This is a genomic window from Pelomonas sp. CA6, assembly GCF_022549225.1.
Lineage (GTDB): Bacteria > Pseudomonadota > Gammaproteobacteria > Burkholderiales > Burkholderiaceae_C > Roseateles.
The window spans coordinates 220696-275578 of record NZ_JAKZFD010000002.1; the positions used below are offsets into that span (position 1 = coordinate 220696).

The following is a 54883-nucleotide window of genomic DNA, read 5'->3' on the forward strand; positions in this document are numbered from 1 at the left end:
CCCGGAGATTGAGGTGCTGATCTCTCATGAGCATTCGGCCTTGCTGTCCCATCTCGGCCACTTCCGTCCGCAGGTGGTGATCGCCGCCGCGGACGAGGCCGTCGCCGACTGCGAGGCGCGGCCGCTGCAGGTGTATCTGCTGAGCCCGGATGCGCGCACGGTGCGCCACCTCGAGCTGCGCCCGGTCGACGAGGCCATGGACGAGGTGTCGCTGGACCAGCTGCTGGCGGCCATCGCCGCCAACAAGGAGGGCTGAGGTGCTGGCCGACCTGCGCAGCGACGCTCCTTCCGCGGCCCGGCCTGCCGACACCGCGCCCGCCGATGCAAGCGGCCTGGCACGATCGCTGCAAAGGCTGGACCGCGTGCTCGAGGCCGCGATCGCCGAGTTCGAGTCCGCGTTCGACCGCGACCCGGCCGGTGCCGCCTTCCGCGGTCTCGTCGTGCCCGGCGCCGACGCCGCGCGGCTGCTGGCGCTGCCGCCCGGCGGCCACGCCTGGTCCGTGCCCGCCGGCACGGCCGACCAGGCCCGCTTCCTGCCAGCCGGCGAGCCGTCGCGCCTGGCGCGGTTGCAGCAGCTCTTCGGCCTCGACGCCTTCGACACCGACGCGCTGCTCGTCGCCGCCAGCCCCGACCTCGACACGCGCTACGAGCGCCTGTTCGGACTGCTGCAGGACGACGTGACCCGGCGCCGCCCCATGCTGGCCACCCTCGCGCGGCTCGCGGCGCCGCGGCCCGAGCCGCAATGGCAGGGCCTGGCGCGACTGCTCGGCGCCCAGTCCCGGCTGCAGCGCCACGGCCTGGCCCGCGTGGCGGCCGATCCCGCCCAGCCGCTGGCCGCGCTGGGCGCCCACACGCTGGTGGTCGACCCGCTGGTGCTGGGCTTTCTCTGCGGCCATGACGCGCTGGATGCCGGCCTGCAGCCCTTCTGCGAACTGCGCCAGCCGCTGCCCTGGGCCGGCTTCGAAGGCAGCTGGCAGCGCCACCCCGAGCTGGAGCGCCTGCTGCAGCACCCGGGCCTGCACACGCTTCGGCTGCATGGCGCGACCCGCTGGGAGCGCCTGCACCTGGGGCATGCGCTGGCATCCTGGCTGGGCGCGCGACTGCTGTGCCTGCGGCCGCCGCCCGCTGCGCAAGCGCAGACGCTGGCGCGCGCGCAACTCGCGGCACGGCTGCTGGGGGCCGTGCTCCTCGTCGAGGACGACGGCGGCGCCTCGCTTGCCGACGCACCACCGGACGGCGGGCCGCGCCTCCTCAGCAGCGCGACGGCCGACGAGGGCGTTGGCGTGCCCGCGCTGGAGGTCCGCCTGCCCACGCCGGACGAGCGCCACGCGCGCTGGCGGGACCGCCTGCGCGCCGCGGGCCGGCGCGCGTCCGCGCACGATCTCGCCGAGGTGGCGCGCGAGTTCCCGCTCGATGATGAACAGACCGATGCCGCGGCCGCCGCGGCCTGTGCTGCGGCGGGCGACGAGGCCCTGCCGCGCCAGGCGCTGTTCGCGGCCGCGCGTCGCGCGCTGTCGGTACGCCTGCCACGCGCGCTGCAGGCGATCACCCCGCGGGCCGGCTGGCAGCACCTCATCCTGGCGCCCGACGCCGAGCACCAGCTGCGCGAAATCTGCGTCCACGTGCGCGAACGCGCCAAGGTGTTCGACGACTGGGGCTTCGGCGCGGCGTCCGCGCGCGGCCAGGGCGTGATCGCGCTGTTCTCCGGCGTGTCGGGCACCGGCAAGTCGACCGCCTGCGAGGTACTGGCCGGCGAACTGGGGCGCAGCCTGCTGAAAATCGACCTGTCGCAGACGGTCAGCAAATACATCGGCGAATCCGAAAAGCACCTGGCCGAGGTGTTCGAGGTCGCCGAGCAGTCCGGCGCGCTGCTGATGCTGGACGAGGCCGATGCGCTCTTCGGCAAGCGCACCGGCGTGTCGGACGCGCACGACCGCTACGCCAACATCGAGGTGAGCTATCTGTTGCAGCGCATCGAGGCCTTCCGCGGCATCCTCGTGCTCACCACCAACCTGCAGGCCAACATCGACCCGGCCTTCCTGCGCCGGCTGCAGTTCGTCGTCGAATTCGCCTTCCCCGACCCGGCGCAGCGCGAGCGGATCTGGCGCATCAGCGTGCCGGCCCAGGCGCCCTGCGACGCGGACCTGGACTTCCCCGCGCTCGCGCAACGCTACGTGGTGGCCGGCGGCCACATCCGCAACATCGCGCTGTCGGCCGCCATGCTGGCCGCGGGCCGCGGCGAGCGCATCGCGATGCGCCACATCGCCCATGGCGCGCTTCGCGAGTACCAGAAGCTCGGCAAGGCGCTGCCCGACGGCGACTACTTCTCCAGCGGGGCGCCGCGATGATCGACGACCTCGACCGCAGCCTGGGCCAGCTCTTCGCACGCGAGTTCGGCACGCCGCTGCCCTTCGACCTGAGCTTCGCGATCCCGGACAAGAACTTCAAGCCGGTGTCCACCCTGCGCAGCACGCTCAACTGCTACCTCTACGACATCCGCGAGAACCGCGAGCTGCGCGACGTGGGCCGCTACCTGGAGCGCCACGCCGGCGGCCAGTACGCGCGCGACGCCGCGCCGGCGCGCATCCGCGCCTCGTACTGCATCACTGCGTGGAGCCCCGGCGCGGCCGGCACCGATCCGCATCTGGACGAGCACAACCTGCTCGCCGCCGTGCTGCGCGTGCTGCTGCGCTATCCGGAATTCCCGCCGCCCGCGCTGGTGGGCACGCTGGTCGGCCAGAAGCTGCCGCTGCCGACGCAGATCGCGCAGCCCGACTCGGCGCGCAACTCGGGCGACTTCTGGAACGCGATCGGCGGGCAGCTGCGGCCCTCGCTGGAGTACGGCGTGTCCATCGCGCTGGACTACCAGGCCGGCGACAGCGGACCGCTGGCCACCCGTGTGCTCGCCCGCGTGGGCGAGCGCCGGGGCGACAGGGCCCAGCTCGCCGCGCCGGCCGACGCGCTGCAGGTGGTCGGCGGCACGGTTTGGAGCAGCCCCCCCGCGGCGGCACCGGTGCCCGGCGCCTGGGTGCGCATCGACGAAACCGGCGAGCTGGCCGTGGCCGATGAGGCCGGCCGATTCGTCGTGCAGCGCCTGGTGCCAGGTCTTTACACGCTGCGGGTGCGCGCCACCGGCTTCCAGGAAGCCACCCGACCGCTGCCGGTGCCGCTGGCCGCGGGTTCCTACGACATCCATCTGGTTCCCCTCTGAGAGGAGCGTTCGCCATGGCGCTGAGCTACAAATACCCCGCCGTCTACATCGAGGAACAAGCGGCCACCGGCCCCATCGAGGGCGTGGGCACCAGCACGCCGGCGCTGCTCGGCGCGGCGCTGGACGGGCCGGTCGGCGTGCCGGTGAAGATCACCAACTGGACGCAGTACAAGGCCCTCTTCGGCGAGTTCAGCGCGACGCCGCGCCTGTACCTGCCGCACGCCGTGCGCGGGTTCTTCGAGAACGGCGGCACCGTGGCCTATGTGGTGCGCGTGGGCACCGCGTCGCGCGCCGCCTGGACGCTGCTGGACCGTGGCGCCGTGCCGGGCAACGCGCTGCGCGCCGAGGCGCTGCAGGACGGCGTGGACAGCAACACCGTCACCATCGCCGTGCAGGACGCGGCGCCCGGCCTGGTGGCCGGCGCCAACGTGCTCAAGGGCCGTGCCCCGCTGAAGGCCGGCCCGGCGACGACGCTGGTCACGCTCGCGGCGATCGCCGACGCGGCGAAGTTCCGCGTCGGCGATGTGGTCACGGTGGCCGGTGGCGCCACGCGCTACGAGATCGTGCGCATCGCGGGCGACCAGGTCACGCTGTCCGCCGCGGTGGCGGGGGCGGTCGCGGCGAACGACATTCTGCGCATCGCCGACCTGGCCGTGGGCCAGAAGCGCTTCCGCGTCGACAAGACCGACGGCATGGAGCCCGGCACGGTGCTCAGCCTCACGCAGGCCGGCGGCAACACCGAGGACGCGGTGATCGAGCGGCTGGAGGCCGATGCCGTCGTGCTCGCCAGCGGGCTGGCCAAGGCCTACACGCTGGACCAGGCCGATGCCGCCACGGTGCTCGCGTCCTACGAGTTCACGCTGCTGATCAAGAAACCCGGCAACCCGACCGAGACCTTCGCGCAGCTGTCCATGGACCCGCGCCACAGCCGCTACGTGGCGCGCACGGTCGCCTCGAAGTGGGTGAGCGTGGGGCCGGCGCCGGTGCCCGGCGTGCAGGCGCCGCCCGCCAACCGGCCCGCCGTCATCGGCGACACCGCGCCGGTGCCGCTGGGCAGCAACGACAACCCGGCGGCCGTGGGGCTGAACCACTACAACACGGCGCTCGCGGCGCTGGAAAAGCTGGAGGACGTGAACATGGTCTGCGTGCCCGGCCGCGTCGACGCCGCCGTGCAGGCCGCCGTGGTGAAGCATTGCGAGGCCATGGCCGACCGCATCGCCATCCTGGATGGCGATGCCAGCGCCAAGCCGCCCATCCAGCCCGGCAGCGCGCTGCTGACGCAGCGCGCGGCGGCGCTGTCGGCGCGCGGCTATGCCGCGCTGTACTACCCCTGGATCTGGATCAACGACCCGCTCAGCCGCAGCGGCGACGACCTGGTGCTGGTGCCGCCGTCGGGCCACATGGCCGGCATCTTCGCGCGCAGCGACAGCCAGCGCGGCGTTCACAAGGCGCCGGCCAACGAGTACATCAGCGGCGCGGTCGACCTGGGCGCACTGCTGAGCAACGCCGACCAGGGCGAGATCAACATCGAGGGCATCAACGTGCTGCGCGTCTTCCCTGGCCAGCGGCCCATCGTCTGGGGCGCGCGCACCACCGCGCCCCGGGACGAAGTGCCGTGGCGCTATGTCAACGTGCGGCGGCTCTTCCTCTTCGTCGAGAAGTCCATCCAGCGCGGCATCCGCTGGGCCGTCTTCGAGCCCAACGACCCGGTGCTGTGGAAAAAGCTGGAGCGCACCATCGCCGAATTCCTCACCCGCGTGTGGCGTTCCGGCGCGTTGTTTGGCAAGACCGCCGCGGAGGCCTTCTACGTGAAGGTGGACGAGGAACTCAACCCCGCCTCGGTGCGCGCGCTGGGCCAGGTGATCGTCGAAGTGGGCATCGCGCCGGTGCGCCCGGCGGAATTCGTCGTCGTGCGCATCGCGATGTGGGACGGGGGCTCCGAGCCCAGCGAATCCTGATCCCGCCCATCCAATCATGAGGAGCCTGACATGGCCGAAACCGGACAACGCACCGACCCTTTCCGCAACTTCAACTTCCTCGTCGAGATTGACGGCATCGCCCAGGGCTCCTTCATCGAATGCAGCGGGCTGGGCACCACCACCGAAGTGATCGAGACCCGCGAGGGCGGCGACAACACCACGGTGCGCAAGCTGCCGGGCAAGACCACCTACAGCGACATCACGCTCAAGTGGGGCCTGACCGCGTCCAAGGAGCTGTGGAAATGGCGCGAGCAGGTGGTCCAGGGCACGGTGGCGCGCAAGAACGGCTCCGTCGTCGTCTACGACCTGGCCAACCGCGCCGAGGTCGCGCGCTGGAACTTCGTGGCCGCCTGGCCCAGCAAATGGGAAGGGGCGGCCTTCAATGCCAAGGGCAATGACATCGCGGTCGACACGCTGGTGCTGAGCCATGAAGGTCTGTCGCGGGCGTGAATGGGGCCCCCGGTCCAGCGGAACCGCTGGCCGGTCCCCCCAGGGGGCGGCGATGCTCGCGGGGGTCGCCCCGCTCGCACATCGCCACATGGGCCGGCTTGGGGCGGCCCAGCGCTCGGCCCTGGGGACTCGCCCCTCGTCCAGCGGAACCGCTGGCCGGTCCCCCCAGGGGACGGCGATGCTCGCGGGGGTGGCCCCGCTCGCACATCGCCACGTGGGCCGGCTTGGGGCGGCCCGGCGCTCGGCCCTGGGGACTCGCCCCTCGTCCAGCGGAACCGCTGACCGGTCCCCCCAGGGGACGGCGATGCTCGCGGGGGTGGCCCCGCTCGCACATCGCCAAATGGGCCGGCTTGGGGCGGCCCGGCGCTCGGCCCCAGGGACTCGCCCCTCGTCCAGCGGAACCGCTGGCCGGTCCCCCCAGGGGGCGGCGATGCTCGCGGGGGTGGCCCCGCTCGCACATCGCCACGTGGGCCGGCTTGGGGCGGCCCGGCGCTCGGCCCTCGGGACTCGCCCCTCGTCCAGCGGAACCGCTGGCCGGTCTCACCAAGGGGACGGCGATGCTTGTGGCCCGAGGCCGTGCGCATTGGCCGGCAGCGGGCGAGGGCATGAGGCCCGGTGTGGAGTCGAGCCGTACCCGGCGAGCGACTCGATGCCTGAGCGGCGGGGTCGCACGGGTGGTGGTCGGGCCGGTACTCGGTGCGAAGCGTGGGGCTCGGTCAAATCGTTTTCGGGCCCTCTTCTTTGGTTACTTTCTTCTGGGCCCCCAGAAGAAAGTGACTCGCCTGTCGGGGCGAGACCCGGCAGGCTCTGCGCCCCGCGCAACCCAAGCGAAGCAAGCCACAAATAACCAAAGCCAAAAGACCAGGAGCCCCCACCATGTTCATCACCGAACACGAGTTCGAACTGCCCAAGGGCTATGTCGACCCCTCCGGCACCCTGCACCGCAAGGGCGTGATGCGGCTGGCCACGGCCGCGGACGAGCTGCTGCCGCTGAAGGATCCGCGGGTGCGCGATTTCTCGCCCTATCTGATCGTGCTGCTGCTGTCGCGGGTGGTGATGCGGCTGGGCACGCTGAGCGAGGTCCATCCGGGCGTGATCGAGGGCCTGTTCACCGAGGACCTGGCCTATCTGCAGCACACCTACAACCGCATCAACGGCATGGCGGCGGACGAGGACACGCAATGCCCGCAGTGCGGCCACCACTTCCACCCGGTGCATGCGCCGGGGGGATTCGCGGCTACCCCCTGAACCGGGTCACCAGGGAGGTAGCCATGCTCGCACGCCATGTCCACTGGACCCACCAGGAGCTGATGGAGCTGGACCACGCCGAACGGCGGCGCTGGCTGCGCGCCGTGGTGGCGCAGCTGAACGAGGAGGCCGCATGAGGCGCGCTTGGACGAGCACACGGAGGCCCGGCCCATGAGCCCCGACTTCGTGCCCGAGATGCGCGCGCTGGGCCCGCGGCTGCTGGCCGCCGCGCGCGCGATGCAGACGGCCCGCCAGCAGACGCCCGCCTGGCTGGCGCCACTGGCCCGGATGCTCGCCCGCGTGGCCCAGCCCACGCTCGCGAATCCCGAGCGCTTCGCGCGTGTCGAGGCCCGCGAGTTGAGCGGCCTCGACGCGCCGCTTGCGCCCTCCCCGGCCAGCCCTGGCGGCCAGGGCCTGCCGGGCCACGTGCGCGAGCGGCTGCGCGCGCCGCTGGGCCCGGCGGTGGACCGCCTGCGCGTGCATGACGACGAGGCCGCCGACCGGCTCGCGCGCGGGCATGGCGCGGACGCCCTCTCGATGGGCGCGGACGTCTTCTTCGCGCGCGGCCGCTACCGGCCGCACGACTCGGCCGGTCTGGCGCTGCTGGCCCACGAGGCCGTGCACGTGGCGCAGGCACTGCGCCCCGACGCGGCCTGGCAGCGCAGCGGCGGCGCGGCGCTGGCGGCCGAGGAGGCCCAGGCCCAGGCCGTCGAGCGGGCGATGCGCCGCGGGGAATCCCTGCCGTCTCTCCCGCCCCGAACGGCGCGCGCGCCAGCGCCCGTGGCGGCGCCGCTGGCGGCGCCGCTGGCCGCGGCAGCGGCCGCCGCACCGGCTGCGCAGCGGCCCATGGCCGCCGCCGCCGAACGCGCGCTCACCGATCCGGGCTCGGGCCCTGCGCTGGACCTGGAGGCGCTGAAGCAGTCCCTGATGCGCGATCTGCTGAGCCAGATCCGCTCGGACATGGAACGCGGAGGCTGACGCCATGGACCTCGCCCGCCTGGCCAAGGCCACCATCACCAATACCTCGACCGCCGAGCGCATCCAGGTCATGTACAACCCCGACGAGCTGCGCCTGGAGCAGGGCAACAACTTCGCCGAGGTCGGCATTCCCGGCCTGGACGCGCCGCCGGTCCAGTATGTGCGCGGCAAGGCGCGCACGCTGGCGATGGACCTGTTCTTCGACAGCTACGAGGCCGACCAGGACGTGCGCCAGCACACCGGGCCGCTGGTGCGCCTGCTCGACAAAGAACCGCGGACCAAGGCCCCGCCGGTGCTGCTGTTCTCGATGGGGCAGTTCAACTTCCAGTGCGTGCTGGTGGATGCCTCGCAGCGCTTCACCATGTTCCGCCGCGACGGCACGCCGGTGCGCTCCACCATCGCGGTGCGCTTCCAGGAGTTCGTGCGCGTCGAGATCGAGATCGAGCACGGCCTCTTCATCGGACCGCCGACCCTGCACAACGTGGTGCGCAGCGAGACCGCCAGCGCCATCGCCGCCACCGCGCTGGGCGACCCGTCGCGCTGGCGCGAGGTGGCCGAGGCCAACGACCTCGACGACCCGCTGAACATCCCGCCCGGCATCACGCTGCGGATTCCCCAGGGAGGACCGCGATGACCGCGTGCTTCTACGCCCCCACCTTCCAGGTCCGGATCAGCGGCGTGACCCTGTCGGCCGAGGTGTCCAACCAGGTCATCAGCCTGCAGGTGGACAACAACCTGGACCTCGCCGACATGTTCACGCTGGTGCTGCGCAACGCGGACAACCGGCTCATCGACTCCGCGCTGTTCGACCTGGGCAAGACCGTGGAGGTGCATGTCGGCTACGGCGATCAGCTGACGCCGATGATGCTGGGCGAGATCAGCGCCATCGAGCCGTCCTTCCCCGAGAGCGGCACGCCCACGCTGCGCATCAGCGGCTACGACCTCTCGCACCGGCTGCGCAACGGCCAGGCCGAGCGCCAGTTCCAGTACGTGCCCGACAGCGTGATCGCCGCGGCGATCGCGGCCGAGGCCGGGCTGATCCCCATCGTCGATCCCTCGCCCATCTTCCACCGCAAGAAGATCACCCAGACGGGCAGCGACATGGCCTTCCTGAAGGACCGCGCGCGCGCCAACTTCTTCGACGTCTACGTGCATTGGGACAAGCTCTACTTCCAGTTCCCGCGCCCGCAGACGGAGGCGGTGGTGCTGGAATGGGGCAAGAATCTGGGCTCGTTCTCGCCGCGCCTCTCGGGCGCCGGCCTGGCGGGCATGCAGATCGTGCGCGGCTACAACGAGGAGCTGGCGCAGACCATCGTCGCCTTCGCGATGGCGCCCGACCTGGACCTGGACAACCTGCTCGAGCGCCTGGGCAGCAGCGCGCGCGACCTGCTGCTCTCGCTGGGCCGCAACGTGGTGCGCAACCAGCCGGTCGAATCGCCCGTCGACGCGGTGGTGCTGGCCAAGTCCATCCTGCAGGACATTCTGGAAGGCCTGTACGAAGGCAGCGGCAGCTGCGTGGGTCTGCCCGAGCTGCGCGCCGGCCAGATGATCGAGGTGCGCGGCGTGGGCAAGCGCTTCAGCGGCATGTACCGGCTGCGCAAGGTCACGCACACGCTGGACGACAACGGCTACCGCAGCCGCTTCGAGGTCACGCAGCGCGGCGGCACGGTGCTGCTGTCGCTGCTGCGCAAGTCCATCGCCGAGAAGCCCTCGCCCAACAGCCGCGAGCGCTTCTACGGCGTGGCCGTGGCCCGGGTGGAGGCCAACCACGTGGACCCCACCGAGGGGCCGCCGCTGGCGCGGGTGAAGCTGTCCTACCCCTGGCTGTCGGACCAAGTCGAAAGCGGCTGGGCGCGCTGCGCCGCGCCGATGGCGGGCGACGGCACGGGCCTGTTCCTGCTGCCCGAGATCGGCGACGAGGTGCTGGTGGCCTTCGAGCACGGCGACCTGGCCAAGCCCATCGTGCTGTCCTCGCTGTGGAACGGCAAGCACCTGCCGCCGGTCTCCAACCTCAGCGGCAAGAACTACGTACGCCTGCTCAAGACCGCGGCCGGGCACGAGATCCGCTTCGACGACACGCCCGGCGGCGGCCTGCTCAGCATCAAGGACATGGCCGGCAGCGAGATCGTCATGAAGGCCGACGGCTCGGTCTCGATCAGCGCCGCGACCAGCCTCACGCTCAAGGCCGCGACCACGATCAGCCTGGAAGCGGTCAACGTCAACGTCAAAGTGTCCTCGTCGATGAATGTCTCCTGAGGAGTCGCCCATGCCCGCCGTGCTCGTCGCCACTGACATCGCCAAATGCCCGCACACGCCGGGCGCCGCCGCGCCGGTGACGGCGCCCAAGCTCACCGTGGGCGCGGCCGCCACGCCGGTGCTCACCGGCCTGAACGCGGTCGTCGGCTGCCCCATCGTGCCGCCGCCGGCCAGCAACGTGGCCTGCTCGACGGTCACCATCACCAGCGGCAAGGCGGGCAAGCTCAAGGTCGGCGGCACGCCGGTGCTGCTGTCCACGCTGGCGGCGACCGCCGCCGGCTCGCCGGGGGGCTCGCTGTCGGTCAGCGCGGGCCAAGCCAAGCTCATCGCCGTCTGAGCCGCGCCATGAACAACGAGTACCTCGGTCGCGGCATGGCCTTCCCCGCCTGGCAGGACACGAGCGGCCAGCCGCGGCAGTCGGCCCGCATCGGCATGACCGGCGGCTTCGAGGAGGCGGCGGGCGTGCGCAAGATCGAGGCGTCCATCCGCATCATCCTGGGCACGCAGCAGGGCGAGCGCGTCATGCGCCCCAGCTTCGGCTGCAACCTGAAGAGCCTGGTGTTCGCGCCCAACAACGAGGCCACCGCCAACCTCGCGCGCCACTACGTGGCCGAAGGCCTGGCGCGCTGGGAGCCGCGCATCGAGGTGCTGGAGGTGGTGGTCGGCCGCGAGCTCGGCGAACGCCAGCAGGGCCTGATGCGCATCAGCATCCTCTACCGCATCAAGGCCACGCAGCTGACGCAGAGCTTTGTCTATCCCTTCTACCTGGAGCCGAGGCCCGTATGAACGAATCCGAGCGCGGCCGCCTGCTGGCGCCCAACCTGGACGACCGGACCTGGCAGGACCTGGTCGCCGACGCGCGTGCGCTGATCCCCACCTATGCGCCGCAATGGACCGACCACAACCCCAGCGACATCGGCATGACGCTGATCGAGCTGTTCGCCTTTCTCGTCGAAGGGCTGACTTACCGGCTCAACCGCGTGCCGGAGAAGAACTACATCGCCTTCCTCAACCTGCTGGGCGTAACGCGCGACCCGCAGACGCCGGCGCGCGCCTTCCTCAGCTTCAGCGCCGCGCCCGGCGCGCCGGTGCTGGTGCCGCAGGGCAGCCAGGCGCAGACGCGCGCCAGCGAGGCCGACCCGCCCATCGTGTTCGAGACCGACGAGGCGATCACCGTGCTGCCCACCCACCTGAAGGTGGCGCTGCAGCTGACCAAGCCGACCTACACCAACGTCTCCGCGCGCTTCACCACGCCGCCCGGCGGCGGCGGGCTGATCACGCTGCCGGCCGGACAGTCCCTGATGCTCGCGCTGGGCTTCGACAGCGCGGTGGCGCAGGAGATCCGCCTCGGCCTGCGGCTGTCGCGCCCGATCGAGCTCGACCCGGCGACCCTGCTGCCCAAGGCGACGCTGAGCTGGGTGTATTCGCAGGCCGCGCTGCTGCCCAGCGCCTGGCCCGCCATTCCCGGCGTCGCCGACGACACGGCGGGGCTCACGCGCGACGGCGTGGCCCGCTTCGCCGTGCCGCCCACCTGGACCGCGCAGATCCCGACCACCTGGGCCGGCGCCGTGCCGGCGACCCCGGCCGACGCGGTGGCCCAGCCGCTGTTCTGGGTCGGGCTGCGGCTGAGCAATCCCACCGCGGCGCCGGTCAACCTGGGCATAGACGCCGTGCTGTTCAATGCCGCGTCCGCCTTCAACGCCCTGACCATTCCCGCGCCCGAGGCGCTGGGCAACGGCAGCGGCAAACCCTTCCAGACCTTCGAGCTGCGCAACCGGCCGCTGTTCAAGCGCCCCGACACCGACACGCCCTACGACCACCTGGCCGTCACCGTGGGTGGCGTGCCCTGGACCCTGGTCGACGAGTTGCCGCACGGCCCCGGCCAGGTGTTCCGGCTGGACCCGGTGAGTGGCGACCTCAGCTTCGGCAACCATGACGCCACGCTGAACCCGGGCGGCCATGGCTCCATGCCGCCGCTGGGCGCGCCGGTGGTGGCCACCCGCTACCGCTACGTGGCCGGCGGCAGCAGCGGCAATGTCGGCGCCGGCGCCATCCACCAGATGCGCACGCCGGTGGCGGGCATCGTGGACGTGAACAATGTGTCCGCCTCCTTCGGCGGCTCCGACGAGGAGCCCATCGAGGAGACCAAGCGCCGCGCCCCCGAGCTGCTGCGCAACCGCAACCGCGCCGTCACCGCCGAGGACTACGAATACCTCGCCCGCGAGGCCACCACCGACGTCGCCATCGTGCGCTGCCTGGAGCCGCGCATGAACGCCAGCGCCGGCCCCGGCGCGCCGCCCGCCTGGCAGAAGAACGACCCCTGGACCTTCGGCGCGCTGGACCGCGCCTCGGGCAACGTCAACCTCATCGTCGTGCCGGACTACGGGCCGGCCGAGCCGCGGCCCCAGCCCAGCAACGATCTGATCAACGAGGTACGGCGCTACCTGGACCGGCGCCGCCCGCTGACCGCGCGCCTCATCGTCGGCGGCCCGCGCTACGTGCCCATCAAGGCCACCGTGGAGGTCACGGTGTTCCAGCGCGCCATCGACAACGGCGTGGTCGCCGGCGGCGCCGCCGTGGTGGCCGACACGCAGGCGCGCATCGCCGCCTTCCTGCACCCCACGCGCGGTGGCCGCGACGGCCAGGGCTGGCAGGTGGGGCAGGCGGTGTACATCGCCGATCTGTTCAAGGCCATCGCACCGGCCGACAACGTCGGCTTCATCTCCAAGGTGGCCCTGGAGGCCCAGGTGCCGCTGTACCACCAGCCGCCGCTGGGTCCGGGCGGCGCCTGGAACGACCTGCTGGAGCGCCCCTTCTCGCTGGCGCTGGGCGTGCCGGGCGCCGCGGTGCGCCTGGCCGACTACGAACTGGTGTGCTCGGCGCTGGCCCCGACGGGCCATGCGGTGAGCGCGCTGATCGTCAACTGAGCACCCGCCATGGCCGACAAAAGCAGCTACCTGCGCTTCCTGCCCCCGGTGCTGTGGCAGGCCGAGCCCGACGCGCCCGAGTTCTCGCTGGGCACGGCCCTGCGCATCTTCGAGAAGCTGCTCACCGGCATCGACGATGGCGTGCCCATCCGACACCTGGCGCCGGACGGCACGCCCATCGAGCACGAGGCGATCGGCGCGATCATCGGCCGGCTGCACCGCCTCTTCAACCCCTGGACCACGCCGCCCGAATTCCTGCCCTGGCTGGCGTCCTGGGTCTCGCTGGAATTCCCGGCCGTGTGGGACGAGTACCAGCGGCGCAAGATCAGCGCGGAGATCGTCGGCATCTACCGCCGGCGCGGCCTCAAGCGCGGCCTGGACGAGTACCTGGACCTGTACGCCGTCTCCGACAAGAGGCCGCGCGTGGCCATCGACGAGGGCGGGCGGGTGCTGATGTGCACGCCCATGCCGGGCCGCTTCGCCAGCATCGACACGCTGGTGGGCCATGGCCCGGTGGCGCGGGCCGACAACACCCTGGTGCACGGCGGCCTGATGCGCCCCTCGTCCATCGCCCTCGCGCCGGATGGTGCCCTGTACCTGGGCGATGCCGGCACGCCCACCTACTGGCGCACCGAGGTCGACGAAGCGGTCTGGGCCGTCATGCCGCCCGGGCGCTATGACTTCGGCGGCACGCCGCCGCTGCCCCGCTCTGTGGGCCCGACACCCTGGGTCGCCGCCAATCCCGGCGCGCCGGTCTTCCCCAAGGCGGTCGCCATCGACCGCCAGGCGCCGTGGAACCTCTATGTGCTGGACAACGTCGCGCTCGCCGCCCAGACCGCGCTGTACCGGCTGAGCTCGCCCGGCTTCGCGGCCGTGAGCCAGGTCGCCACCAAGGCGCAGCTGGGGCTGATCAACCCGGTGGCCATGGTGTTCGACGCCAACGGCCACCTGCTCATCCTGGACCGCGGCAACGCCGCCAACGCGCCGCGCGTGGTCGACGTGCAGATCGCCCCGCTGCTGGCCACCCCCCATGTGCTGACCCAGGTGGTCTCGCCCTTCTCCCTCACCGTGCTGGCCGGCGGCGCGGGCGGCGGCGACCTGGTGATCGGCGACGGCGGCAACCAGGCCGCGCCGACGCCGGCCAGCCTCGTGCACGTGAACCGGGCCGCGCCGCTGTGGGTGGAATCGCCGCTGCTGGGGGCCGTGCCGGCCGGGGCCAATCCGCTCGTCGCGCCCACCGGCGTGGTCGAGTTCCGCCCGGGTCTGCTGCTGGTGCTGGACGCGGGCCTGAAGCCGCTCGCGCCCGACCCGGCCGACCCCTACACGCGCGAGATCGCCGAGCCCGCCGCGCTGTACTGGGTGGACATCACCCAGGTGCCGCCGCGCATTACCCGCGCCAGCGAAGCGCAGGGCATGGTGCAGCCCTGCGGCATGGTCTTCGACGGCCGCAACGTCTTCATCTGCGACGCCGGCGAGCCCGAGGTGGCGCCGCTGGAACCGCGCGTCTGGCGCGCGCTGGACCACGAGTTCGCCGCCATCGTGCACTTCTCCAAGCAGCGTCCGGCCAGCGTGCTGGAGCGCCGAAGAATCGTCGGAAACATCCGCGACATCGTCGACCGGAACAAGCCGGCGCACACCCTCTGGACCGTCATCTCGTCGGTCTGACGCCCAAGGAGTCACACATGGCAAGCGAACCGATGGTGCGAACCATCTACACCGATCCCACCAGCAACGGCCTGATCCGGCAGGGCGCGACGGCGCATGCCGAGTCCATGGTCGACCAGGTGAAGTACGCCCAGCCGCTGGAGCGCGTGCACGGCTCGGGCCTGCACGACTGGGGCATCGGCGAGGGCCTGGCGATCGCGGCCACGCTCAACCAGCCCGGCGTGCGCGTGCTGCCCGGCATCGCGCTGGACACGGCGGGGCGGCAGGTCTCGCTCGCGCTGCAGGGCAAGGCCGAGGTCGGGCCCAATGCGGACGACCCGGCCGTCGCCCCGGTGCTCGTCGACGTGCAGGCCACCGGCGCCGTGCTGCCCACCGCGGGCATCACCGGGTCCTTCTTCGTCAGCGTGCGCTGGCGCGAGACCTTCGACACCGACCTGTGGAACTCGTCCAACCAGACCGTGTTCCAGATGCTCCACACCCCCTGGCTCAAGCTGGAGCCGGCCGCCGACATCACCGATGCCACCGACGACGGCAGCCGCATCCTGCTCGGCCGCGTGACCCTGGCCGCCGGCAACGTGACCGCGCTCACCCACGAGCGGCGCCGCGAGGCCGGCCTGCCGGCGGGCAGCCTGAAGTTCTGGCGCGGCGAAAGCACCGGCGCCGCGCCCAACCTGAAGGCCGACAACGTGCCCAGCGCCGAGCTGCGCGCGCGCGCGGCCGGCGGACTGGAGCTGAAGGTGCCGGGCGCGGCCGATCAGGTCGAGTTCAAGCGCGACGGCGGCAATATCGCCAAGGTGGCCTTCGGCGCCGACCTCGTGGTGGGGCGCACCGCCAACGGCACCGAGACCGTGGTGATCGACACCGCGCACGGCAACATCACGCTGGGCACCCAGGGCGTGGAAGGCGACGTGGTCGTCAAGGACCAGCACAACCGGCGCGTCTTCGTGGTGGACGGCTCCACCGCGTCGGCGACGCTGGGCGCGGCGGGGAACGAGGGCGACATCCGCGTGATGGATGCGACCGGGCAGCCATCGATGCGGGTGGATGGGGCGACCGGCACGACGCTGCTCAAGCGCCTGGCCCCGGTCAGCGGTGCCGTCATCGACGTCGACGCGTTCGCCTTCCGCATCCACGGCGGCGACCTGGTGCTGGACGGACGCTCGGGCAACAACAAGCGCGCGCTGGTGGACGCGGGCAACCAGCTGGTCGTCAACTTCGCCGGCGACTACGCCAATGGCGTCCAGGTCGACAAACTGCACCTGTCGCCCCACATACGCACCGGCTTCTGGGAGATCGACGAAGACGGCGGCTGGCGGCCGCAGAACAACGTCTGGACGGAGCTGTTCAGCGTGGACACGGGACTGCCCTGGAGCGAATGGGACTTCGTGACCTTCTGCGAGATCGGCATGCAGGACAAGGGCACGGTCCAGAACTTCTGGTGGGCGACGGTCAACCGAAGCTTCCGCAGCGGCGCCGGCACCATCGTCATCAAGTGGGACATCAACATCAACGACAACGGGACCGACTGGTTCCCCTCCAACCGCAAGGTGTTCTGGCTCGCGTTTCGGCGCTGAAAGGGGACTGCATCATGCTTCACGAGTTCGTGATCTACGAAAAACGCACCGGCAGGATCACCGGCCACTTTCGCACCAGCACGCCGGACCTGCTGCCCAACCCGAGCTCGCCCGAGCTCGCGTTCGCGCCCGTCACCGAGGAAAGCCAGGTGGAGCTCTTGCGCACCCTGGACCGCAGCCATCGGCTGGCGGGCTCGGTGCTCAGCGACAAGGTGAACGCGCTCAAGCTGGAGCCACGCCACCAGGGCAAGCTCGTGCTCAGCTGCGACGCGCGGGACCTGGATCAGGACGGCCGGGCAGAGCTCCCCGCCGACGGGGCCAGCCGCACCAGGCTCGAGGTGAGGCTGGTGACCGCGGACGGACGACCGATCCAGGAGGGTGCTCCCGTCGTGAGCTTCGCCGTGACGCGCGGAACGCTGTCGAGCCGCACGGCAAAGGCCCAGGACGGCATCGCCACGGTCGAGCTGACCTCGGCCGCAGAAACGGTCAGCACCCTGGTGAGCGCGCAAGCCGAAGGGTTCGAAGCCAGCTCGCTGAGCCTGGAGTTCCTGCCCGTCCAGGAGTTCAAGGTGCTGAGCCAGGCCGGCAGCGGCAAGGCCTGATGAACCGCGGAGGCGCACCATGCACCAACGAGAAGCCGCCCGCGCCGCCTGGGCCGAGGCGGGGCTGCTCAAGACGACCGACCTCAAGCTGCGCCGCTTCATGCGCGAGTTCGAAACGCAGACCGGCGACTGCTGGCCGCAGCTGGCCGCGCGGGTCCGCAGCGACTATCCGGAATACCTCGAACGACTCGCGGCACCGCTGTGGAAGAGCGGCGACACGCTGCTGCGCGTCAACCTGATCCGCCATGCCGACCTGGCGCGCAAGGACGAGTCCGAGCTGATCCAGCGCTGGGCCGCGACGCTGGACGCCGAGCGCAACCGCTATGAACTCGCCGCCGTGGTCGACCAGGGCGGCACCGAGCTGCTGGACAAGGTGCTCAAGCGCAAGAAGCTGCCCGACAGCCTGCGCCTGGCGGCCCAGCAGCGGCGCCTGCAGATCGAGCCGCCATGAGCCCACCCAAGCGCACGACGGGCACCACCCCGCAGGGCCACACCCGCGCGCCCCCGGCGCGCGATCCCCCAGAGGCCATGGCTCACGGACCGGCACCGGCCCACGCGCTGCAGCGCTTGCAGGTCCAGGTGGGCAACCGCGGCATGCGCCAGCTGCTGGGCGAGGGCCGGCCGCTACCCGCAGCGCTGCGCGCCGAGCATGAGCGCAGCTTCGGCGTCGACCTCGGCGCCGTGCGTCTGCACGACCACGCGGACGCGCACCGGCTCGCGCAGGCGCAGCAGGCGCAGGCCTTCACCCTGGGCCGCGACATCGTGTTCAACGACGGCTTCTATCGCCCCGGCACGCTGGCGGGCCGCCACCTGCTCGCCCATGAGCTGGCGCATGTTGTCCAGCAGACCGCCGGCAGCGACGCTGCCGGGCGCGGCGCCAGCGGCCCGCAGCACGAGGCCGCCGCCGAGGCCGCGGCGCGGGCGGTGACGGCCGGCGTCAGCGGCCCGCTGTCCGCCGGCCCGGCCGCGGCCCCCGGCATCCAGCGCCAGCCGCTGGCCACGAACGATTTGCTGCCCGGCACCTATGCGAGCAGCCAGTCCGGGACGACGACCTTTTATGTGCGCGGCGTTGCCATCCTGCGCTTCCCGACCGAGAACGCAGACAAGGTGAGGTTCGGCGCCTGGGCCGATTCGCGCCATCCGCAAGTGATCCATGTCGCCGTGCGCGCCACCGCCGACTCCGGCGCACGCGTCGACGAAGCGGCCCTGAGCCGCATCGGCGACTGCGAGGTCCTGCTGCAGACCGTGCCCGCGCCGCGCCGCGGTCGCGAGGACGGCGGCCTGGACCTGGGCGGGCTGGACCTCACGCCCACCCGGCCGCCCCCGCTGAGCGTGGCCAAACCCAAACCCACGCCCCAGCCGGCGCCCGCCAAACCCAAGCCGCCCGCCAAGCCCCCCGACAGCCCGCCTGCCGCCGCCACCGCGGAGCCGCTGCCGGCCCTGCCCACGCCCGCGCTGCCGACGGCTGCGCCCGTCACCGACGGCGCCGCCGTGGCACCGGCCAACCCGGCGCCCGGCACGGCCACTCCCGCCACCGCGCCCACCCCGCTGGACCTGTCCGCGCGGGTGGCGACGATACGCAGGAACCTGCAGAGCTGGACCTTCAACATCTCGTGGCGCCAGGACATCCTCAACGCCTTCAAGGACCTCGCGCCGGACGACTTCCGACGCCTGCAGACCGAGCTGGGTGAAGCGACGATGAACGAGGTCTTCGAGCAGCTGACCCCCTTCTATTCGACGCTGATCGGCACCTACGGCCCCGTCGAGAAGGGCCGCGACAAGCTCAACCAGCAACGCGTCGAGTTCATCGAGGCCATCCGCGACTGGGGCTCGGTCAAGGAGACCTACTACCACTGGATGTTCGAATCCATGAGCCTGGACGACCTGCGCGCGGTGCTGCGCAAGCTGGCGGACGACCAGCGGCTGCGCGACACCGTGCTCGCGGTGCCAGGTCTTGCCGCCGAGCTGATGGCGCGCGGCGTGACGGCCGCGGAGCTGAGCGAGGAAGACATCGGCGTGTTCCAGGGCATAGGCCGCGGGCTGGGCCGCTTCTGGGACTCGGCATGGTCGGGCACCATCTTCGCGACCGGCCCCGGTTTCGAATCCAGCTACCTGCCCGAGAAATACCAGCAAGGCTACGTCCGCAACCTGACCCAGGACTTCGAGAAGGCGCTGACGCCCGGCAACGTGGCGCGTGGCGCCGCCTCGCAGGTGACCCTGGGGCTCAGCGACATCCCGGTCGGCCTCTACGAGGCCTCGGTGCTGACGGTGGACGCGGCGCAGGACATCTGGAACGGCAAGAGCGGCAGCGCCGCCGAGAAGCTGACGCCGCTGGTGCTCACCATCCTGACCGTGCTGATCGTGCACAAGGCCGGCAAGCCCGCCGCCCCGGCCGCCGCGCTGCAAGAGTCCAAGGGACTGGCCCCGCTCGAAGGCGCGGCGCTGGGCGAAACCCGGCCGCCCCAGGTGAGCGGCGGCGCGCCCCAATGGGATCTGCGCAAGATCGGCCAGACCGCCGAGGGCGCCGACCGCTACCTCGCCCGCCACGCCAATGGCGAGTTCGTCGAGCTCATCGTCGACCCGAAGAAGCAGACCCTGCGCGCCACCCGGCTGGCCACCGGCGAGGTCGCCGTCGTCGAGAACGGCCAGATCTCCCGCGGCGGACGGCCGCAGCTGCCGCCCGGCGAAGGCTCCGTGGTGGCGCCCTCCACGCCCGCCACACCGGCCTCGCCGGCCGCTGGCGACGCCGCGCTGGCCCGGCCCGGCCCCCAGGTACTGCAGCAACCGCCCCCAGCGCGCCCGATCGCGCCGGCGCAGCGTCCGGCGCAAGGACCCGCGCAGTTACCCGCCCAGTTGCCAGCCCAGTTGCCAGCCCAGTTGCCGGCGCGGCTTCCCGCCCCTGCCCTCGAACCCAAGCCGCCCGCGCGGCCGGCCCCACCGCTGCTGCCCCCCGCGGCCCTGCGTCCGCCCGACACGCCCGTGGCCAAGCCGGCGACCACGGCCACGCCTTCGGCGGAGAAGACCCCGCCCGCCGTGACGCCCCCCGCGGCGGCGACGCCCACCCCCAAGCCACCGGTCACGGCCAACACCCGGCGCGCCGCGCAGCGCCTGGTCCAGGCCGAGGACGCGCTCGGCAGCGCCCGCAAGGCGGCCCAGGACGCCCGCGACAAGGTCGCGAAGGCCCAGGCCGACCTGCAGGCGGCGCGCGATCTGGCCAGCGAGGCCGGCGGCGGCAAGGACGCGAAAGCCCTGGTCAAGGGCGCCGAGGCCGACCTGCGCCGCGCGCAATCCGCGCTGAAGCCGCTGGAGCGCAGCGAAGCGTCCGCGCTGCGCGAGCGCGATGCCGTGGTGCGCGGCGGTGCCGAGGTGGCCAGGCTGGAACAGGAGATCGCCGCGCTGGACCAGAAGATCCAGGACGAACTGCGCCGCCACCGCTACACGGTGCCACCCACCGGCACGCCCGAAGGCCAGCCCTATCACCGGCTGGTGGCCCAGCGCGACAAGGCGCTGCAGCGCCTGCAGAGCGAGACCGAGGGGCTGACGCGCAGCCTCGGCGAGCAGGTCGCCGCGGCCACGCCCGGCGCCGCCGCGCGACCCACGGCGCTGGCCAATGCCGCGCAGCTCGACCCGGTGCTGCAGCCGGTCCACGGCACGCCCATCGACGTGACCACCGGCAAGCCCATGACCACCGCCGACTGGGCCACCGACCACCTCATGTCGCGTTCCGAGATCGCGCGCGACCCGCGCTTCGCGCGCCTCACCCCGCTGCAGCGCGATGCCATGCTGCTGGAGGTGCCCGAGAACTACCTGCCCTTGACCCCCGAGGCCAACAGCTCCAAGCTCAACCTGTCCGTGGACGACTGGATCAACGCGCGCGCCGCCAACGGCAAGCCGCTGCCCAGCGCCATGGCGACCGCCTTGCGCGCCGCCGACCGGCGCGCGCGGGCCGCGATCGAAGCGATGTTCAACCGTTTCCTGCCGCCGCCATGAAGCTTCACCTGCGCCTGCCCTCCGGCAAGACCCTGAGCGCCGAGGTCGCCGACCGCGATGCGCCCGACGACCACGCCTGGTTCGAGCGCCTGCGCGAACCCGCCGCGGCGCTGGGTCCGGGGCAGTCCATCGAACTGGCGCTGGACTGGGCCGTGCTGCGGCTGGAGGACCACGCGGACGGGCCGCGGCTGCTGGAGCCCGATTACGCCGGGACCGAGCTCGACCGCTTCGTGCCCGGCGTCGCCGCCACCGACCGGGTGTTTGGCGCCCAGCAAGCGCTGATGCGCACGCTGCGGCTGACACCTCAGCCGGTGGGCGCCGAGCAGTACCTGCGCGTGTCGGCCGCGGCGCTGCGGCAGGTGTCGGTCGTCGGGCACCGCCATGCCGAGTCCGCGCCCGAGTTCTGCGGCTGGCAGATCGTCAGCGTGGACACGGACGACGACGAGCCCTTCGGCCAGTACCGCGTGCGCGAACTGGCCCATCTGCGGCTGGCCTGGATGGTCGCGCTGGGCCTGCCCGTCGGCTGGTCCTTCCGCTACGCCGGCCACACGCTGATCGACTGCGTCGCGCCGGACGGCCACACCCACGCGATGAGGCTCTCCTTCGACGCCTGAGCATCGGGCCTCACCCGGCCCCACGCCCGGCGGGAGCGGGCGGCAACGCACGACACCAGGCACGGACGATGCACGCGCCACGCCGTCGCCGCGGACCGCCTCGACAGGGCGGCGGGGCATCCCGTTGCCGACCGCGGCGCGTCAGTCCACCAGGATGTTGCGATGGCGCAGCGCCAGGTGAATCTTGTCGCCGATGGTGTCCTTGTTGAAAGGCTTGACCACATAGCCCGTGGCGCCCAGCTGGGCGGCGCGGATGATGTCTTCCTTGCGGCCCTCGGCGGTGACCAGCAGCACCGGGATCTTGTGCAGCGGATCGGTCTCTGGCTTGGCGCGCAGCGCCTCCAGCAGCTGGAAGCCGTTCATCACCGGCATGTTGATGTCGCTGAGCACGAAATGCACCGGCTCGCCCGACTCCGACGCGATCTCCAGCGCGCGCAGCGCCGCCTTGCCGTCCTCGGCCTCGGCGATCTTGCGAAAACCCAGCTCCCTCAGCAGGCCCGAGATGATGCGCCGCATGGTGGAGAAATCGTCCACCACCAGGAAACTGAACTCTTCGCGCTTGATCGTCGTGACCATCTTGGGCTCCGTGAGGACGGCATCCTAGCCTGAGCAGGCGCCCGCGCCGCCATGGGCGCGCCAGAGGGTCGGCTTATCTCAAACTATCACCGCTTTGTCGCGCCGCGCGGGGCGGGCATCGCCCGCGGGCCGGGGTGGCCGGCGCACTCCGCGCGCCCCCGCGCTCACAACCGGCCGTTGACGCGCAGCGCCTCCAGGCGCAGCGCGATCTGGCGTTCCAGCTCGCCCAGAGCGGCCTGCAGCGCGCTGCGCTCCTCTTCGCGGCCGGCCTCCGCCAGCGCCTGGCGCAGACGGCCGCGCTGCTGGAACAGTTCGACCTCCGGGGGCGCCGCACCGGCGTCCTTCAGGATCTTGAAGCACATGCGGAACTCTTCCGGCGTCTGTGCCCAGCCGGCGTCCTCGGCCAGCGGCTTGCCAAAGCTCTGCGCCGTCTGCAATTCGCCGTTGCGACGCGCCTCTTCGAGCTTCTGGCCGATCTCGTCTTCCGTCAGTTGCAGCTTCAGCATGAAGGTCTCTCCCGCAGTCGGACCCAGTATCGCCGTGGCACGGCCGGTGCGCGTCGCTTCAACGGAGGACTGGCCTCCCCCCTCTAGGCCCAGGTCGAGGCCCACGGGCAGGGTCTGCAGGCCCGACAGATACGGCGCCCTGCGCGCGAAGGCGTCGGAACAAGCAGGACATGGACGGTGCGGCCGCGTGCTGCGGCAGATCGCCGCGATACGCGGCGCGGTGGCCGGCCCAATGGCCGAGGTACTGGAAGACCATCTGCGCGAGCCTGTGGCCGCCGAGCACATCACGCCCGAGCAGCGCCAGGACGAGGTCGAGACAGTCGTGAGCATTTTGCGCACCTACCTGAAGTGAACCGAACCGACTGACTCCGGGGCGACGGTGAGCGCCCAAGCGTGTCGGTCGGTCATTAATCCCGCTACTCCGCCCGGAGACCCCGGAATCGCCGCAAGCTATTAACGTGGGTAGTTGAGCGCCCCAGTAAATTAAGACATTCAAATTTCAAATTCTGTCTGGGGGCGAATTTCATATCAAACAATGACACAAACAAGGGTTAACCCTTTGTTTTAAGAATCAATCCTTCCCTACACTGGTTTTCATTCGCCCGAAGCGGTGGAAACGAGGCCACCGGGCCATGACCCGGTCCCACACGGGGTGTGCAGCACCTCAGGGAGAGGATATTCATGCGATTTCCCATTCAGGGCCGCCCTCGCTGGGCGCGCCTGCTGGCAGAGCTATTGCTCATCGCCGCCGTTTTGGCCATGGCCATACCGGCCAGGAAACTGGCCGCATGGGCCTACCGCGAATATCAAAGCCGACCGGTTCGGGGAGATTTTGGGGAATTTCTGAAAGACAAAACCCATCCGCTGTCCTTGTACGGATCGGCCACCTGTGCGGCCTGCAGGTCCACGCGCGAATATCTGCGCGAACAAGGCATTCCTTTCAACGACCTGCGGATCGACGCGCAGCCCAGGGCCCGGGAAGAATGGGCGCGGCTTGGGCAAAGCAGCGTCCCCGTCCTCGTCACTCACGACTTGATGTGGGTCGGCGACCAGCGCAGACGGCTGGACGCATGGGTGGCCTCACGGTCCGGCGCGCGCTGAACGTCCTCTCTGCCACCGACGCTCTGGAGGGCCGCCCTCGAAAACCGCTGGGAATATTTTCCCCACCAAGGAAAGGAAGTCGAATGGATTCAAGAATCAGGAAAAAAACTGCTGCATTGCTGTTCCTCTGGCTGGCCACCGCCTTCGGGCTGGCCTACGCGGAATTCGATCCCAAAGAGTGTTACCGGAAATGCATGGAGCACGTCAAGGATCGCGAAAAGTGCGAGTACATCTGCTACGGCAAGAAATAACACCCGTACGTCACCCTTCAACGCCCGCTCTGAAATCATGACCAAAAAACTGACTCTTGCCTTCTTGTTTTCGGCGATCGCCTCTGCCTCTTTTGCCGATGCCATCACTTGCATGGTGCGCTGCTCCGAAGCGGGCCTCAAAACCCGGATTTGCGAACAAATCTGCAGCGATTGACGGCCCTGCCTGACGCCGGACGAGGCACGGGAACTCCCCGTGCCTTTATTCATGGCCCGCCCGACACCCCCTCATGCGTCCCAAGCCCCGCCCCGCCCCGCTGTCCCCATTGACTCCACTGTGCCTGGCACTGGGGCTGACGCTCCCGACGCCGGCGCTCGCCGCAGAGGCCACAAGGACGCCGCCGCCGACCGTCCCCGCCGCACCGACGCAGCTCCCCCCGGTGACGGTCGGTGGCGACGCGGCCTCGGACCTGCAGGCGCGCCGGGACTTCGTGGCCGGAAAAATCCTCATCTCCCGCCGCAGCATCGAGGCCAGTGGCGTGACGACGGTGCAGGAGTTGCTCAAGCGCGAGCCCTCGGTCACGGTGGGCGCCGACGGGCGGCTGGGGCTGATCGGCCTGCCGGGTTATACGCAGCTGCTGGTCGACGGCAAACCGCCGCTGCCCGGCCGCCATCCGCTGGAGACCGACCTGGTGCACATCGAGCGCATCGAAATCGTCAAGGGATCGCTGGCGGAATACGGGCCGTTCGGCATCGCCGGCACGATCAATATCGTCAGCCGCCGCGTGGACCGCAAGCCGACCGGGTCGCTGCGCCTCGGGGGCGCGATGGGCCATGGCCTGGCCGACGCTCACGTCGCCGCGTCGAAGTCCTGGCGGCCGGCCGCCACGGCCTGGTCGCTGTCCGGCCGCATCGATGTGCGCAAGCGCGACGAAGACCTGCGCCAGCGCACCACCACGGAGGTCGCCAGCCCCGCCGATCCCGCCGGCCCCCTGCGCCTGGCCGACCAGCAGCAGGAGCAGCGCAACGACACCCGTCACACGCTCACGCTGGGCGGCACGCTGAGCTACAAGGCCTCCGCGTCCGATCGCTTCGAGCTCTCCCCCTCGGTCCTGTCCTGGCGCACCTCGACCGATGGCACGGAACGCCACGCGCCTGGTCCCGACGGCGGGTCGGCCTGGCCGGACACCCTGAACCAGGGCCATGCCCGCATGTCCATGCTGGGGCTGCCGCTCAGCTGGGAGCACCAGACGGCCGGGGGCTCGCGCCTCGAGCTCGAAGCTTCGGTCTCGCGCATGCGCGTCACGCGCCAGCAATCGCGGCTGGACCTGTCCGGAGACATGGATGCGAGCCGGCCCGGCACCCGGCGCGAGATCTCGCGGCTGGACCGCCACGCCACGGACAGTCTGCGCCTGGACTTCTACCCCAAGCTCGGCGAGGCGCATGCGCTGAAGCTGGGAGTGAATCTGGGCCGCATCGCGCGGCGCAACGAGGTCGATGCCACGCTGGATGGCGTGGCCGACCCCGCCTTCACGCTCTTTGGCGGGCGCCAGTCGGTGCGAGGGCCGCTGCACAGCGCCTATGTGCAGGACGAGTGGACGATCGGCCCACGCTGGGCCGCCACGGCGGGGATCAGCGCCGAATGGCGCCGCCTGCGCATCGAGGAAGGGGCGCTGACGGCCTCGCCGTCCCACCGGGTGGTCTCGCCGTCGCTGCACCTGGCCCACAAGATCGACGCGGCCGGCACGCGGCGCCTGCGCTTGTCGCTGGCCCGTTCGTTCCGGGCGCCGGCCGTCGACCAGCTGCTCCAGCGACCCACCGTGCACCCGCTCGCACCCTGCGCCGCCGTGCCGGGCTGCGGCCCCAACACCGTGGAGCACGCCGACACGGCGGGCAACCCCGAGCTGCGTCCGGAGCGAGCCTGGGGCGTCACCGCCACCTACGAGCAGGATCTCGGCAAGGATTCGCTGCTGAGCATTGACCTTTTCCAGCGCCAGCTTCGCGACCTCATCGGCGAACGGATCACGCACGAAGCCGTGCCCTGGTCCAGCGTCGAGCGCTACGTGGTCCGGCCCGTCAACCTCGGAGCGGCGTGGACACGTGGCCTGAGTGTGGACGCGCGCTTGAGCTTCTCGGACCTCGCCCCCTTGCTGCCCAAGCTCGAACTGCGGGCCGGCGCCACCCTCGCCCGTTCGCGCCTGAACACCGTCCCTGGCCCCGACAATCGCATGGCCGACCAGTCGCCGTGGTCGGCCAAACTGGGAGCCCGCTACACCTCAACCTCGCTGCCGCTGCAGCTGTCGCTGGACGCCAGCTGGACACCCGGCCTCTGGGTGCGCTCGGCGGTCGAGCGCCGCGTCTACCAGGGGCGGCGCCAGGAGCTGTCCGCCCAGGCCACTTGGAACGTCAACCCGGCCATGACGCTGCGGCTGAACGCGAACAAACTGCTGTCCCGCGACAGCCGCCGGGCCGAGGTCTTTGGCGCTGGCGACCGCCAGGATGCGGTCGTGTGGACGCACAAGGAGGCCTCGCCACACCTGTCGGTTCAGCTGGAAATGAAGATCTGAGGGCCACGGCCGCTACGATACGCACCCGCCTCGCCGAAGCGCTGAGGCCTCATTTCAAAGCGCCCCTTTTCGCATGCAGCTCCTCAGCCTCAACACCGCCCGCGTCGAAATGATGCCGATCGACGGCAAGCCCGTCGCGACCGCGATCCGCAAGAAGCCCCGCGAGGACACCGTGGCCGTGAAGCCGCTGGGACTGGAGGGCGACGAGCAAGCCGATCCGCGCTACCACGGCGGCCTGTCCAAGGCGGTCTACGCCTATCCCAGCGAGCACTATCCCTTCTGGCAGACGGTGCGCGCGCAGGCCAAGGTAGCGGGCTGGGAGGCGGCCCTGCCCTGGGGCAGCATGGGCGAGAACCTGTCGCTGCAGGGCCTGCTGGAAACCGAGGTCTGGGTCGGCGACGTGCTGTGCTTTCCGGACTGCGAGCTGGCGGTCAGCGAGCCGCGCCACCCCTGCTTCAAGTTCAACGCGGCGATGGGCTTCAACCAGGCCGTCAAGCTGATGGGCCAGAGCGCCTGGTGCGGCTTCTACCTCGCGGTGCGCCAGCCCGGCAGCCTGGCCGCCGGCCAGCGCTTCGAGCTGCGGCCGGGCCCGCGCGAGGTCTCCATCCACGAACTCTTCCGCGCCAAGTTCAGGGCCTGAGCCCGGTCAGGCGCGTGCCATCCATGAGCCAACACGTCAAAGTCGTCGCCGCGGTGATCCGCAACGCACAGGGTCAGGTCTTGCTGGTGCGCAAGCGCGGCACGAAGGCCTTCATGAACCCGGGCGGCAAACCAGAGCCGGGCGAAAGCGATGTCCAGGCCCTGTGCCGCGAGCTGCATGAGGAGCTGGGCCTGGTGCTGCACCCCGAGCAGCTGCTGCCGCTGGGCGGCACCGAGGCGCCGGCCGCCAACGAGCCGGGCTGGGTGATCACGGCCGAGCTGTTCGCCGCGCCGCTGACCGGCACGCCGCAGACCGGCCAGGAGATCGAGGAGCTGCGCTGGCAGGACCCGCAGCGGCCGGACGCGCCGGACACCCCGCTGCTGGCCCCGCTGACGCGCGACTGGGTGCTGCCGCGCCTGCGCGCCGGCAGCATCCCGCTGCCCCAGGCTCAGGTCAACGCTGGATAGTCCGTGTAGCCCTGGGCGCCGCCGCCGTAGAAGGTCTTGGAGTCGGCCTTGGCCAGCTCCGCGTTCAGACGCAGGCGGCGCACCAGGTCGGGGTTGGAGATGAAGGCACGGCCGAAGGCCACCGCGTCGGCGCGGCCCTGCGCCACAGCCTCGATCGCCATCTCGCGCGTGTAGCCGTTGTTGGCGATCCACGGGCCGCCGAAGCGCTCGCGCATGGCCTGGTAGTCGAAGGGCGCGACGTCGCGCGGACCGCCGGTCTGGCCTTCGATGATGTGCAGAAAGGCCAGCTTCAGCGGCGCCAGCTGCTCGGCCACATGGTTGAACAGCGCCTGCGCGTCGCTGTCCTGGCCGGCGTCGTTGACCGGCGTGACCGGGCTCAGGCGCAGCCCGGTGCGGCCGGCGCCGATGGACTGCGCGATCGCAGCCATCACCTCCAGCAGCAGGCGGGCGCGGTTGGCGATGGAGCCGCCGTAGTCGTCCTGACGGTCGTTGACGCTGTCGCGCAGGAACTGGTCCAGCAGATAGCCGTTGGCGCCATGCACCTCGACGGCGTCGAAGCCGGCCTCCATCGCGCATTCGGCGGCATGCACGTATTCGCGCACCAGCGCCGGCAGCTCTTCGCGGCGCAGCGCGCGCGGCGCGGACACCGGCACGAAGCCCTCGGTCGTGAAAGTGCGGCTGTCGGCCACACGCGCGGTGGACGACACCGGCGCCTGCCCCGGCGGCAGCAGGCTGGCGTGGGAGATGCGGCCCACATGCCACAGCTGCACCGCGATCTTGCCGCCTTCGGCATGCACGGCGTCGGTGACGCGGCGCCAGGCACGCACCTGCTCGGCGTTGTGGATGCCCGGGGTGTCCAGATAGCCCTGGCCCAGCGGGCCGATCTGCGTGCCTTCGCTGACGATCAGGCCGGCGCCGGCGCGCTGGCGGTAGTACTCGACGGCCAGCTCGCCGGGCACGCGGCCGGGCGAGCGGTTGCGCGTCAGCGGCGCCATCACGACACGGTTGGCAAGCTGCAGATCGCCGATCTGCACGGGGTCGAACAAACTGGGCATACGAAATCCAATCCGCAACGGGAAGCGTTGAACAGCCGCCAGCCTAGCGAATCGCGCCGCCGCGCACCGCCGCCCGGGCGACACACCCCAGCAAATCCCTGCACTTTCCGGCTATCGTTTGACCTCGACGCGTTTTCTCGTTCCACGCCCTGATGCGACGCCGCCCCCTGCTGCACGGCCTGGCCGCGCTGACCTTCGTGCCCCGCCCGGGCGGCGCGCAAGCGCCAACGGCGCCGACACGGGTATTGCGGGTGGGGCCGGGCGCCTCGATCGGCAGCCTGGCCGAGGCCGCGCGCCTGGCCCGGCCCGGCGACCGCGTCGAGGTGCAGGCCGGCGACTATCCGGGCGACGTAGCCCAGTGGACGCAGGACGGGCTGCAGCTGGTCGCCGTGGGCGGCCCGGTGCGCCTGCGCGCGGCCGGCCGCGCGGCGGCGGGCAAGGGCCTGTTCGTGATCGCCGGCGAGAACGTGCTGGTCGAGGGCTTCGAGTTCAGCGCGGCCCAGGTGGCCGACGGCAACGGTGCCGGCGTGCGCTTCGAGCGCGGGTCGCTGCACCTGCGCCGCTGCCGCTTCGTGGACTGCGAGATGGGCGTGCTCAGCAACAACGACGCGGACGCCCGGCTGCACCTGGAGGACTGCGAGCTTGCCCAGGCGCGCCCTGGCGGCGGCTACAGCCACCTGCTCTACGCCGGGCGCATCGCCGAGCTGCGCCTGAGCGGCTGCTGGCTGCACGGCGGCCGCCGCGGCCACCTGCTCAAGAGCCGCGCCGCCATCAACCGCGTCGAATACTGCCGCCTCATCGACGACCCGCGCGGCGAAGCCAGCTACGAACTGGAATTCCCCGAGGGCGGCGACACCCTGCTGCTGGGCAACCTGATCGGCCAGAGCCTGCACAGCGACAACCGGCTGATGCTGGCCTATGGCACCGACGGCTATCCCGACGGGCGCACGCATGCGCTGGACCTGCTGCACAACACCTGGATCAACCGCCTGCCCTGGCCGGGTCCGCTGCTGCGCGTGCGCCCCGGCCCGCTGCGGCTGCGCGCGGCCAACAACCTCATCCTGGGCCCCGGCGGGCTGGCGCTGGAGCCCGGCTGGGACCTGGGCGGCAACCACCGCGCCAGCCTGCTCGCGGGCGCGCTGGACCCGGCACTGCGGCTGCCGCCCGGCCATGCGCTGAGCGGCCAGGCGGTGGCGCTGCCGGACGGCCTGGCGCCGCCGCGGCGGCAGTACGTCCATCCGGCGCACAGCGTGGCGCTGGCCGGGCCGGCGCTGGACCCCGGCGCGCTGCAACAGAACTGAGCCCGGACACCCCGCGCCGTGCCGCGGGCGCTACAGTGCGGGCATGCTTGCTTATCGACACGCCTTCCACGCCGGCAACCACGCCGATGTCCTCAAACACCTGGTGCTGGCCGAGGTGCTGCGCTATATGGGCGAGAAGGACAAGGCCTACACCGTCATCGACACCCACGCCGGGGCCGGCGGCTATGCGCTGGAGGGCCGCTATGCCCAGAAGAACGCCGAGCACGCCGGCGGCATCGCCGCGCTGTTCAGCCGCGACGACCTGCCCGAGCCGCTGCAGCACTATGTGCAGCTGGTGCGCGACTTCAACCCCGGCAAACGGCTGGAGCAATACCCCGGCTCGCCGGCGATCGCGCGCCTGCTGATGCGCGAACAGGATCGGCTGCGCTGCTATGAGCTGCATCCCACCGACCTGCGCATCCTCGAAAGCTATCTGGAAGACCGGCCCAACACCCAGGTCAGCGGCCAGGACGGCTTTGCGTCGCTGAAGGGCGAACTGCCGCCGCCCTCGCGCCGCGGCGTGCTGCTGATCGACCCGCCCTACGAGATCAAGACCGACTACGGCCGCGTCGTCGCCGCGCTGCGCGAGGCGCTGCAGCGCTTTGCCGACGGCACGGTGCTGATCTGGTATCCGCAGCTGCAGCTGCTGGAGTCGGCGCAGCTGGTGCAGCGCCTCAAGGCCGCGGCCGAGCCCGCGGCCAAGAAGGGCTGGCTGCATGTGCGCCTCACCGTGGCCCAGGCCGACGAGCGCGGCTTCGGCATGCTGGGCAGCGGCATGTTCGTCGTCAACCCGCCCTACACGCTGCACGACCGCCTGCACGAATGCCTGCCGCTGTTGGTGGACGTGCTGGGCCAGTACGACGGCGCGAACTATCTGCTGGAGCAGCAGACGGCGTGATGCGCGTCCGTGCTGCCGCCGTCATCGTCGACGGTGCGCGCCTGCTGCTGCACCGACGCCGCGAAGACGCCTTCTGGGCCCTGCCCGGCGGGCGCGTGGAGGCCGGCGAGACCGGCCCGGAGGCGCTGCAGCGCGAGCTGCTCGAAGAACTGGGCGAGGCCGTGGAGAGCGGCGAGCTGCTGTGGGTGGTGGAGAACTTCTTCCGCGGCACCGGCGACGCGGCCCCGCGGCAGGAGCTGGGGCTGTGCTTCCGCGTGGCGCTGCCCGCGGCGTCGCGCCTGGCGGCGCGGACTGGCCCGTTCGCTGGCATGGAGGAGCACGCCCGGCTGGTGTTCCAGTGGTTCGACCGCGCCGCGCTGGAGCGGATCGAAATCCGGCCCCGGGCGCTGGCGGCCCCACTGCGCCACCTGCTGGACGGCCAGGCCCCGTCCGCCGCCGCGCGGCACCTGGTGCAGCGCGACGGCGCCGATGATCAGTAGCCCACGGTGAAGCGGCGGCGGATGTGCCGCGGCTGCTCCAGCTCGTCGACGATGGCCATGGCCAGGTCGGCGGTGCTGATGTGGGCCGGACCTTGGGCATCCATCACCGGCGTGTCCAGGCTGACGCGGTAATGGCCGCGGCGCTCGCCGGGCTCCAGGTGCACGGCGGGCGACAGGAAGCTCCAGTCCAGTGAGGACTCCTGGCGGATCAGGTTCAGCGCCTCGCGGGCGGCCAGCGCGCCGGCCTTCCACGCCTGCGGGAACTCAGGCGTGTCGACGATCTGCACGCCCGGCGCGGCATAGAGGCTGCCCGCACCGCCCACGACCAGCAGGCGGGTCAGGCCGGCCTGCTTCACGCCCTGGGTGATGGCGCGGCTGCCCTGCAGGAACTCGTCGTACAGGCCGGCCACGCCCCAGCCCGGGTTGTAGGCGCTGACCACCGCGTCCACGCCCTGCAGCGCGGCGGCGACCTGGTCGGCCTGGCGCACATCGGCCTGGCGCACGCTCAAGCCGGCCTGCGCTTCCAGCTTGCCCGGGTTGCGCGCCAGCGCCACCACCTCGTGGCCGCGGGCCAGTAATTCCTTCAGCACGGCGGAACCCACAAAGCCGGTGGCACCGATCAGAGCGACTTTCATCCTTCGTCCTTTCGTCGCGGCGGCGGGCCGCGTTCATCTGTGTTGCGATGGACGAGACTTTATGAACTTCACAATCCATCGGTAAGTCCCTAGGATCGCAGTTCATTATTTAGTCAATCTTCACAATCACCCCATGATCGACCAGCTCCGACGCATGGCCGTGCTCGCCACCGTGGTGGAGCATGGCAGCCTGGTGGCCGCGGCGCGCCAGCTGCACACCACCACCTCGGCGGTGAGCCAGCAGCTGCGCGCGCTGGAGCAGGACATGGGCGTGACCCTGCTGCATCGCTCCACGCGGCGACTGAGCCTGACGCCCGCCGGCGCCCGCTTCGTCGAAGGCTGCAGCGCGATGCTGGCCGCCGCGCGCGCGGCGCAGGCCGAGCTGCAGCGCCTGCGCGACGCGCCGGAAGGGGAGCTGCGCGTCAGCGCACCGGTGGGCTTTGCGCGCACGCTGGGGCCGGCGCTGGCGCCGCTGTTCATCGCCCACCCGGCGCTGCGCCTGCACCTGGAGGTGGACGACGGCTTCACCGACCTGGTGGCCAAGCGCATCGACCTGGCAGTGCGTTTCGGCCGCCTGCCCGACAGCCCCTGGGTGGCGCAGCGCATCGGCGAGCTGGGCATGGTCCTCTACGCCGCCCCGGCCTATCTGGCACGGCGCGGCGTGCCCGCCGCCGTGGCGGACCTGGGCGACCACGACTGGCTGGCGCTGCGCCCGGACACCGAGGGGCCCGCGACGCTGCCCTTTGGTGCGGGCGGCGGCGGCCAGGGCCTGCGCGTCAGCCCGCGCGCCAGCAGCAATAACCAGCTCAGCCTGCAGCAGCTGTGCGAGGCCGGCCTGGGGCTGGCGCTGCTCAGCCCCAGTGACGTCGAGGACGCGGTGGCCCAGGGCCGGCTGCTGCCGTTGCACGGGCCCTGGACCCTGCCGGCACTGCCGGTCTACGCGCTCACGCCGCAGCGCGACGCCCAGCCGGCCAAGGTGCGCCATGCGATCGACGCGCTGCGGCAGAGCCTGGCGGCGAAACGTCCGGCCGGCTGACAGGCCGGGCGTTCAGGCCCGGCCGCGCCACCAGGCGCGCAGCTGGCGCCGCAGCGCCAGGCGCCAGCGGCGCAGCGTCTGCCAGGCCTCGGTGGCATGGATCCAGTCCAGCAGGCCCTGCTTCCAGACCACCCAGCGCGCGTAGGCCCGCGCGAACCAGCCCAGGCGCATCAGCGCCGGCTGCAGCAGCGCAAAGAGCCGCGCCAGCAGCGCCGTCCCCACCAGCTTGGCGGCCAGGACCAGCGCGATGCCCAGCCCGGCCCGCCCCTGGGCCAGCAGCCACAGCGCGAGCAGCTTGACCGGCACCAGCAGCAGCGTGGGCAGCAGCAGCGCCATCAGCGCCGCATAGGGCGGCAGCCGGCGCAGCCCCGCCTCCAGCTGGCGCAGCAGCGGCAGCCCCCCCAGCCAGGCCATCGCGCGCTGCAGCGGCGCCCAGCCCCATTCCTCGAACAGGATGAGCAGCGCGAACAGCAGCCGCAGCAGCGTCTTCGGGAGGGCGAGCAGGCGTTTCAGCATGGTGGGCGCGGCAAACCCTGGCTCAGGCACGGCCCGGCCGGCCCCAACGGGCTTAGACCCCGCGCGCCCGGTCCGCCAGGAAGCGCTGGCGGAAGCCGGCGAAGTCGCCCGCGTCCAGCGCCTCGCGGATCTCGCGCATCAGGTTCAGGTAGTAGTGCAGGTTGTGCACGCTGGTCAGCATCGGGCCCAGCATCTCGCCGCAGCGGTCCAGGTGGTGCAGATAGGCGCGGCTGAAGTTCTGGCAGCAGTAGCAGCTGCAGGTCTCGTCGACCGGGCGCTCGTCGGCCTTGTGGCGGGCATTGCGCAGGCGCAGGTCGCCGAAGCGGGTGAACAGGTGGCCGTTGCGCGCATTGCGGGTGGGCATCACGCAGTCGAACATGTCCACGCCCTGGCGCACGCCCTCGACCAGGTCCTCGGGCGTGCCTACGCCCATCAGATAGCGCGGCTTGTTCGACGGCAGCTGATGGGCGATGTGGTCCAGCACGCGCAGCATGTCCTCCTTGGGCTCGCCCACGGACAGCCCGCCGATGGCGTAGCCCGGCAGGTCCAGCGCCGCCAGCCCGGCGAGCGACTCGCCGCGCAGCTGCTCGAACATGCCGCCCTGCACGATGCCGAACAGCGCGTTGGGGTTGCCCAGGCGGGCGAACTCGTCCTGGCAGCGCTTGGCCCAGCGCAGGCTCATCTCCATGGACTTGCGCGCTTCCAGCTCGGTGGTGATGTGGCCCTTGGTTTCGTAAGGCGTGCACTCGTCGAACTGCATCACGATGTCGGAGTTCAGCACGGTCTGGATCTGCATGCTGATCTCGGGCGTGAGGAAAAGCTTGTCGCCATTGACTGGCGATGCGAACTTCACGCCCTCCTCGCTGATCTTGCGCATCTCACCCAGCGACCAGACCTGGAAGCCACCGGAGTCGGTCAGGATGGGTTTGTTCCAGCTCTCGAAGCGGTGCAGCCCGCCGAACTGCTTCATGATGTCCAGGCCCGGCCGCATCCACAGGTGGAAGGTGTTGCCCAGGATGATCTGGGCGCCCATCTCCTCGAGCGAACGCGGCATCACGCCCTTCACCGTGCCGTAGGTGCCCACGGGCATGAAGATGGGGGTCTCGACGACCCCGTGGTTAAGCGTCATGCGGCCACGACGCGCGCGGCCCTCGGTCTTGAGCAGGTCGAACTTCAGCATGGCGCGGATTGTCGCAGGCAGCGGGCGCAGGACGCCCGGTCATGGGGGTGGACACCGGCCAGCCCCGCGAACGGGCGGTAGCCCGGACACCAGCGCTGAGGCACAGTCGCCCCCCGGCGCCTCGCCAGGCACGCGGACCTCCTTCCCGGCCGCCGACGCGCGATCCACGACAACAAGCACAAGCAGGAACCTGTCATGTCTCTCGCCCTCACGCCGTCCTTTCTCAAGAGCCGCCCGCTGCGCATTGCCGCGCTGACGCTGGCGCTGTGCGCGCCCTTCGCCCAGGCCGGCGCCACGGTGCTCACCTTCGACGATCTGCCGCCGACGGACCCGAGCAAACTGGAGTCTGGCGCCATTCCCAACGGCTATGGCAACCTGAGCTGGTCCGACGCCTTCCAATATGTGCGGGGCAACACGATCCCGAACAGCGGCTATCAGAAGGGCCTGGTGTCCGGCGAGTACGTGGCGTTCAACTCCGCCGGCGCCGAGGTCTCGTTCGGCCGCATGTCCGGCTTCGAGCTGAACAGCGCCTACTTCACCTCGGCCTGGTACGCCGACCAGGAAGTCACGGTGCGCGGCTACATCGGCGAGAACCGCGAGGCCGCCTACACCAAGGTCTTCCACATCAGCAACACGGCCCCGCTGCTGGTGGATTTCGACTGGAAGGGCATCAGCCGCGTGCGCATCACGCCCACGAACGCGGGCTTCACCCGACAGCTCGCGATCGACAACCTGACCATCGACGGCCGTCAGACCGTGCCCGAGCCCGCCAGCCTGGCCCTGGCGCTGGGCGGCCTGGCGCTGGCCGCCGTGGCCCGCCGCCGCCGCGGCTGAGCCCGCCGGCCCGCGGGCGCGGCCGGCGCGACAATGGCGCATGCCTTTGAGCCTGGCCGCCCCCGCCCACCACGAACTGATCATCAAGAAAAGCCGCTTCCTGGCCTGCGTCGAACCCTGTGCCGACCGCGCGCAGGCGCAGGCCCGGGTGGCCCAGCTGCGCGCCCAGCATCCCGGCGCCGCCCATGTCTGCTGGGCCTTGATCGCCGGCGGACAGTCCGCCGCAAATGACGACGGCGAGCCCGGCGGCACCGCCGGTCGCCCCATGCTGGAAGTGCTGCGCCACCAGGACCTGGACGGCGTGCTGGCCACCGTGGTGCGCTACTTCGGCGGCGTCAAGCTGGGCGCTGGCGGGCTGGTGCGCGCCTACACCGACGCGGTCGCGCAGGCCCTGCTGCCGGCGACCAAGATCCCCCGCGTGCGCCAGGCCCGGCTGCGCTGCATCCTGCCCTACGCGCTGGAAGGCCTGGTGCGGCGCGAGCTGGAACTGGCCGGCGCGCAGTTGCTGGACGTCCAGCATGGCGCGCTGGTGCAGATGACGCTGGCCCTGCCCGAGCCGGCGGCCCAGGCCCTGGTGGCGCGGCTGAACGAATCGGGCCAGGGCCGCGTGGGCTGGGGCCCGGCCGACGATCCCGCCCCCAGCGACCCCTGAACCGCGGCGCTCGTCCGCGCCGCGGCGAAGCCTGGCTTGGCCCTTGATGAACTATCGGCCGGGGCCGGGGCCGTCACGCCGCCTAGAATGGGGCACTCCCTCGAATCCGGTCGCCCGCCGACCGCCACTCGACACCCAACACACGAGACGTTCCGTGGCCGCAACAATCCTCCAAAAGATCCCCGCCGGCGAACGCGTCGGCATTGCCTTCTCCGGTGGTCTGGACACCAGCGCCGCCGTGCACTGGATGCGCGCCAAGGGCGCCATCCCCTGCGCCTACACCGCCCACCTGGGCCAGCCCGACGAAAGCGATTACGACGAGATCCCACGCAAAGCCAAGGCCTACGGCGCCGAGATCGCGCGCCTGATCGACTGCCGCGCGCAGCTGGTGGCCGAGGGCATCGCCGCGATCCAGTGCGGGGCCTTCCACATCAAGAGCGGCGGCGCCACCTACTTCAACACCACGCCGCTGGGCCGCGCCGTGACCGGCACCGCGCTGGTCGTGGCGATGCGCGAGGACGGCGTCAACATCTGGGGCGATGGCTCGACCTTCAAGGGCAACGACATCGAGCGCTTCTACCGCTACGGCCTGCTCGCCAACCCTCAGCTCAAGATCTACAAGCCCTGGCTGGACCAGAGCTTCATCGACGAGCTGGGCGGCCGCAAGGAGATGAGCGAATACCTGCAGGCCTGCGGCTTCGACTACAAGATGAGCGTGGAGAAGGCCTACTCGACCGACTCCAACATGCTGGGCGCCACCCACGAGGCCAAGGACCTGGAGTTCCTCAACAAGGGCATCCACATCGTCAACCCCATCATGGGCGTGGCCTTCTGGAAGGAAGAAGTCCAGATCAAGCCCGAGACGGTCAGCGTGCGCTTCGAGGAAGGCGTGCCCGTCGCGCTCAATGGCCGCACGTTCGCGAACGCGGTCGAGCTGTTTGCCGAGGCCAACGCGATCGGCGGCCGCCACGGCCTGGGCATGTGCGACCAGATCGAGAACCGCATCATCGAAGCCAAGAGCCGCGGCATCTACGAAGCCCCGGGCATGGCGCTGCTGCACATCGCCTACGAGCGCCTGGTGACCGGCATCCACAACGAGGACACCATCGAGCAGTACCGCATGAACGGCATGAAGCTGGGCCGGCTGCTCTACCAGGGCCGCTGGTTCGACCCGCAATGCCTGATGCTGCGCGAGACCGCCCAGCGCTGGGTCGCGCGCGCCATCACCGGCGAGGTGACGCTGGAGCTGCGCCGCGGCAACGACTACAGCCTGCTCGACACCGTCAGCCCCAACCTGACCTATGCGCCGGAGCGCCTGTCGATGGAAAAGGTCGAGGACGCGCCCTTCACGCCGGCCGACCGCATCGGCCAGCTGACCATGCGCAACCTGGACATCACCGACACGCGCCAGAAGCTGGGCATCTACACCCACAGCGGCCTGCTCGGCGGCCAGTCCGACGGCAGCATCCCGCTGCTGACCGGCGGCGACAAGGCCTGAACCCGGCCCGGCGCTCTGCGCCCGCATGAAAACGGCCGCCCGAGGGGCGGCCGTTTTCCATGGGCGCCGCGGGCCGCTCAGGCCAGCCCGGCGCGGTCCAGCCCGAAGGCCTTGTCGCGCGAGCCGGGCGTCGCCCGGAAGGCCACGCCGAGGCGGTTCCAGGCATTGATCGTCATCACACGGAAGCTCAGGTCGGTCAGCTCGCGCTCGCTGAACTGCGCGCGCGCCTCGTCATAGACGGTGTCGGACACGCCGCCGGGCGCCAGCCGCGTCAGCGCCTCGGTCCAGGCCAGCGCGGCACGCTCGCGCGCGCTGAACAGCGGCGACTCGTGCCAGACCGCCACGTGGTGCAGGCGCAGCTCGCGCTCGCCGTGCAGCCGTGCTTCCTTGATGTGCATGTCCAGGCAGAAGGCGCAGCCGTTGAGCTGCGACGCGCGGATGTCCACGAGATGGGCCAGGCCGGGCTCGATGCTGCCCGTGGTGTGCAGCGCCAGGCTGAAGTCCATGAACTTCTGGAACAGCTGCGGGGATTGCTGGGGATAGTCGATGCGCGGAGTCATGGCGGTCGGTCCTGTATCTGTCGAAGGTGGGAGCCCGGCGGGCCCCTCATCGATCAAGACGGACCGGACGGGCCGGATGTGACATCGGACGCGCCGGCCAGCCCCGCCAGATGGCCCAGCTTGTCGGGGTTGCGCTGGACGTAGATCTCCGCCACGGTGACGCGCACGCCGCCGTCCCCGCTCGCCAGCGGACGCAGCGCCAGCGCCACCGTCTGGATGGGGCGGCCCTCGGCGTCCTGGACCACATAGCCGGGCAGGCCGTTGATGCGGGTCCGCGTGACGCGCAGCGCGCGCAGGTCCACCTGGCGCGTGAATCCCACCAGCGCCTTCGCGATGCGCGCGCCGCCATGCAGCGGATAGGGCACAGCGTGGGCCTTGCCGCCGCCGTCGCTGAGCAGCACCGCGTCCTCGGCCAGCACGCGCGCCAGCGCGTCGACATCGCCCCCGCGCAGCGCGTCCAGGAAGGCGTCGAGCAGGCGCTGGCGCTCCTCCTCGGCCACCTCCACGCGCGCATAGCCGGCCTTCACATGCTGGCGCGCGCGGCTGGCGAGCTGGCGGCAGGCCGTGCCGCTGCGCAACAGGCGCTGGCCCACCGCGTCGAAGTCCAGCCCGAAGACGTCGTGCAGCACGAAGGCCGCGCGCTCCAGCGGCGTGAGCCGCTCCAGCGTCAGCATGAAGGCCAGCGACAACTCCTGCGCATACTCGGCCTGGCTTTGCGGGTCGGGCTGCCAGTCCTGCAGCTCGTCCACCAGCGGCTCGGGCAGCCAGGTGCCGACATAGAGCTCGCGCTGGTGGGCCGGGCTGCGCAGCCGGTCCAGGCACAGGTGGGTGACCAGGCGCGACAGATAGGCGCCAGCATGCTGGACCTGGGACTCGTCCACCTCGGCCCAGCGCAGCCAGGCCTCCTGCACCATGTCCTCGGCCTCGGCGCGCGAGCCCAGCATGCGATAGGCCAGCGCGCGCAGGCCTCGCGCCTGCTCGCGGTCGAAACGCCGCGCGCGCTCGGCCAGCGTCGGCGGGCCGGACCGAGGCGGGTTCATGCCTGGACCCCGATGTGCAGTTCCACGCAGCCGGGCGCCAGATGGCGCTCGAAGTCGGCGCGGTAGCTGCGCCGCGGTGCGTCCGGCGCCGCGAAATACCGCCAGACCTGCGCCCAGGCCTGGATCAGCGCCTGCGGCATCTCGCCGCGGGCCTCGAAGACAAGGTAGTCGCCGGCCGGCACGAGCACGCCTGGCGCGTCGGCCCGCGGGTTCGCCTCACCCAGGCACAGGCTGTAGGCGCCATGGTGGTCGGATTCATAGGCGTGGTAGACCGCATGCAGCGGACCGGGGGGCCGCGCACCAGCCAGGCATTGCGCCCACAGCCCGGGAATGCGCGCGCGCGCCGGATCGGCCTCGTCGGCATTGCGGGTGCGCAGCGTCGGGCCCTCGACGCGAAAGGCTTGCATCAGGCGCTCGCGGCGCGGCGACAGGTCGGCAGGATGCGAGGTCATGGCGTGAGCCCTTCTTCGTTGATCACCAGGCGCTGGCAGCTCTGACCATGGCCCAGTGCATATTTGAGTGCAGGAAAGCAGCGCGCCACCGTCAGCGCCAGCGCCAGGCTGCTGAGCGCGGAGGCGCCATGGTGCAGGCGCAGCGCCTCGGCATGGACGGGCAGCGCCGCATCGTGATCCAGCGCGGCCTGGGCATAGCGCCAGGCGCGGCGCATGTCCGCGGACATCGCATTCTCGTCGCCCGCCACCAGCGCGCGCAGCAGCGCGGGCGGCACGCCGGCCTCGCGCGCCATGTCCAATGCCAGCTGGCTGCAGGGCCCGCAGTCCTCGCGCCGGGTCGCGGCGAACTTGGCCGCCGCCAGCATGGCGGGGCTCAGACCGGGCGCGAAGCGGGCCACGGCGAAGAGCCGGTTGAGCTGCAGGAAAGCGCGCGGGCTGGCCTCGAAGAGTTCACGGGCATAGCGCATGTCGTAGCGATAGCGGCGCTCGAAGGCGCCCAGGCCGCGCATCACCCACGGACGCATCAGCAAGGCCAGCAGACGATCAAGCATCGCGCCCTCCCGGCCAGGCCAGACCCAGCGCCAGCAACGCGGCCAGCACCACGGCCGGCACGTCACGCAAGAACTGGCCCCAGCCGCACAGGCCCACCATCAACTCCCAGGCATGCACGCCGGCGTGCAGCGCCAGAAAACCCGCGCCGGCCAGCGCGGCCGGCCCGCCCTGGTGCGGCCGCCAGGCCTGCCACGCCAGGCCCAGACCGGCCACCAGATAGGCGCAACCGATGTCGCGGACGAAATGCAGATTCAGCGGGCCGGTGTACTCGACGCCGGGCATGAGCCGATACCAGGCTTGCGGGGCCAGCAGCATGCACAGGCCGTTCAGGCCCAGCCCGGCGGCCAGCAGCCCGCGCAGCAGTGGGCGCAACCGGGCGCGTTCACGAAGAGAAGAGATCGCGTTCATGGGTTCCTCGCAGGATGTCCACCCAAGACGGAGCAGCCTGGTCGAATGTGACATCGTGCCCGCCAGCCGGGTCCGCGCGCAGCTCCGCAGTCGTTCGATGTCCGCACAGTCCTGCGGCAATCACTACACTGCCCACAGCCATGGATTTCAAGAGCTTGATGCGTCGCCGCGACTGGATGGCAGCCGGACTGCTGGCCTGCTGCGGGTCGCCCGTGTCCGCGCAGGGCGAAGAGCCGCAGCTGTCCGGCTTCACCGAGAGCCTCGCGCCGCTGAACTACGAGGAACACGGCCAGCCGCGCGGCTTCAGCGTGGAGTTGCTGGAGATGGTGGCCGAGCAGGCGGGCCTGAAGCTCAGCGTCCAGGTGCTGCCCTGGTTGCGCAGCGTGCAGATGGCGCGCGGACGGCCCAACAGCCTGCTGTTCTCGCTGACCCGCACCGCGGAGCGCGAGGACCAGTACCGCTGGGTGGGCCCGATCAGCGAGCGCCGCCTGCTGATCTACCAGATGGCGAACCAACCGGCGCTGAAGCTGCGCAGCCTGGACGCATTGGGCACGCGCAAGCTGGGCGTGGTGCGCGAATCCGCCGCCGCGCGCGAGCTGCAGGCCGCCGGGCTGCGCCCCGACCGCGAGCTGGAGCTGGCACAGGACGACGGCAGCAATTTGCGCAAGCTGCTGGCCGGGCGCATGGACCTGATGCTGATGCTGGACTGGGCCGCCGCCTGGCATCTGAACCGCCAGGGACTGTCCTACAACAGCCTGCGCGTGGTGATGGCCCATGACGTGGGCAAGTCCTACTGGTACGGCCTGCCGCCGGACACCGACCCGGCGCTGGTGACACGGCTGCAGCAGGCGCTGGACCAGATCCGCCGCAACAGCCGCTACGAGCGCCTGCGCCAGCGCTACTTCCGCTGAGGCCCGACCCCTCCGCGCCGCCTCACCCAAATGGGTGAGGACGTCTCACCGCCGCCGGGGATTCGCGCCGGCCGCGTTTGCAAGACCATGCCTCCCGTTCGCCCCGCCCGCACCGGTCCGGGGCCACGGAAGGAATTGCCATGGTCCTGTACGAATATCTCTGTGACACGCACGGCCCGTTCGAGCTGATGTGCCGCCTCGGGCAGGCCCCCGGCGCCACCCCCTGCCGGCATTGCGGCACACCGTCGCGGCGGCTGTTCTCCGCGCCCCAGCTGCGCGTCGGCCAGCGCGTCGCCTGGACCGAGGCCCAGGACCACGCGCAGAAAAGCCGCCACGAACCCGAGCTGGTCTCGGCCCCACCCGCCAGCGCCACGGCGCGCCGCCAGGCGCCGTTGAACCCGCTGCTCCACACATTGCCGCGGCCCTGAGCCACGGCATTGCCGCCCGCCCCGAGCCCCGGGGTGCCGTCGTCCCCGCCCCCATGAAAGGGTCTCGTCATGCCTAAGAACCTGTTCCCGTTGGACAACACCAAGAAGTTCAAGGACCAGAAGCTGGTCGGCCACAACCGCTGGCATCCGGACATCCCGGCAGCGGTCACGATCAAGCCCGGCACCGTCTTCCGCGCCGACTGCCGCGAATGGTTCGACGGTGCGATCAAGAACGACGAATCCGCCGACGACATCCGCCACGCGCCGCTGAACGGCGTGCACGTGCTCTCCGGGCCCTTCCACATCGAGGGCGCCGAGCCGGGCGACCTGCTCATCGTCGACATCCTGGACATCAACGCCTGCCCGCTGGAGGACGCCGGCCCCTACTCCGGCCAGGGCTGGGGCTACACCGGCGTGTTCGCGCGCTCCAACGGCGGCGGCTTCCTGACCGAGCGCTTTCCGGATGCCTACAAGGTGATCTGGGACTTCCGCGGCGACGTCGCCACCTCGCGCCACATTCCCGAGGTGTCCTACACCGGCATCCATCACCCCGGTCTGATGGGCACGGCGCCGTCGGCCGAGCTGCTGGCGCGCTGGACCCAGCGCGAGACCGCGCTGATCGCCACCGACCCGATGCGCGTGCCGCCGCTGGCACTGCCGCCGCTGGCCGACGGCGCCATCCTCGGCTCGCTGAAGGGTGCGGACTTCGATCGCGTCGCCCGGGAGGCCGCGCGCACCGCCCCGCCGCGCGAGAACGGCGGCAACCAGGACATCAAGAACCTGACCGCCGGCAGCCGCGTGTTCTATCCTGTCTTCGTGCCCGGCGCCAAGCTGTCCTTCGGCGACCTGCATTTCTCGCAGGGCGACGGCGAGATCACCTTCTGCGGCGCAATCGAGATGGGCGGCTACATGGACCTGCATGTGGACATCATCAAGGGCGGCATGGCCAAGTACGGCGTGCGCGAGAACGCCGTCTTCATGCCCGGCAACCGCGACCCGCAGTACTCCGAGTGGCTGGCCTTCTCCGGCGTCTCGGTGGACAGCAAGGGCCGCCAGCACTACCTGGACTCCGGCCTGGCCTACGCCAATGCCTGCAACCACGCGATCGACTACCTGATGAAGTTCGGCTACACCGACATCCAGGCCTACATGATCCTGGGCACTGCGCCGGTCGAGGGCCGGCTCTCGGGCGTGGTGGACATCCCCAACGCCTGCTCGACGATCTACATCCCGCGCGCCATCTTCGACTTCGACATCCGCCCCTCGGCGACCGGCGCGCCGCACCAGGTCAAGCAGGGCTTGCAGGTACCGCGCTCGCCGGATTGATGGGCCCTCCCCCTGCCGGCTTTGCCGGCCCCCGCCAGGGGGCGCACCCGCAGGCCCGGCAAAGCCGGATCCTCGGGTGCCGCCGGGGAAGACACCGCGGCGGGGCCTCGAGGCCGGGTGGGGTGGCAATGACGAAGACACAAAAGCCGTTGCGGCCGGACGCCTGCGGGTCGGTGACACCGACCGGCCGGGTGGGCCCGGTAGACAGGGGCACAGGAGACAAACATGCTGGGACTGGTTCTGTTCTACGTCGGCGCGGTGCTGTGCCTCAACGGGCTGTGGCTGCTCGGGCGCATTGGCGACAACGAGATTTCCATCATCAACTACCTGGTCGGCGGCATCACGCTGCTGGCCTGTCTGGTGCTGGCCTTCGGGCCCGGGGCGGATGCCTCGACGATCAAGGCGGCGGCATTGACGCTGCTGTTCAGCTTCACCTACTTCTGGGTGGCGCTGAACCGCGGCAACGGGGCCGACGGCCGTGGGCTGGGCTGGTTCAGCCTCTTCGTCGCGCTGACCGCCATACCCGTCACCTTGCAGACCCTGGGCGGCGCCCACAGCACCTGGGACTACTGGTTCGGCCTTAGCTGGGCCGCCTGGGGCCTGCTGTGGTTCCTGTTCTTCGTGCTGCTGGCGCTGCAGAAGCCCATCGCCCGGCTGGTGGGCGCGCTGACCGTCGCCGAGGGCATTCTGACGGGCTGGGTGCCGGGGTATCTGCTGTTGAACGGCCTCATGAAGTAAGGCCCCCTCGTCTAAGGAGTCCCTTGGCCGGCCACTGGCGGGGCAGCGATGCTCGCGGGGGTGACCGCACTCGCACATCGCCAGATGGGCCGGCTTGGGGCGGCCAGGTGCTCGGCCCGGAATACCCCCAAGCCTGGCGGAACAGCCTAGCTGTCCCCAGGGGGTGCCGATGCACGGCCCGAGGCCGCGCTTCGGCAGGCAGCGGGCGGGGGCACAAGGCCCAGCGTGGAGTCGAGCCGTACCCGGCGAGCGACTCAAGGCCGGAGGGGTGGAGTCGCACGGATGGTGGTCGGGCCGGGCCGCAGTGCCAGGCGCGGTCCTCGGTCAAATCGCATTCGGGCCCTCCTTTGGGTGACTCTTCCTGGGCCCGCAGAAAAGTTACCCGGCTGCCGGGCCGGGCCCCGGCGGGCTTGCGCGCGGCGCACCAACAAAGCAAAGCGCAAACCCGCCCAAGAGCAATCCAACAAACCACCCCAAATCCAGCCTCAGCCCCTCCCCAGCTCAAACAACAGAAGGAGCCCCCATGCCGCTGTACGACTACCGCTGCACGCCCTGCGGCGACTTCCGCGCGATGCGCCCGATGAGCCAGGCCTTGCAGGATGAGCTGTGCCCCGGCTGCGGGCGCCCGGCCCCACGCCTGCGCGTCGCGCCCTTCCTGGCCGGCGCCGGTGGCGGCAGCAGCAGCGCCGGCCAGGCCGGCTCAGGCACGCGCGGCGGCGGCAGCTGGCGCCACCTGTGCGGCCTCGGCTGCCGGCACGCCGGCTGCAGCTGAGCCCGCGCCCCGCCCCTCGTCAGTGCAGCCCGGCGGCCCCTGCGCCGCCGGAACGAGGACGCCGCAGCGACAGGGCCTCCGGCGCGCAGGCCGGCCCGAACAGCTCGCCCTGCCCCAGCTCGCAGCCCTCCCAGCGGAAGAACTGCAGCTCCTCGTCGCTCGCGATGCCATCGGCGATCGCGCACAACCCCAGGGTCTGGCTCAGCGCGATCAGGGACCGCGCCTGCGCGCTGCGCTCCGGATCGCGGGCCGCGCCGGTCACGAAGCGGGGCGGCAGCTTCAGCCGGTCCGGCTTCGCGCCGCCGGGTCGAGGCAGCAGCAGGCCGCCGGTGCCAAAGTCCACCAGCGTCAGGCTCAGCCCCGCGGCACGCAGGGCCGGGTCTTCGCCCCGCAGCTGGGCCTCGTCGACCAGCAGGTCCAGCACCCCCGGCAGCGGGCCGGCCTGGCGCCGATCCGCGTCCAGCGCGTCCAGCAGGACCTGGCGCAGCGACGCCTCCACCAATGCCTGCGACGCGAGCGGAATGGAAACGCTGGCCAGCTCGCCGTCGCGGGCCCAGGCGCGCATCCAGCCCAGCGCCTGCGCCACCAGCTCGCGCATCAGGCGGGCCAGCGTGGCGCTCCCGGGCGCCAGCGCCAGCACCCGCTCGGCCGTCAGCAGGCCCGCCGAGGTCCGCCACCGCGGCAGCATCTCCACGCCCACGCAGCCATGGCGGGCCAGCGCCAGCTCGGGCCGCGCCTGCAGCACCAGCGCGGCGCGCGCGTCCAGCGCCGCCAGCTCCTGCGCCAGCGCCTCGTCGGCCGCGCTGCGCGCCCGCGCGGCCTCGGGCTCCAGGGCCTCGCCGCGCAGGCTGCGCACATGCCGGTAGGCGCGCAACCCGCCGATCACGATGGAATGCAGGCGCTGCGCGGTGACCTCGGTCTTCAGCACATAGCCGTTGATCTCCTGCTCGCGCATCAGATCGCCCTCGGGCGCCATGCCGGGCTGGCCGGTGCGCAGCACGATCTGCATGTCGCCGTCGCGGCGCGCGCCGCGGATGTGCTGGACCAGGCGCACGCCGGCGTCGTCGCTTTCCATCACCACGTCCAGCAGCGCCAGCGCGACGTCCGTGTGCCGCGCCAGCAGCTCGCAGGCCTGCCCCGCCGACGCGGCGCTGAGCAGCTCGATGCCGCGGCCCTCGAAGGTGAGCCCGGCCAGGATCAGACGCGAAACCTCGTGGACGCCCGGCTCGTCGTCCACCAGCAGCACCTTCCACGGACTCAGCTCATTCATGACTCGGCATCCTGGGCAAGGCGCTCAGTATGTTCCACACATCGGGGCTGTGGCGCACCACGCGCGCAAAGCGCAGCACGAAGCGGGTGCCGCGGCCCGGCTCGGACTCCAGCAGGATCTCGCCGTCCAGCTGGCGCGTGACGATCTGGTTCACGATGTACAGCCCCAGCCCGCTGCCGCCCTGCAGCCGGCGCGTCGTGTAGAAGGGCTCGAATACGCGCGCATGCAGCGGCGCCGCGATGCCGCGGCCGTTGTCGGCCACCTCCAACAGCACCTCGTCGTCCGCCACCGCCTGGACGCGCACCCGTATCCAGGCCTCGCCGCCCACGCGCGCGCCGGGCGCGTCGAAGGCATGCTGCAAGGCATTGATCGCCAGGTTGGTCAGCACCTGGGCCAGCGCCACCGGATAGCCCTGCAGCGGCAGCGCGTCGGGCAGCTCCAGGCGCAGCTGGACCTGCGCCTCTTCGAAGCGCGGCCGCAGGCCGGCCAGCGTGTCGCGCAGCAGTTCGGGCAGGCCGAATTCCTGCCGCGCCTCGGCGATGCGGTCGATCGCCAGCTGCTTGAAGTTGCTCACCAGCTGACCCATGCGCTGCGCATGGGTCAGCAGCAGGCGCGCCGATTCGGCCGCCTCGCCCAGGTAGCGCTCGGCCGCGGCGCCGTCCAGGCCGCCATCGCGATGCGCGGCCTGCGCGGCGCGCGTACGGTCGGCGAGGAAGGACGCGGTGCTCACCGAGATGCCCACCGGGGTGTTGATCTCGTGCGCGATGCCCGCCGCCAGGCCACCCAGCGAGGCCAGCTTCTCCGTCTCCACCAGGCTGGCCCGCGTGCGCTCCAGGTGCTGCATGGACTCCAGCAGCTCGCGCCGGCTGCGCTCCTGGGCCTCGTGCAGCAACACGATCCACCAGCTGCCCAGCGCGGCGACCGCCAGGGTCGCGAGATAGAGCTGCTCCATCAGCACCAGCAGCCGGTCGGGCGCCATCGCGTCGCGCGGGTCCATGAAGCGGTAGGTGAGCAGGAACACCACGCCCAGCAGCGCGGCGACGCTGCAGAACAGCGCGGTGAAGCGGCCCAGCTGGCGCAGCATGCGCGGCCTGAACCGGGGCGGGGACGCCTGCGCGGGCGAGCCCGCTGACGCGCTCGCGGCGCGCCCCGCGCGCGGCGACGGTGCCGGGCCGGCGGCCAGGGCCGGCTTCTTGCAGAAATCGTGGCAATGCAGCTCCAGGCCGCAGCACAGCGAGCACATGGGCCCGCGGTAAAGCGGGCAGTGCAGCATGTCGGGCGCCTCGTAGCTGCGCTGGCAGATGCAGCATTCCACCAGCGTGGTGCGCGGCACGCGGCGGTAGTGCTCGTCGGGCCGCGCCAGGTAGTAGCGGCCGCGCGTCGCCAGCCCGATCAGGATGGCCGACACAAAGGCCGTCGCCAGCGCGGCGACACCGAAGAAGGCCCGCCCCCAGGGCCCGAACACGCCCAGGTAGGACAGGATGGCCAGCGCCGCCGCGATCACCGTCGCGCCGCAGCCCACCGGATTGAAGTTGAACAGATGGCCGCGCTTGAACTCGATGTAAGGCGGCGAGATGCCCATGCGCTTGAGCACGACCAGATCGGCCAGCAGGGCGCCCACCCAGGCCAGCGCGACGGTGGAGTAGACCGACAGCACCGCCTCCAGCGTCTCGAAGATGCCCAGCAGCGACAGCAGCAGCGCGATCACCACATTGAACAACAGCCAGACCACGCGCCCCGGGTGGTAGTGGGCCAGGCGCACGAAGCAGTTGGACCAGGCCAGCGAGCCGCTGTAGGCGTTGGTCACATTGATCTTCACCTGCGACAGGGTGACGAACAGCGCCGCCAGGGCCAGGGCCAGCGCCGGGTCGTCGACCACCTGGCGGTAGGCGTGGACGAACATGTGCACCGGCTCCACCGCCTGCGCGGGGCTCGCGCCCATGCGCAGCGCCAGCACGGCCAGCAGGCTGCCGATGACGATCTTCAGCGCGCCCACGCCGATCCAGCCCGGCCCCGCCAGCAGCAGCGCGCGCCACCAGGCGCGGCGGTTCGAGTCGTCGCGCTCGGGCAGGAAGCGCAGGTAGTCCGCCTGCTCGCCGATCTGCGCAGTCAGCGAGAACAGCACCCCGGTCGCGATGCCGAACGCCATCAGGTTGAAGCCGCCCTGACCGCCGTCCAGCCCGGCATAGGCGCTCCAGTCGCGCAGCACGCCGGGGTCGCGCAGCAGGATGGCGCCCAGCGGCAACAGCAGCATCGCGACCCAGAAGGGCTGGGTCCAGGCCTGCAGACGGCTGATCGCGGTGACGCCGTAGAAGACCACCGGCACGATGGCCAGCGAGCACAGCAGATAGCCCAGCGGCAGGCTCAGCCCCAGAACCAGATGCAGGGCCTGGGCCCAGATCGCCGTTTCCAGCGCGAAGAAGATGAAGGTGAAGGACGCGTAGATCAGCGAGGTGACCGTGGAACCGATGTAGCCGAAGCCGGCACCGCGGGTCAGCAGGTCGATGTCCACATGTGCCTCGGCGCACCACCGCGCGATCGGCAGGCTGACGAGGAAGATCACGACCGCGACCGCCAGCACCGCCAGCATGGTGTTCAGGAAGCCGTAGTTCAGTGTCAAGCTGGCGCCGATGGCCTCCAGCGCGAGAAACGAGATGCCGCCCAGCGCCGTGCGCGCCATCACGCGCGGCGGCCAGCGCCGGTAGCTGCTGGCGGCGTAGCGCAGCGCATAGTCCTCCAGCGACTCGTTCGCCACCCAGGACTGGTACTCGCGCTGGACCCTCAGCATGCCGGCCGCCCCGGCTGCCGCGCGGGCATGGACGACCGCGCGGGCGCGCGCGGCGTTTCGTCGCGGGTCGCCCCAGGCGAGCCTGGGACGAGGCGCTGCTGTGTCATGTCTGGACCTGCCTTCATCGGGACCGGGAGTGAGCCCCTGCCGCGCGCAGCGTAGCCGCGCTCGCCAGCGCGTCGTCGCGGGTTTTCCCGGTGGGCACCGGGCCGGGTCCGGATTGACAGCGTGACGACGAACCCGAGAATGACGCTCCGCCTTCGGGAAACAGGAACGGCCAGGCCCATGACACGCTCGTCACCGGCGGATCGACACGACAGCCACCGCTCGCTGAGCGCGCTGGTGCGCGCCATCCATGCCGCAGGCGGCGACGAGGCGCGCTGGCCCGACGTGCTGGAGCGGGTGCGCGCCCACCTGGACGCGCGCGTGGTGCTGCTCACCCACCACGAGTTCAGCAGCGGCGCCGACGCCACGCTGTTCGAATCGCCCGGCGACGCGGGTTTTGGGGTCAAGCTGGCGCAGTACGGCGCCCGCATTCCCTGGTTCCTGTCCAGCGGCGACTACCAGCCCGGCCGAGTGATGACCGGCGACGAGCTGATACGCCCGGACGAGCTGCGCCGCACCGACTTCTACCGCGACTTCCTGCGCCCGCGTGGTCTGCTGCACCTGTTGTGCGGCGTGGTCGACCAGCGCCGCCGCGGCACGCATGTGCTGGCCGCCTACCGCGCCGAGACGCAGGCGCCCTTCGAGGCGCGCGAGCGCGCCGAGCTGGCCGTGCTGCTGGACCACCTGACCCTGTCGTTGCACAGCCATTGGCGCTGGCAGGAGTCCAAGGACCTGGCGCAGGCCTTGCTGGGCCTGGCCGACCAGGAGGCCCAACCCACGCTGTTGGTCGATGCGGACGCGCGGCTGCTTTACCGCAACCCGGCCGCCGCCGAGCTGCTCGCGCTGCGCCAGGGCCTGCGCCTGGACGGCCCGCGGTTGGGTGCCGCGCATCCCCAGGACCAGCGCCTGTTCGCCGAGACCGTCGCCCGGTTGGCGCGCGCCAGCGCCGACGGCAGCCTGCCGCCGCCGGCCGTGCTGTCGCTGCTCGGCGAGGCCCCAGGGGTGCCGCTGATCGTGGTGCTGCGCCCCGCTGGCCCGGTGTTCCGCTGCGAGGCCGGCACCGCCCAGGGCCTGGTGATGGTCGCGGTGCGCGGCGCGCGCAGCGCGCACGACCCGGCCTCCTGCCTGCTCGCGCGCCGCTACGAACTCACCGCCGCGCAGGCCAAGGTCAGCGCGCTGGTGTTCGCAGGCCAGTCGCTGGCGACGGTGGCGCGCTCGCTGCAGCTGTCGGAAAACACGGTGCGCAGCCACCTGAAGCAGGTCTTCCAGAAGACCGACACCCACGGGCAGATGGAGCTGGTCCACCTCCATGCCCGCGTCTGCACCAGCTTGCCCTAGGCACGGCGCGCGCCGCCACCGCGCTGCAGATGGCGGAAGTGCTCGAACAGCCAGGACCGCATGCCCATCACCAGCGTGTAGGGGCGCTTCTCCGCCTCGGGCAGCTTCTGGTCCAGCAGATGCTGGCGTGCGAAGTCCTCGGCGACGCGCTGCAAACGCTCCACCAGCTCGCGCGCCATCCCGTGGCCGAGCTGGCCGTGGACCAGCATGAGCAGCTCGGCATCGCCGTCGAAGCCGCCAGCGAAGAAATCCTGCGCCACCTCGGCGCGGAAGAACTGCATCACCGGCCCATGCGGGCGCCAGCGGAAGGTCTTGGCCACCAGCAGCTTGTAGCGGTTCAGCGGACGCAGCTCGATGATGCCCAGCCGGTCCAGCTGGACCAGATAGCGCGTCGCCTCGGCCTCGCTGATCCGGTAGCTGGCCAGCACCTGCTCCAGCGTCCACTGGCTGAGGCAGCAGATCGCCATCAGCAGCAGCTTGGGGTCGGCCACCACCGCGCGCTCCTGCGCCAGGCTCAGCTCGCGGCGCAGCGGCATGGCCTGCGCCATGCGGGCCGCGAGCTCGGTGAAATCCATCTGCAGCACGCGGCAGAGCTCATCCACGCGTGACAGCGGCATCTCGCCGCCGGGCGCGAGCATGCGCTTGACGCTGCTTTCCGACAGCTTCAGTTCGCGCGCCACCTCGGCATAGCTGAGCCCGCGCTGCTTGAGTTCGGCCTTGATCGCGGCCACCAGGGTCTGGGTGCTGGACATGGCGCCACGGTAGCGCAGCTTGCGCCCGCGCGGTGCGCGCCGTGGCACTGGCGCGGGAATCCGCAGGCCGGCGCGCCACAGCCCGCGAGCATCGCGCCACCTCCACGGCAAGACCTGACCCCGATGCAACGACGACATCTGCTGTGCTGCGGCGCCGCCGCGGCGGGCGCCCTCTTCACCGGCCTGATGGCGGGCGGGCGCGCGCTGGCCGCCGCCGGCCCCGAATGCGCCGCCTCCACCCTGCCGCCCGCGTTGCGCGAGCATGCGCTGCTGGCGCGATGCTGGGAGGGGCTGGACCCCGGCCAGCTGTGGGACGTCCACACCCATCTGCTGGGCACCGGGGACTCCGGCTCCGGCTGCCGCATCGACCCGCGCATGACCCAGTGGTGGCACCCGGTCGAATCGCTGCGCCGCCGCGTCATCCTGCGCGGCGCCTGCGTGGCCGAGGACGCGCCCAGCATCGACCGCGCCTATGTGCAGCGCCTGCTGCAGCTGGCCGCCGACTTCCCCGAGGGCGCGCGCTGGATGCTCTACGCCTTTGACGAGGCGCTGGACGAATCCGGGCGGCCGCGCCCGGACTGGACCTGCTTCCACGTGCCCGACCACCATGCCGCCGGGGTCGCGGCGCGCCACGCGCAGCGCTTTGCCTGGGTGGCCTCCATCCATCCGCTGCGCGAGGACGCGCTGGCGCGGCTGGACGCGGCGCTGGCCGGCGGGGCGGTGGCGCTCAAGTGGCTGCCCGGCAGCATGGCCATCGACCTGCGCGACGCGCGGCTGCGGCCCTTCTACGACCGGCTGGCCGCGAGCCGGCTGCCGCTGATTGTGCATTGCGGCGAGGAGAAAGCCGTGCCCGGCGCCGGCCGCGAGGACCTGGGCAATCCGCTGCTGCTGCGCGAACCGCTGCGCCACGGCGTGCGCGTGGTCGCCGCGCACTGTGCCTCGCTGGGCATGGCGCTGGACCTGGAACGGCCGCGGCCGCGGCCGGTGCCCGCCTTCGATCTGTTCGCGCGCCTGATGGACGAGCCCGCATGGCGCGGCCAGCTGCTGGGCGACGTCTCGGCGGTGTTCCAGTTCAACCGCCGTGCCGAGGTCTGGCAGACCCTGCTGCGGCGCCAGGACTGGCACGACCGGCTGCTGCATGGCTCCGACTATCCGCTGCCCGGCGTGGGCCCGTTGTACCGGCTGGGCGGCCTGGTGCGCGCCGGCCTGCTGGCCGAGGCCGACCGCCCGGTGCTGGAGGCGGTGCGCGCGCACAACCCGCTGCTGTTCGACCTGCTGCTCAAGCGCCGCGTGCGCTGGCGCGGCCAGCGCCTGGCGGACCCGGTGTTCGCGACGCGGCGGCACTTCGAGCGCGGCACGGCGCCGGCCTGATGCGGATCGGCGCGCGCCTCGGCGGCCGGAGGCATCACGCTCGCGGCAAGGCGCCCGATCGCGCTGAAGTCCACGCTGCGTGACCATGCTCCGTTCGCGCCGCGGCCAAGGGATATCCTCTGCATCACGACAGCTCTGCGCGAGAGTCCCCATGAGCCCCACTCCCATCACCGCCGACTGCCTCGTCATCGGCGGCGGCATCGCCGGCGCCTCGGTCGCGCGCTGGCTGTCGCCGCACTGGCGCACCGTCGTGCTGGAGCGCGAAAGCCAGCCCGGCTACCACGCCACCGGCCGCTCGGCCGCGCTGTTCATGGAAAGCTATGGCAATGCCCAGGTGCGCGCGCTGACGCGCGCCAGCCGCGCCTTCTTTGAACAGCCGCCACCCGGCTATTCCGAGCACCCGCTGCTGACGCCGCGCGGCATGCTCTTCATTGCCACCGAGGCGCAGCGCGAACCCTATGCGCGGCATTGGGAGGTGCTGCGCGCCATCGCCCCGGACGCGCAGCAACTCTCGCCCGAGGCGGCCTGCGCCATGGTGCCGGTGCTGCGCGGCGAGCGGCTGTTCGGTGCGATCTACGAGCCGCAGGCGGTGGACATGGACGTGCACGCGATCCACCAGGGCTTTCTGCGCGAGCTGCGCCATGCCGGCGGCAGCCTGGTCTGCGATGCAGAGGTGCAGGCCATCGAACGCCAGGGCGCCGACTGGCGCGTGCGGACCGGCTCGGCGCTGTACCAGGCGCCGGTGCTGATCAACGCGGCCGGCGCCTGGGCCGACGAGATCGCGCGCCTGGCCGGCGTGCCTCCGCTGGGCCTGGAGCCGCGGCGCCGCTCGGCCTTCACCTTCGCGCCGCCGGCCGGCCTGGACACGCATGCGTGGCCGCTGGTGTTCAGCGCCGACGAGGACTGGTACCTGAAGCCGGACGCCGGGCTGCTGCTGGGCTCGCCGGCGAATGCCGACCCGATGCCGCCGCAGGACGTGCAGCCCGAGGAGCTGGACATCGCGCTGGCCATCCATCGCATCGAAGAGGCAACGACGCTGACGATACGCCGGCCCAGCCACACCTGGGCCGGGCTGCGCTCCTTCGTCGCCGACGGCGGGCTGGTGGGCGGCTTCGACGACGCGGCGCCGGGCTTCTTCTGGCTCGCGGGCCAGGGCGGCTACGGCATCCAGACCTGCGCCGCGATGGGCGAGGCCTGCGCGGCGCTGGCGCGCGGCCAGGCGCTGCCGCAGCGCCTGGCGGACTTCGGACTCAGCGCCGCGATGCTGTCGCCGGCGCGGCTGGCTCGCTAGGCGCCGCGCCCGCCCGCCGGGCGGTCGTCAGCCCCACAGCGCCGCGTCGGGTGCAGCGAGCTGGGCCCCCTCGTAGCGCATCGCGTCCGGACGATCGGACTGCATCAGCAGCGGGCCGTCCAGGTCCACATAGCTGCAGTCCTGCGCGATCAGGTGCGCCGGCGCCATCGCCAGCGAGGTGCCGCCCATGTTGCCCACCATCAGCCCGAAGCCACGCGCCTGGGCCTCGCGCGCCAGCGCCAGCGCCTCGGTGAGGCCGCCGGACTTGTCGAGCTTGATGTTGATGAACTGGTAGCGCCCCGCCAGCGCGGGCAGCGAGGAACGGTCGGCGCAGGACTCGTCCGCGGCCAGCGGGATGGGCGAGGCGAGCCCGTCCAGCTGCGCATCGCTGCCGCGCGGGACCGGCTGCTCGATCAGCTCCACGCGCTGCGCCTGCAGCTCGGGCAGGAGGCGCTCCAGCAGCTCGCGGTTCCAGGCCTGGTTGGCGTCGATCACCAGGCGCGCGGACGGATGCTCCTCGCGCGCGTAGCGCACCCTGTCGACATGGCGCTCCGCGTCGGCCTTCAGCTTGAGCAGCGGCAGGTGGCGCGCGGCGCGGATCTTGCGCCGCGCGTCGGCCTCGCTGCCCAGACCGATGGTGTAGGCCGTCAGCACCGGCGCGACGCGCGCCAGGCCGATCTTCTGCCATACAGGCCGGCCGGACTGCTTGGCGCGCAGATCCCACAGCGCGCAGTCCAGCGCATTGCGCGCCCCGCCCGGCGGCAGCCAGTGCATCAGCTCCTCGTGGGTCAGCCCGGCATGCAGGCGCGGGCGCAGCGGCTCGATCTGTGCCGCCATCGACTGCGGCGTCTCGTCGTCGTAGGGCACGCCGGTGGCCTCGCCATAGCCCTGGTGGCCCTCGCCGTCGCCCAGGCGCACGACGAGCACATGGATCGCGGTCACCACGCTGCGCGAGATCTCGAACGGCTCCTTCAACGCCCAGCTCTCGCTGGTGAGTTCGCATTCAAGCGTCATGGGAAGACTCCTTGTGGTGGTGAATCGCTTCGGCCAGCCGGTCCACGCCGCCACGCAGCGGATCGACGACGGGCAGCCCCAGTTCGGCCTCGACGCGCGCGCGGTAGGCCTGCCATTGCGCGT

Annotated in this window: 56 protein-coding genes (2 of these 56 running past the window's edge); 39 read left to right on the plus strand and 17 right to left on the minus strand. The window is 71.4% G+C overall.

Features of this window, described 5'->3' with window-relative positions; genetic code table 11:
- From LZ017_RS04765 to LZ017_RS04850, 19 genes are all read left to right on the plus strand, one after another.
- Nucleotides 1-256, plus strand: the 3' portion of a protein-coding gene (locus LZ017_RS04765; RefSeq protein ID WP_241298925.1) for a hypothetical protein. 83 nt of this gene lie to the left of the window's left edge; the window shows 256 of its 339 coding nt (coding positions 84-339); its start codon lies off the left edge, out of view; the stop codon is at nt 254-256.
- Nucleotide 257: 1 nt separating this feature from the next.
- On the plus strand, nt 258-2348 hold the full coding sequence (locus LZ017_RS04770; protein ID WP_241298926.1) for an ATP-binding protein: 2091 nt from the start codon (nt 258-260) through the stop codon (nt 2346-2348).
- Nucleotides 2345-3211 carry a Pvc16 family protein gene (locus LZ017_RS04775; protein ID WP_241298927.1) on the plus strand — a complete coding sequence of 289 codons (867 nt, stop codon included), beginning with the start codon at nt 2345-2347 and terminating at the stop codon, nt 3209-3211. Before LZ017_RS04770 ends, LZ017_RS04775 begins: the two co-directional genes overlap by 4 nt.
- A gap of 14 nt (nt 3212-3225) precedes the next feature.
- On the plus strand, nt 3226-5169 hold the full coding sequence (locus tag LZ017_RS04780; protein ID WP_241298928.1) for a phage tail sheath subtilisin-like domain-containing protein: 1944 nt from the start codon (nt 3226-3228) through the stop codon (nt 5167-5169).
- Between the two features lie 30 nt (nt 5170-5199).
- Entirely contained in the window at nt 5200-5640 is a 441-nt protein-coding gene (locus LZ017_RS04785) for a phage tail protein (RefSeq protein WP_241298929.1), read from the plus strand.
- Nucleotides 5641-6516: 876 nt separating this feature from the next.
- Complete coding sequence (locus LZ017_RS04790) at nt 6517-6888, plus strand: hypothetical protein (RefSeq protein ID WP_241298930.1); 372 nt, start codon at nt 6517-6519, stop codon at nt 6886-6888.
- Nucleotides 6822-7025 carry a DUF6760 family protein gene (locus LZ017_RS22230; protein ID WP_308194060.1) on the plus strand — a complete coding sequence of 68 codons (204 nt, stop codon included), beginning with the start codon at nt 6822-6824 and terminating at the stop codon, nt 7023-7025. Before LZ017_RS04790 ends, LZ017_RS22230 begins: the two co-directional genes overlap by 67 nt.
- Before the next feature lie 7 nt (nt 7026-7032).
- On the plus strand, nt 7033-7866 hold the full coding sequence (locus LZ017_RS04795) for a DUF4157 domain-containing protein (protein WP_241298931.1): 834 nt from the start codon (nt 7033-7035) through the stop codon (nt 7864-7866).
- Nucleotides 7867-7870: 4 nt separating this feature from the next.
- Nucleotides 7871-8500 carry a peptigoglycan-binding protein LysM gene (locus tag LZ017_RS04800; RefSeq protein WP_241298932.1) on the plus strand — a complete coding sequence of 210 codons (630 nt, stop codon included), beginning with the start codon at nt 7871-7873 and terminating at the stop codon, nt 8498-8500.
- Nucleotides 8497-10122, plus strand: a complete 1626-nt coding sequence (locus tag LZ017_RS04805; RefSeq protein WP_241298933.1) for a phage baseplate assembly protein V — start codon at nt 8497-8499, stop codon at nt 10120-10122. The genes LZ017_RS04800 and LZ017_RS04805 overlap by 4 nt, the downstream gene beginning before the upstream one ends.
- A gap of 10 nt (nt 10123-10132) precedes the next feature.
- Nucleotides 10133-10459: a hypothetical protein gene (locus LZ017_RS04810; RefSeq protein ID WP_241298934.1), complete on the plus strand. Its 327-nt coding sequence runs from the start codon at nt 10133-10135 to the stop codon at nt 10457-10459.
- An 8-nt stretch (nt 10460-10467) separates the two neighbouring features.
- Nucleotides 10468-10908: a GPW/gp25 family protein gene (locus tag LZ017_RS04815; RefSeq protein WP_241298935.1), complete on the plus strand. Its 441-nt coding sequence runs from the start codon at nt 10468-10470 to the stop codon at nt 10906-10908.
- Entirely contained in the window at nt 10905-13049 is a 2145-nt protein-coding gene (locus LZ017_RS04820; protein ID WP_241298936.1) for a baseplate J/gp47 family protein, read from the plus strand. The genes LZ017_RS04815 and LZ017_RS04820 overlap by 4 nt, the downstream gene beginning before the upstream one ends.
- Nucleotides 13050-13058: 9 nt before the next feature.
- Entirely contained in the window at nt 13059-14714 is a 1656-nt protein-coding gene (locus tag LZ017_RS04825; RefSeq protein ID WP_241298937.1) for a phage tail protein, read from the plus strand.
- Nucleotides 14715-14731: 17 nt separating this feature from the next.
- Complete coding sequence (locus LZ017_RS04830) at nt 14732-16288, plus strand: hypothetical protein (RefSeq protein WP_241298938.1); 1557 nt, start codon at nt 14732-14734, stop codon at nt 16286-16288.
- A gap of 14 nt (nt 16289-16302) precedes the next feature.
- On the plus strand, nt 16303-16890 hold the full coding sequence (locus LZ017_RS04835; protein WP_241298939.1) for an Ig-like domain-containing protein: 588 nt from the start codon (nt 16303-16305) through the stop codon (nt 16888-16890).
- A 19-nt stretch (nt 16891-16909) separates the two neighbouring features.
- Entirely contained in the window at nt 16910-17341 is a 432-nt protein-coding gene (locus tag LZ017_RS04840; protein WP_241298940.1) for a hypothetical protein, read from the plus strand.
- On the plus strand, nt 17338-20880 hold the full coding sequence (locus LZ017_RS04845) for a DUF4157 domain-containing protein (protein ID WP_241298941.1): 3543 nt from the start codon (nt 17338-17340) through the stop codon (nt 20878-20880). The genes LZ017_RS04840 and LZ017_RS04845 overlap by 4 nt, the downstream gene beginning before the upstream one ends.
- Nucleotides 20877-21494, plus strand: a complete 618-nt coding sequence (locus LZ017_RS04850) for a hypothetical protein (RefSeq protein ID WP_241298942.1) — start codon at nt 20877-20879, stop codon at nt 21492-21494. The genes LZ017_RS04845 and LZ017_RS04850 overlap by 4 nt, the downstream gene beginning before the upstream one ends.
- Nucleotides 21495-21635: 141 nt before the next feature.
- On the opposite strand, the gene LZ017_RS04855 is transcribed toward LZ017_RS04850, so the two are convergent.
- Both LZ017_RS04855 and LZ017_RS04860 read right to left on the minus strand, forming a co-directional pair.
- On the minus strand, nt 21636-22070 hold the full coding sequence (locus tag LZ017_RS04855) for a response regulator (protein ID WP_241298943.1): 435 nt from the start codon (nt 22068-22070) through the stop codon (nt 21636-21638).
- 164 nt (nt 22071-22234) lie between these two features.
- Nucleotides 22235-22576: a DnaJ family domain-containing protein gene (locus tag LZ017_RS04860; protein ID WP_241298944.1), complete on the minus strand. Its 342-nt coding sequence runs from the start codon at nt 22574-22576 to the stop codon at nt 22235-22237.
- A 187-nt stretch (nt 22577-22763) separates the two neighbouring features.
- Between LZ017_RS04860 and LZ017_RS22235 the strand changes: the two genes are divergently transcribed.
- A complete protein-coding gene (locus tag LZ017_RS22235; RefSeq protein ID WP_241298945.1) occupies nt 22764-22928 on the plus strand; it encodes a metal-sensing transcriptional repressor in 165 nt (54 codons plus the stop codon).
- Between the two features lie 329 nt (nt 22929-23257).
- On the plus strand, nt 23258-23677 hold the full coding sequence (locus LZ017_RS04870) for a glutaredoxin family protein (RefSeq protein ID WP_241298946.1): 420 nt from the start codon (nt 23258-23260) through the stop codon (nt 23675-23677).
- A gap of 89 nt (nt 23678-23766) precedes the next feature.
- Here the strand turns inward: LZ017_RS04870 and LZ017_RS04875 are convergent, their stop codons facing one another.
- Nucleotides 23767-24042: a hypothetical protein gene (locus LZ017_RS04875; protein WP_241298947.1), complete on the minus strand. Its 276-nt coding sequence runs from the start codon at nt 24040-24042 to the stop codon at nt 23767-23769.
- 284 nt (nt 24043-24326) lie between these two features.
- Between LZ017_RS04875 and LZ017_RS04880 the strand changes: the two genes are divergently transcribed.
- The 3 genes from LZ017_RS04880 to LZ017_RS04890 all read left to right on the plus strand — a co-directional run bounded on the left by LZ017_RS04880 (nt 24327) and on the right by LZ017_RS04890 (nt 27560).
- Entirely contained in the window at nt 24327-26453 is a 2127-nt protein-coding gene (locus LZ017_RS04880; RefSeq protein ID WP_241298948.1) for a TonB-dependent siderophore receptor, read from the plus strand.
- A gap of 73 nt (nt 26454-26526) precedes the next feature.
- Nucleotides 26527-27093, plus strand: coding sequence for an MOSC domain-containing protein (locus LZ017_RS04885; protein WP_241298949.1), 567 nt, complete (start codon nt 26527-26529; stop codon nt 27091-27093).
- A 23-nt stretch (nt 27094-27116) separates the two neighbouring features.
- Nucleotides 27117-27560 (plus strand): NUDIX domain-containing protein, encoded by a 444-nt coding sequence (locus LZ017_RS04890; protein ID WP_241298950.1) that lies wholly within the window; start codon nt 27117-27119, stop codon nt 27558-27560.
- Here LZ017_RS04890 and LZ017_RS04895 read toward each other — a convergent pair.
- Entirely contained in the window at nt 27542-28615 is a 1074-nt protein-coding gene (locus LZ017_RS04895) for an alkene reductase (protein ID WP_241298951.1), read from the minus strand. The two genes, LZ017_RS04890 and LZ017_RS04895, sit on opposite strands and share 19 nt — an antisense overlap.
- A gap of 152 nt (nt 28616-28767) precedes the next feature.
- On the opposite strand from LZ017_RS04895, the gene LZ017_RS04900 reads away from it, so the two are divergent.
- From LZ017_RS04900 to LZ017_RS04910, 3 genes are read left to right on the plus strand one after another with little or no spacing between them, the layout of a single operon-like run.
- On the plus strand, nt 28768-29916 hold the full coding sequence (locus LZ017_RS04900) for a hypothetical protein (protein WP_241298952.1): 1149 nt from the start codon (nt 28768-28770) through the stop codon (nt 29914-29916).
- A 43-nt stretch (nt 29917-29959) separates the two neighbouring features.
- Nucleotides 29960-30814 (plus strand): 23S rRNA (adenine(2030)-N(6))-methyltransferase RlmJ, encoded by an 855-nt coding sequence (locus tag LZ017_RS04905; protein ID WP_241298953.1) that lies wholly within the window; start codon nt 29960-29962, stop codon nt 30812-30814.
- Nucleotides 30814-31293 carry an NUDIX hydrolase gene (locus tag LZ017_RS04910; RefSeq protein ID WP_241298954.1) on the plus strand — a complete coding sequence of 160 codons (480 nt, stop codon included), beginning with the start codon at nt 30814-30816 and terminating at the stop codon, nt 31291-31293. Before LZ017_RS04905 ends, LZ017_RS04910 begins: the two co-directional genes overlap by 1 nt.
- Here the strand turns inward: LZ017_RS04910 and LZ017_RS04915 are convergent.
- Nucleotides 31287-31928, minus strand: coding sequence for an NAD(P)-dependent oxidoreductase (locus LZ017_RS04915; RefSeq protein ID WP_241298955.1), 642 nt, complete (start codon nt 31926-31928; stop codon nt 31287-31289). The two genes, LZ017_RS04910 and LZ017_RS04915, sit on opposite strands and share 7 nt — an antisense overlap.
- Before the next feature lie 133 nt (nt 31929-32061).
- Here LZ017_RS04915 and LZ017_RS04920 point away from each other — a divergent pair, with 133 nt between their 5' ends.
- A complete protein-coding gene (locus tag LZ017_RS04920) occupies nt 32062-32964 on the plus strand; it encodes a LysR family transcriptional regulator (protein WP_277604524.1) in 903 nt (300 codons plus the stop codon).
- Nucleotides 32965-32976: 12 nt separating this feature from the next.
- On the opposite strand, the gene LZ017_RS04925 is transcribed toward LZ017_RS04920, so the two are convergent.
- Together LZ017_RS04925 and tgt are read right to left on the minus strand one after the other, a co-directional pair.
- Entirely contained in the window at nt 32977-33480 is a 504-nt protein-coding gene (locus LZ017_RS04925; RefSeq protein WP_241298956.1) for a hypothetical protein, read from the minus strand.
- A gap of 52 nt (nt 33481-33532) precedes the next feature.
- Complete coding sequence (tgt, locus tag LZ017_RS04930; protein WP_241298957.1) at nt 33533-34660, minus strand: tRNA guanosine(34) transglycosylase Tgt; 1128 nt, start codon at nt 34658-34660, stop codon at nt 33533-33535.
- 195 nt (nt 34661-34855) lie between these two features.
- On the opposite strand from tgt, the gene LZ017_RS04935 reads away from it, so the two are divergent.
- The 3 genes from LZ017_RS04935 (at nt 34856) to argG (ending at nt 37644) form a co-directional block, all read left to right on the plus strand.
- Nucleotides 34856-35494: a PEP-CTERM sorting domain-containing protein gene (locus tag LZ017_RS04935; RefSeq protein WP_241298958.1), complete on the plus strand. Its 639-nt coding sequence runs from the start codon at nt 34856-34858 to the stop codon at nt 35492-35494.
- A 40-nt stretch (nt 35495-35534) separates the two neighbouring features.
- The gene (locus LZ017_RS04940; protein ID WP_241298959.1) at nt 35535-36146 is read left to right on the plus strand and encodes a YigZ family protein; all 612 of its coding nucleotides are present in this window, start codon (nt 35535-35537) and stop codon (nt 36144-36146) included.
- 154 nt (nt 36147-36300) lie between these two features.
- Entirely contained in the window at nt 36301-37644 is a 1344-nt protein-coding gene (gene argG, locus LZ017_RS04945; protein WP_241298960.1) for an argininosuccinate synthase, read from the plus strand.
- Between the two features lie 77 nt (nt 37645-37721).
- On the opposite strand, the gene LZ017_RS04950 is transcribed toward argG, so the two are convergent.
- The 5 genes from LZ017_RS04950 to LZ017_RS04970 are packed head-to-tail and all read right to left on the minus strand — an operon-like array spanning nt 37722 to nt 40656.
- Nucleotides 37722-38204: a carboxymuconolactone decarboxylase family protein gene (locus LZ017_RS04950; RefSeq protein ID WP_241298961.1), complete on the minus strand. Its 483-nt coding sequence runs from the start codon at nt 38202-38204 to the stop codon at nt 37722-37724.
- A gap of 53 nt (nt 38205-38257) precedes the next feature.
- Entirely contained in the window at nt 38258-39244 is a 987-nt protein-coding gene (sigJ, locus tag LZ017_RS04955) for an RNA polymerase sigma factor SigJ (protein WP_241298962.1), read from the minus strand.
- Nucleotides 39241-39696: a GyrI-like domain-containing protein gene (locus tag LZ017_RS04960; RefSeq protein ID WP_241298963.1), complete on the minus strand. Its 456-nt coding sequence runs from the start codon at nt 39694-39696 to the stop codon at nt 39241-39243. The genes sigJ and LZ017_RS04960 overlap by 4 nt, the downstream gene beginning before the upstream one ends.
- On the minus strand, nt 39693-40247 hold the full coding sequence (locus LZ017_RS04965) for a hypothetical protein (RefSeq protein WP_241298964.1): 555 nt from the start codon (nt 40245-40247) through the stop codon (nt 39693-39695). The genes LZ017_RS04960 and LZ017_RS04965 overlap by 4 nt, the downstream gene beginning before the upstream one ends.
- The gene (locus LZ017_RS04970) at nt 40240-40656 is read right to left on the minus strand and encodes a hypothetical protein (RefSeq protein ID WP_241298965.1); all 417 of its coding nucleotides are present in this window, start codon (nt 40654-40656) and stop codon (nt 40240-40242) included. Before LZ017_RS04970 ends, LZ017_RS04965 begins: the two co-directional genes overlap by 8 nt.
- A 140-nt stretch (nt 40657-40796) precedes the next feature.
- On the opposite strand from LZ017_RS04970, the gene LZ017_RS04975 reads away from it, so the two are divergent.
- The 5 genes from LZ017_RS04975 to LZ017_RS04995 all read left to right on the plus strand — a co-directional run bounded on the left by LZ017_RS04975 (nt 40797) and on the right by LZ017_RS04995 (nt 44831).
- Entirely contained in the window at nt 40797-41567 is a 771-nt protein-coding gene (locus LZ017_RS04975) for an ABC transporter substrate-binding protein (protein WP_241298966.1), read from the plus strand.
- Between the two features lie 140 nt (nt 41568-41707).
- Nucleotides 41708-41995 carry a zinc ribbon domain-containing protein gene (locus LZ017_RS04980; protein ID WP_241298967.1) on the plus strand — a complete coding sequence of 96 codons (288 nt, stop codon included), beginning with the start codon at nt 41708-41710 and terminating at the stop codon, nt 41993-41995.
- A gap of 69 nt (nt 41996-42064) precedes the next feature.
- Entirely contained in the window at nt 42065-43321 is a 1257-nt protein-coding gene (gene fmdA, locus LZ017_RS04985; RefSeq protein ID WP_241298968.1) for a formamidase, read from the plus strand.
- Between the two features lie 225 nt (nt 43322-43546).
- On the plus strand, nt 43547-44059 hold the full coding sequence (locus tag LZ017_RS04990) for an AmiS/UreI family transporter (RefSeq protein ID WP_241298969.1): 513 nt from the start codon (nt 43547-43549) through the stop codon (nt 44057-44059).
- Between the two features lie 523 nt (nt 44060-44582).
- Complete coding sequence (locus LZ017_RS04995) at nt 44583-44831, plus strand: FmdB family zinc ribbon protein (protein WP_241298970.1); 249 nt, start codon at nt 44583-44585, stop codon at nt 44829-44831.
- Between the two features lie 19 nt (nt 44832-44850).
- Here the strand turns inward: LZ017_RS04995 and LZ017_RS05000 are convergent, their stop codons facing one another.
- On the minus strand, nt 44851-46101 hold the full coding sequence (locus tag LZ017_RS05000) for an EAL domain-containing protein (protein WP_241298971.1): 1251 nt from the start codon (nt 46099-46101) through the stop codon (nt 44851-44853).
- Nucleotides 46094-48889: an ATP-binding protein gene (locus tag LZ017_RS05005; protein WP_241298972.1), complete on the minus strand. Its 2796-nt coding sequence runs from the start codon at nt 48887-48889 to the stop codon at nt 46094-46096. The genes LZ017_RS05000 and LZ017_RS05005 overlap by 8 nt, the downstream gene beginning before the upstream one ends.
- Before the next feature lie 285 nt (nt 48890-49174).
- Between LZ017_RS05005 and LZ017_RS05010 the strand changes: the two genes are divergently transcribed.
- Complete coding sequence (locus LZ017_RS05010) at nt 49175-50332, plus strand: helix-turn-helix transcriptional regulator (protein WP_241298973.1); 1158 nt, start codon at nt 49175-49177, stop codon at nt 50330-50332.
- Here the strand turns inward: LZ017_RS05010 and LZ017_RS05015 are convergent.
- Nucleotides 50329-51084, minus strand: a complete 756-nt coding sequence (locus LZ017_RS05015; protein WP_241298974.1) for a helix-turn-helix transcriptional regulator — start codon at nt 51082-51084, stop codon at nt 50329-50331. The two genes, LZ017_RS05010 and LZ017_RS05015, sit on opposite strands and share 4 nt — an antisense overlap.
- Nucleotides 51085-51207: 123 nt before the next feature.
- Between LZ017_RS05015 and LZ017_RS05020 the strand changes: the two genes are divergently transcribed.
- Together LZ017_RS05020 and LZ017_RS05025 are read left to right on the plus strand one after the other, a co-directional pair.
- Nucleotides 51208-52455, plus strand: a complete 1248-nt coding sequence (locus tag LZ017_RS05020; protein WP_241298975.1) for an amidohydrolase family protein — start codon at nt 51208-51210, stop codon at nt 52453-52455.
- Nucleotides 52456-52606: 151 nt separating this feature from the next.
- Complete coding sequence (locus LZ017_RS05025) at nt 52607-53746, plus strand: FAD-binding oxidoreductase (protein ID WP_241298976.1); 1140 nt, start codon at nt 52607-52609, stop codon at nt 53744-53746.
- Nucleotides 53747-53773: 27 nt separating this feature from the next.
- Here LZ017_RS05025 and dgcA read toward each other — a convergent pair whose 3' ends face one another.
- Complete coding sequence (dgcA, locus tag LZ017_RS05030) at nt 53774-54760, minus strand: N-acetyl-D-Glu racemase DgcA (protein ID WP_241298977.1); 987 nt, start codon at nt 54758-54760, stop codon at nt 53774-53776.
- Nucleotides 54750-54883, minus strand: the end of a protein-coding gene (locus tag LZ017_RS05035; protein WP_241298978.1) for a DUF1611 domain-containing protein. 895 nt of this gene lie beyond the right edge of the window; only the last 134 of its 1029 coding nucleotides appear in the window; its start codon lies off the right edge, out of view — the gene reads right to left on this strand; its stop codon occupies nt 54750-54752. Before LZ017_RS05035 ends, dgcA begins: the two co-directional genes overlap by 11 nt.

Excerpts from the sequence above, each read along its gene's own strand:
- LZ017_RS04785 (WP_241298929.1), top strand. The coding sequence starts at position 5,200 with ATGGCCGAAACCGGACAACGCACCGACCCTTTCCGCAACTTCAACTTC.
- LZ017_RS22230 (WP_308194060.1), top strand. The coding sequence starts at position 6,822 with ATGCCCGCAGTGCGGCCACCACTTCCACCCGGTGCATGCGCCGGGGGG.
- LZ017_RS05005 (WP_241298972.1), bottom strand. The coding sequence starts at position 48,889 with ATGCTGAGGGTCCAGCGCGAGTACCAGTCCTGGGTGGCGAACGAGTCG.
- LZ017_RS04825 (WP_241298937.1), top strand. The coding sequence starts at position 13,059 with ATGGCCGACAAAAGCAGCTACCTGCGCTTCCTGCCCCCGGTGCTGTGG.
- LZ017_RS04870 (WP_241298946.1), top strand. The coding sequence starts at position 23,258 with ATGCGATTTCCCATTCAGGGCCGCCCTCGCTGGGCGCGCCTGCTGGCA.
- LZ017_RS04960 (WP_241298963.1), bottom strand. The coding sequence starts at position 39,696 with ATGACCTCGCATCCTGCCGACCTGTCGCCGCGCCGCGAGCGCCTGATG.
- LZ017_RS04855 (WP_241298943.1), bottom strand. The coding sequence starts at position 22,070 with ATGGTCACGACGATCAAGCGCGAAGAGTTCAGTTTCCTGGTGGTGGAC.
- LZ017_RS04850 (WP_241298942.1), top strand. The coding sequence starts at position 20,877 with ATGAAGCTTCACCTGCGCCTGCCCTCCGGCAAGACCCTGAGCGCCGAG.
- LZ017_RS04925 (WP_241298956.1), bottom strand. The coding sequence starts at position 33,480 with ATGCTGAAACGCCTGCTCGCCCTCCCGAAGACGCTGCTGCGGCTGCTG.
- dgcA (WP_241298977.1), bottom strand. The coding sequence starts at position 54,760 with ATGACGCTTGAATGCGAACTCACCAGCGAGAGCTGGGCGTTGAAGGAG.
- LZ017_RS04815 (WP_241298935.1), top strand. The coding sequence starts at position 10,468 with ATGAACAACGAGTACCTCGGTCGCGGCATGGCCTTCCCCGCCTGGCAG.
- LZ017_RS04840 (WP_241298940.1), top strand. The coding sequence starts at position 16,910 with ATGCACCAACGAGAAGCCGCCCGCGCCGCCTGGGCCGAGGCGGGGCTG.
- LZ017_RS05020 (WP_241298975.1), top strand. The coding sequence starts at position 51,208 with ATGCAACGACGACATCTGCTGTGCTGCGGCGCCGCCGCGGCGGGCGCC.
- LZ017_RS04885 (WP_241298949.1), top strand. The coding sequence starts at position 26,527 with ATGCAGCTCCTCAGCCTCAACACCGCCCGCGTCGAAATGATGCCGATC.
- LZ017_RS04975 (WP_241298966.1), top strand. The coding sequence starts at position 40,797 with ATGGATTTCAAGAGCTTGATGCGTCGCCGCGACTGGATGGCAGCCGGA.
- LZ017_RS04895 (WP_241298951.1), bottom strand. The coding sequence starts at position 28,615 with ATGCCCAGTTTGTTCGACCCCGTGCAGATCGGCGATCTGCAGCTTGCC.
- LZ017_RS04970 (WP_241298965.1), bottom strand. The coding sequence starts at position 40,656 with ATGAACGCGATCTCTTCTCTTCGTGAACGCGCCCGGTTGCGCCCACTG.
- LZ017_RS04775 (WP_241298927.1), top strand. The coding sequence starts at position 2,345 with ATGATCGACGACCTCGACCGCAGCCTGGGCCAGCTCTTCGCACGCGAG.
- sigJ (WP_241298962.1), bottom strand. The coding sequence starts at position 39,244 with ATGAACCCGCCTCGGTCCGGCCCGCCGACGCTGGCCGAGCGCGCGCGG.
- LZ017_RS04920 (WP_277604524.1), top strand. The coding sequence starts at position 32,062 with ATGATCGACCAGCTCCGACGCATGGCCGTGCTCGCCACCGTGGTGGAG.
- LZ017_RS05010 (WP_241298973.1), top strand. The coding sequence starts at position 49,175 with ATGACACGCTCGTCACCGGCGGATCGACACGACAGCCACCGCTCGCTG.
- LZ017_RS04830 (WP_241298938.1), top strand. The coding sequence starts at position 14,732 with ATGGCAAGCGAACCGATGGTGCGAACCATCTACACCGATCCCACCAGC.
- LZ017_RS04800 (WP_241298932.1), top strand. The coding sequence starts at position 7,871 with ATGGACCTCGCCCGCCTGGCCAAGGCCACCATCACCAATACCTCGACC.
- LZ017_RS04860 (WP_241298944.1), bottom strand. The coding sequence starts at position 22,576 with ATGCTGAAGCTGCAACTGACGGAAGACGAGATCGGCCAGAAGCTCGAA.
- LZ017_RS04820 (WP_241298936.1), top strand. The coding sequence starts at position 10,905 with ATGAACGAATCCGAGCGCGGCCGCCTGCTGGCGCCCAACCTGGACGAC.
- LZ017_RS04845 (WP_241298941.1), top strand. The coding sequence starts at position 17,338 with ATGAGCCCACCCAAGCGCACGACGGGCACCACCCCGCAGGGCCACACC.
- LZ017_RS04835 (WP_241298939.1), top strand. The coding sequence starts at position 16,303 with ATGCTTCACGAGTTCGTGATCTACGAAAAACGCACCGGCAGGATCACC.
- LZ017_RS04980 (WP_241298967.1), top strand. The coding sequence starts at position 41,708 with ATGGTCCTGTACGAATATCTCTGTGACACGCACGGCCCGTTCGAGCTG.
- LZ017_RS04990 (WP_241298969.1), top strand. The coding sequence starts at position 43,547 with ATGCTGGGACTGGTTCTGTTCTACGTCGGCGCGGTGCTGTGCCTCAAC.
- LZ017_RS05015 (WP_241298974.1), bottom strand. The coding sequence starts at position 51,084 with ATGTCCAGCACCCAGACCCTGGTGGCCGCGATCAAGGCCGAACTCAAG.
- LZ017_RS04995 (WP_241298970.1), top strand. The coding sequence starts at position 44,583 with ATGCCGCTGTACGACTACCGCTGCACGCCCTGCGGCGACTTCCGCGCG.
- LZ017_RS04950 (WP_241298961.1), bottom strand. The coding sequence starts at position 38,204 with ATGACTCCGCGCATCGACTATCCCCAGCAATCCCCGCAGCTGTTCCAG.
- LZ017_RS04805 (WP_241298933.1), top strand. The coding sequence starts at position 8,497 with ATGACCGCGTGCTTCTACGCCCCCACCTTCCAGGTCCGGATCAGCGGC.
- fmdA (WP_241298968.1), top strand. The coding sequence starts at position 42,065 with ATGCCTAAGAACCTGTTCCCGTTGGACAACACCAAGAAGTTCAAGGAC.
- tgt (WP_241298957.1), bottom strand. The coding sequence starts at position 34,660 with ATGCTGAAGTTCGACCTGCTCAAGACCGAGGGCCGCGCGCGTCGTGGC.
- LZ017_RS04790 (WP_241298930.1), top strand. The coding sequence starts at position 6,517 with ATGTTCATCACCGAACACGAGTTCGAACTGCCCAAGGGCTATGTCGAC.
- LZ017_RS04890 (WP_241298950.1), top strand. The coding sequence starts at position 27,117 with ATGAGCCAACACGTCAAAGTCGTCGCCGCGGTGATCCGCAACGCACAG.
- LZ017_RS04965 (WP_241298964.1), bottom strand. The coding sequence starts at position 40,247 with ATGCTTGATCGTCTGCTGGCCTTGCTGATGCGTCCGTGGGTGATGCGC.
- LZ017_RS04900 (WP_241298952.1), top strand. The coding sequence starts at position 28,768 with ATGCGACGCCGCCCCCTGCTGCACGGCCTGGCCGCGCTGACCTTCGTG.
- LZ017_RS04940 (WP_241298959.1), top strand. The coding sequence starts at position 35,535 with ATGCCTTTGAGCCTGGCCGCCCCCGCCCACCACGAACTGATCATCAAG.
- LZ017_RS04910 (WP_241298954.1), top strand. The coding sequence starts at position 30,814 with ATGCGCGTCCGTGCTGCCGCCGTCATCGTCGACGGTGCGCGCCTGCTG.
- LZ017_RS04810 (WP_241298934.1), top strand. The coding sequence starts at position 10,133 with ATGCCCGCCGTGCTCGTCGCCACTGACATCGCCAAATGCCCGCACACG.
- LZ017_RS04780 (WP_241298928.1), top strand. The coding sequence starts at position 3,226 with ATGGCGCTGAGCTACAAATACCCCGCCGTCTACATCGAGGAACAAGCG.
- LZ017_RS04915 (WP_241298955.1), bottom strand. The coding sequence starts at position 31,928 with ATGAAAGTCGCTCTGATCGGTGCCACCGGCTTTGTGGGTTCCGCCGTG.
- LZ017_RS05025 (WP_241298976.1), top strand. The coding sequence starts at position 52,607 with ATGAGCCCCACTCCCATCACCGCCGACTGCCTCGTCATCGGCGGCGGC.
- LZ017_RS04905 (WP_241298953.1), top strand. The coding sequence starts at position 29,960 with ATGCTTGCTTATCGACACGCCTTCCACGCCGGCAACCACGCCGATGTC.
- LZ017_RS05000 (WP_241298971.1), bottom strand. The coding sequence starts at position 46,101 with ATGAATGAGCTGAGTCCGTGGAAGGTGCTGCTGGTGGACGACGAGCCG.
- LZ017_RS04935 (WP_241298958.1), top strand. The coding sequence starts at position 34,856 with ATGTCTCTCGCCCTCACGCCGTCCTTTCTCAAGAGCCGCCCGCTGCGC.
- LZ017_RS04875 (WP_241298947.1), bottom strand. The coding sequence starts at position 24,042 with ATGCAAGTGATGGCATCGGCAAAAGAGGCAGAGGCGATCGCCGAAAAC.